This window comes from Parafrankia irregularis (assembly GCF_001536285.1).
Lineage (GTDB): Bacteria > Actinomycetota > Actinomycetes > Frankiales > Frankiaceae > Parafrankia > Parafrankia irregularis.
Genome location: NZ_FAOZ01000007.1, coordinates 186,373 through 243,479, shown reverse-complemented (window position 1 = coordinate 243,479; position 57,107 = coordinate 186,373). Strand labels below are relative to the sequence as shown.

The 57,107-nt window shown below is 71.3% G+C and carries 49 protein-coding genes; 27 read left to right on the top strand and 22 right to left on the bottom strand.

Annotation, left to right across the window (positions count from 1 at the left end; all coding sequences use genetic code 11):
- Positions 1 to 88 precede the first annotated feature (88 nt).
- A complete protein-coding gene (locus tag AWX74_RS14015; protein ID WP_235498347.1) occupies positions 89 to 556 on the bottom strand; it encodes a MarR family winged helix-turn-helix transcriptional regulator in 468 nt (155 codons plus the stop codon).
- Between the two features lie 66 nt (positions 557 to 622).
- Here AWX74_RS14015 and AWX74_RS14010 point away from each other — a divergent pair, with 66 nt between their 5' ends.
- The 3 genes from AWX74_RS14010 (at position 623) to AWX74_RS14000 (ending at position 3,848) form a co-directional block, all read left to right on the top strand.
- Entirely contained in the window at positions 623 to 1,039 is a 417-nt protein-coding gene (locus AWX74_RS14010) for an organic hydroperoxide resistance protein (protein WP_054570193.1), read from the top strand.
- Positions 1,029 to 1,679 carry a TIGR03085 family metal-binding protein gene (locus AWX74_RS14005; RefSeq protein WP_091276329.1) on the top strand — a complete coding sequence of 217 codons (651 nt, stop codon included), beginning with the start codon at positions 1,029 to 1,031 and terminating at the stop codon, positions 1,677 to 1,679. Before AWX74_RS14010 ends, AWX74_RS14005 begins: the two co-directional genes overlap by 11 nt.
- 1,464 nt (positions 1,680 to 3,143) lie before the next feature.
- On the top strand, positions 3,144 to 3,848 hold the full coding sequence (locus tag AWX74_RS14000; RefSeq protein WP_226930899.1) for a hypothetical protein: 705 nt from the start codon (positions 3,144 to 3,146) through the stop codon (positions 3,846 to 3,848).
- Between the two features lie 459 nt (positions 3,849 to 4,307).
- Here the strand turns inward: AWX74_RS14000 and AWX74_RS13995 are convergent, their stop codons facing one another.
- Positions 4,308 to 4,955, bottom strand: coding sequence for a CoA transferase subunit B (locus AWX74_RS13995; protein WP_091276323.1), 648 nt, complete (start codon positions 4,953 to 4,955; stop codon positions 4,308 to 4,310).
- A gap of 1 nt (position 4,956) precedes the next feature.
- Entirely contained in the window at positions 4,957 to 5,700 is a 744-nt protein-coding gene (locus AWX74_RS13990) for a CoA transferase subunit A (RefSeq protein WP_006540710.1), read from the bottom strand.
- A 925-nt stretch (positions 5,701 to 6,625) separates the two neighbouring features.
- Here AWX74_RS13990 and AWX74_RS13985 point away from each other — a divergent pair.
- From AWX74_RS13985 to AWX74_RS13945, 9 genes are all read left to right on the top strand, one after another.
- The gene (locus AWX74_RS13985) at positions 6,626 to 7,765 is read left to right on the top strand and encodes an acyl-CoA dehydrogenase family protein (protein ID WP_091276320.1); all 1,140 of its coding nucleotides are present in this window, start codon (positions 6,626 to 6,628) and stop codon (positions 7,763 to 7,765) included.
- A 42-nt stretch (positions 7,766 to 7,807) separates the two neighbouring features.
- Entirely contained in the window at positions 7,808 to 9,229 is a 1,422-nt protein-coding gene (locus AWX74_RS13980; RefSeq protein WP_091276317.1) for an aldehyde dehydrogenase family protein, read from the top strand.
- 80 nt (positions 9,230 to 9,309) lie between these two features.
- Positions 9,310 to 9,693 carry a carboxymuconolactone decarboxylase family protein gene (locus AWX74_RS13975; RefSeq protein ID WP_054570198.1) on the top strand — a complete coding sequence of 128 codons (384 nt, stop codon included), beginning with the start codon at positions 9,310 to 9,312 and terminating at the stop codon, positions 9,691 to 9,693.
- Positions 9,690 to 10,550, top strand: a complete 861-nt coding sequence (locus AWX74_RS13970) for an NAD(P)-dependent oxidoreductase (protein WP_091276314.1) — start codon at positions 9,690 to 9,692, stop codon at positions 10,548 to 10,550. Before AWX74_RS13975 ends, AWX74_RS13970 begins: the two co-directional genes overlap by 4 nt.
- A gap of 536 nt (positions 10,551 to 11,086) precedes the next feature.
- Entirely contained in the window at positions 11,087 to 12,352 is a 1,266-nt protein-coding gene (locus AWX74_RS13965) for an aromatic ring-hydroxylating oxygenase subunit alpha (RefSeq protein ID WP_091276311.1), read from the top strand.
- Positions 12,336 to 12,659, top strand: coding sequence for a hypothetical protein (locus AWX74_RS13960; RefSeq protein WP_006540702.1), 324 nt, complete (start codon positions 12,336 to 12,338; stop codon positions 12,657 to 12,659). The genes AWX74_RS13965 and AWX74_RS13960 overlap by 17 nt, the downstream gene beginning before the upstream one ends.
- Before the next feature lie 173 nt (positions 12,660 to 12,832).
- On the top strand, positions 12,833 to 13,243 hold the full coding sequence (locus tag AWX74_RS13955; RefSeq protein ID WP_091276309.1) for a nuclear transport factor 2 family protein: 411 nt from the start codon (positions 12,833 to 12,835) through the stop codon (positions 13,241 to 13,243).
- Positions 13,240 to 14,397: an acyl-CoA dehydrogenase family protein gene (locus AWX74_RS13950; protein WP_091276307.1), complete on the top strand. Its 1,158-nt coding sequence runs from the start codon at positions 13,240 to 13,242 to the stop codon at positions 14,395 to 14,397. Before AWX74_RS13955 ends, AWX74_RS13950 begins: the two co-directional genes overlap by 4 nt.
- 10 nt (positions 14,398 to 14,407) lie before the next feature.
- Positions 14,408 to 15,229 carry an acyl-CoA dehydrogenase family protein gene (locus tag AWX74_RS13945; RefSeq protein WP_091276303.1) on the top strand — a complete coding sequence of 274 codons (822 nt, stop codon included), beginning with the start codon at positions 14,408 to 14,410 and terminating at the stop codon, positions 15,227 to 15,229.
- Positions 15,230 to 15,306: 77 nt separating this feature from the next.
- Here AWX74_RS13945 and AWX74_RS13940 read toward each other — a convergent pair whose 3' ends face one another.
- The 3 genes from AWX74_RS13940 to AWX74_RS13930 all read right to left on the bottom strand — a co-directional run bounded on the left by AWX74_RS13940 (position 15,307) and on the right by AWX74_RS13930 (position 18,953).
- Positions 15,307 to 16,521, bottom strand: coding sequence for an ABC transporter substrate-binding protein (locus AWX74_RS13940; RefSeq protein WP_091276301.1), 1,215 nt, complete (start codon positions 16,519 to 16,521; stop codon positions 15,307 to 15,309).
- Between the two features lie 290 nt (positions 16,522 to 16,811).
- Positions 16,812 to 18,038 (bottom strand): CaiB/BaiF CoA transferase family protein, encoded by a 1,227-nt coding sequence (locus AWX74_RS13935; protein WP_091276298.1) that lies wholly within the window; start codon positions 18,036 to 18,038, stop codon positions 16,812 to 16,814.
- Positions 18,039 to 18,161: 123 nt separating this feature from the next.
- The gene (locus AWX74_RS13930) at positions 18,162 to 18,953 is read right to left on the bottom strand and encodes an enoyl-CoA hydratase (RefSeq protein ID WP_091276296.1); all 792 of its coding nucleotides are present in this window, start codon (positions 18,951 to 18,953) and stop codon (positions 18,162 to 18,164) included.
- Positions 18,954 to 19,349: 396 nt separating this feature from the next.
- Here AWX74_RS13930 and AWX74_RS13925 point away from each other — a divergent pair, with 396 nt between their 5' ends.
- Positions 19,350 to 20,039, top strand: coding sequence for a TetR/AcrR family transcriptional regulator (locus tag AWX74_RS13925; protein WP_479724497.1), 690 nt, complete (start codon positions 19,350 to 19,352; stop codon positions 20,037 to 20,039).
- On the opposite strand, the gene meaB is transcribed toward AWX74_RS13925, so the two are convergent.
- The gene (meaB, locus tag AWX74_RS13920; RefSeq protein WP_091276290.1) at positions 20,023 to 20,955 is read right to left on the bottom strand and encodes a methylmalonyl Co-A mutase-associated GTPase MeaB; all 933 of its coding nucleotides are present in this window, start codon (positions 20,953 to 20,955) and stop codon (positions 20,023 to 20,025) included. The genes AWX74_RS13925 and meaB overlap by 17 nt on opposite strands.
- Before the next feature lie 203 nt (positions 20,956 to 21,158).
- Between meaB and AWX74_RS13915 the strand changes: the two genes are divergently transcribed.
- Positions 21,159 to 21,923: an SDR family NAD(P)-dependent oxidoreductase gene (locus tag AWX74_RS13915; RefSeq protein ID WP_054570208.1), complete on the top strand. Its 765-nt coding sequence runs from the start codon at positions 21,159 to 21,161 to the stop codon at positions 21,921 to 21,923.
- Positions 21,924 to 22,053: 130 nt separating this feature from the next.
- Here AWX74_RS13915 and AWX74_RS13910 read toward each other — a convergent pair whose 3' ends face one another.
- The 3 genes from AWX74_RS13910 to AWX74_RS13900 are packed head-to-tail and all read right to left on the bottom strand — an operon-like array spanning position 22,054 to position 25,493.
- Positions 22,054 to 23,142: an acyl-CoA dehydrogenase family protein gene (locus tag AWX74_RS13910; RefSeq protein WP_091276287.1), complete on the bottom strand. Its 1,089-nt coding sequence runs from the start codon at positions 23,140 to 23,142 to the stop codon at positions 22,054 to 22,056.
- Positions 23,129 to 24,082 carry an acyl-CoA dehydrogenase family protein gene (locus AWX74_RS13905; protein ID WP_091276856.1) on the bottom strand — a complete coding sequence of 318 codons (954 nt, stop codon included), beginning with the start codon at positions 24,080 to 24,082 and terminating at the stop codon, positions 23,129 to 23,131. The genes AWX74_RS13910 and AWX74_RS13905 overlap by 14 nt, the downstream gene beginning before the upstream one ends.
- Positions 24,060 to 25,493: a class I adenylate-forming enzyme family protein gene (locus AWX74_RS13900; protein WP_091276283.1), complete on the bottom strand. Its 1,434-nt coding sequence runs from the start codon at positions 25,491 to 25,493 to the stop codon at positions 24,060 to 24,062. Before AWX74_RS13900 ends, AWX74_RS13905 begins: the two co-directional genes overlap by 23 nt.
- Positions 25,494 to 25,647: 154 nt before the next feature.
- Between AWX74_RS13900 and AWX74_RS13895 the strand changes: the two genes are divergently transcribed.
- The 4 genes from AWX74_RS13895 (at position 25,648) to AWX74_RS13880 (ending at position 29,239) form a co-directional block, all read left to right on the top strand.
- Complete coding sequence (locus AWX74_RS13895; RefSeq protein ID WP_091276280.1) at positions 25,648 to 26,673, top strand: ferredoxin--NADP reductase; 1,026 nt, start codon at positions 25,648 to 25,650, stop codon at positions 26,671 to 26,673.
- 123 nt (positions 26,674 to 26,796) lie between these two features.
- The gene (locus AWX74_RS13890; protein ID WP_091276277.1) at positions 26,797 to 27,477 is read left to right on the top strand and encodes a PadR family transcriptional regulator; all 681 of its coding nucleotides are present in this window, start codon (positions 26,797 to 26,799) and stop codon (positions 27,475 to 27,477) included.
- Positions 27,478 to 27,509: 32 nt separating this feature from the next.
- Positions 27,510 to 28,487, top strand: coding sequence for an ATP-binding cassette domain-containing protein (locus tag AWX74_RS13885; protein WP_091276274.1), 978 nt, complete (start codon positions 27,510 to 27,512; stop codon positions 28,485 to 28,487).
- Positions 28,487 to 29,239 (top strand): ABC transporter permease, encoded by a 753-nt coding sequence (locus AWX74_RS13880; RefSeq protein ID WP_091276271.1) that lies wholly within the window; start codon positions 28,487 to 28,489, stop codon positions 29,237 to 29,239. The genes AWX74_RS13885 and AWX74_RS13880 overlap by 1 nt, the downstream gene beginning before the upstream one ends.
- Before the next feature lie 63 nt (positions 29,240 to 29,302).
- Here the strand turns inward: AWX74_RS13880 and AWX74_RS13875 are convergent, their stop codons facing one another.
- The 3 genes from AWX74_RS13875 to AWX74_RS13865 are packed head-to-tail and all read right to left on the bottom strand — an operon-like array spanning position 29,303 to position 34,474.
- Positions 29,303 to 29,797 carry a toll/interleukin-1 receptor domain-containing protein gene (locus tag AWX74_RS13875; RefSeq protein ID WP_165615617.1) on the bottom strand — a complete coding sequence of 165 codons (495 nt, stop codon included), beginning with the start codon at positions 29,795 to 29,797 and terminating at the stop codon, positions 29,303 to 29,305.
- Entirely contained in the window at positions 29,794 to 33,900 is a 4,107-nt protein-coding gene (locus AWX74_RS13870; protein WP_165615616.1) for an nSTAND1 domain-containing NTPase, read from the bottom strand. Before AWX74_RS13870 ends, AWX74_RS13875 begins: the two co-directional genes overlap by 4 nt.
- The gene (locus AWX74_RS13865; protein WP_165615615.1) at positions 33,893 to 34,474 is read right to left on the bottom strand and encodes a hypothetical protein; all 582 of its coding nucleotides are present in this window, start codon (positions 34,472 to 34,474) and stop codon (positions 33,893 to 33,895) included. Before AWX74_RS13865 ends, AWX74_RS13870 begins: the two co-directional genes overlap by 8 nt.
- Before the next feature lie 307 nt (positions 34,475 to 34,781).
- Between AWX74_RS13865 and AWX74_RS13860 the strand changes: the two genes are divergently transcribed.
- Both AWX74_RS13860 and AWX74_RS13855 read left to right on the top strand, forming a co-directional pair.
- Complete coding sequence (locus AWX74_RS13860) at positions 34,782 to 35,600, top strand: IclR family transcriptional regulator (protein ID WP_165615614.1); 819 nt, start codon at positions 34,782 to 34,784, stop codon at positions 35,598 to 35,600.
- Between the two features lie 169 nt (positions 35,601 to 35,769).
- Positions 35,770 to 36,882, top strand: coding sequence for a PP2C family protein-serine/threonine phosphatase (locus AWX74_RS13855; protein ID WP_131799457.1), 1,113 nt, complete (start codon positions 35,770 to 35,772; stop codon positions 36,880 to 36,882).
- A gap of 71 nt (positions 36,883 to 36,953) precedes the next feature.
- Here the strand turns inward: AWX74_RS13855 and AWX74_RS13850 are convergent, their stop codons facing one another.
- The 7 genes from AWX74_RS13850 to AWX74_RS13820 form a co-directional block, all read right to left on the bottom strand.
- On the bottom strand, positions 36,954 to 38,042 hold the full coding sequence (locus AWX74_RS13850) for a CaiB/BaiF CoA transferase family protein (protein ID WP_091276251.1): 1,089 nt from the start codon (positions 38,040 to 38,042) through the stop codon (positions 36,954 to 36,956).
- On the bottom strand, positions 38,039 to 38,995 hold the full coding sequence (locus AWX74_RS13845) for an LLM class F420-dependent oxidoreductase (RefSeq protein WP_091276248.1): 957 nt from the start codon (positions 38,993 to 38,995) through the stop codon (positions 38,039 to 38,041). The genes AWX74_RS13850 and AWX74_RS13845 overlap by 4 nt, the downstream gene beginning before the upstream one ends.
- A gap of 155 nt (positions 38,996 to 39,150) precedes the next feature.
- Entirely contained in the window at positions 39,151 to 39,552 is a 402-nt protein-coding gene (locus AWX74_RS13840; protein ID WP_054570222.1) for a cobalamin B12-binding domain-containing protein, read from the bottom strand.
- Positions 39,552 to 41,129 (bottom strand): methylmalonyl-CoA mutase family protein, encoded by a 1,578-nt coding sequence (locus tag AWX74_RS13835; RefSeq protein ID WP_006540681.1) that lies wholly within the window; start codon positions 41,127 to 41,129, stop codon positions 39,552 to 39,554. The genes AWX74_RS13840 and AWX74_RS13835 overlap by 1 nt, the downstream gene beginning before the upstream one ends.
- A 98-nt stretch (positions 41,130 to 41,227) precedes the next feature.
- Entirely contained in the window at positions 41,228 to 42,661 is a 1,434-nt protein-coding gene (locus AWX74_RS13830; protein WP_091276245.1) for a FadD3 family acyl-CoA ligase, read from the bottom strand.
- Positions 42,658 to 43,836 carry an amidohydrolase family protein gene (locus tag AWX74_RS13825; protein ID WP_091276242.1) on the bottom strand — a complete coding sequence of 393 codons (1,179 nt, stop codon included), beginning with the start codon at positions 43,834 to 43,836 and terminating at the stop codon, positions 42,658 to 42,660. The genes AWX74_RS13830 and AWX74_RS13825 overlap by 4 nt, the downstream gene beginning before the upstream one ends.
- A gap of 29 nt (positions 43,837 to 43,865) precedes the next feature.
- Positions 43,866 to 45,446: an AMP-binding protein gene (locus AWX74_RS13820; RefSeq protein WP_091276853.1), complete on the bottom strand. Its 1,581-nt coding sequence runs from the start codon at positions 45,444 to 45,446 to the stop codon at positions 43,866 to 43,868.
- A 189-nt stretch (positions 45,447 to 45,635) separates the two neighbouring features.
- Here AWX74_RS13820 and AWX74_RS13815 point away from each other — a divergent pair, with 189 nt between their 5' ends.
- The gene (locus tag AWX74_RS13815) at positions 45,636 to 46,379 is read left to right on the top strand and encodes an enoyl-CoA hydratase/isomerase family protein (RefSeq protein ID WP_091276241.1); all 744 of its coding nucleotides are present in this window, start codon (positions 45,636 to 45,638) and stop codon (positions 46,377 to 46,379) included.
- Positions 46,380 to 46,536: 157 nt separating this feature from the next.
- On the opposite strand, the gene AWX74_RS13810 is transcribed toward AWX74_RS13815, so the two are convergent.
- Positions 46,537 to 47,742 carry a CaiB/BaiF CoA transferase family protein gene (locus tag AWX74_RS13810; RefSeq protein WP_091276239.1) on the bottom strand — a complete coding sequence of 402 codons (1,206 nt, stop codon included), beginning with the start codon at positions 47,740 to 47,742 and terminating at the stop codon, positions 46,537 to 46,539.
- A gap of 177 nt (positions 47,743 to 47,919) precedes the next feature.
- Positions 47,920 to 48,957 carry an NAD(P)H-dependent amine dehydrogenase family protein gene (locus tag AWX74_RS13805; RefSeq protein ID WP_091276236.1) on the bottom strand — a complete coding sequence of 346 codons (1,038 nt, stop codon included), beginning with the start codon at positions 48,955 to 48,957 and terminating at the stop codon, positions 47,920 to 47,922.
- A gap of 565 nt (positions 48,958 to 49,522) precedes the next feature.
- Here AWX74_RS13805 and AWX74_RS13800 point away from each other — a divergent pair.
- From AWX74_RS13800 to AWX74_RS13775, 6 genes are all read left to right on the top strand, one after another.
- Positions 49,523 to 50,287: an SDR family NAD(P)-dependent oxidoreductase gene (locus tag AWX74_RS13800; protein ID WP_091276232.1), complete on the top strand. Its 765-nt coding sequence runs from the start codon at positions 49,523 to 49,525 to the stop codon at positions 50,285 to 50,287.
- A gap of 329 nt (positions 50,288 to 50,616) precedes the next feature.
- On the top strand, positions 50,617 to 51,834 hold the full coding sequence (locus AWX74_RS13795) for a CaiB/BaiF CoA transferase family protein (RefSeq protein WP_091276225.1): 1,218 nt from the start codon (positions 50,617 to 50,619) through the stop codon (positions 51,832 to 51,834).
- 33 nt (positions 51,835 to 51,867) lie between these two features.
- On the top strand, positions 51,868 to 52,695 hold the full coding sequence (locus AWX74_RS13790; protein WP_091276221.1) for an SDR family oxidoreductase: 828 nt from the start codon (positions 51,868 to 51,870) through the stop codon (positions 52,693 to 52,695).
- Positions 52,696 to 52,845: 150 nt separating this feature from the next.
- Positions 52,846 to 53,649 (top strand): PaaI family thioesterase, encoded by an 804-nt coding sequence (locus tag AWX74_RS13785; RefSeq protein ID WP_091276849.1) that lies wholly within the window; start codon positions 52,846 to 52,848, stop codon positions 53,647 to 53,649.
- Between the two features lie 127 nt (positions 53,650 to 53,776).
- Positions 53,777 to 55,408 (top strand): thiolase C-terminal domain-containing protein, encoded by a 1,632-nt coding sequence (locus AWX74_RS13780; RefSeq protein ID WP_091276217.1) that lies wholly within the window; start codon positions 53,777 to 53,779, stop codon positions 55,406 to 55,408.
- Between the two features lie 156 nt (positions 55,409 to 55,564).
- Positions 55,565 to 56,755, top strand: coding sequence for a cytochrome P450 (locus AWX74_RS13775; RefSeq protein ID WP_091276213.1), 1,191 nt, complete (start codon positions 55,565 to 55,567; stop codon positions 56,753 to 56,755).
- Positions 56,756 to 57,107: the final 352 nt, after the last annotated feature.

Sequence of the window (57,107 nt, the reverse complement as noted above, 5' to 3'; positions counted from 1 at the left end):
GTAGCACGCCGATGCGGACCGTCCTCCGGGCTCGACGATGCCGCTTTCGCAACGCCCGAGCGGTCCGCGTGACAGTGCGGCCGGCGGCTCAGGTCGAGGCCTGGAGTGACTCTGTGAGCGCCGTGAGGTCTCGGATGAGCTTCTGGGCGGTGTCGATGTCGATGCCGTAGCGCTGGAAGAGGCGCAGCGGAACCTCCGCCGCCCGCGCCCGCAGCTCCCGCCCGGGCCCGGTCAGGGCGATGAGGACGCGGCGCTCGTCCGCCCGGTCGCGGCTGCGGGTGGCCAGGCCGAGGTCCTCGAGGCGTTTGAGCAGCGGGGTGAGAGTGCCGCTGTCGAGGTGCAGCCGGGCGCCGATGTCACCGACCGCGAGCGGCTCGGACGCCTCCCACAGCACGAGCATGGTCAGGTACTGCGGGTAGGTGAGGCCGAGCTCGGCCAGCTCCGGCCCGTAGGCGCGGGTCGTGGCCCGGCTCGCGGCGTACAGCGCGAAGCAGAGCTGGTTGCCCAGCTCCAGCTGGGGTACGCGGTCCGCCACACGATCGACAGTAGCAGACACCTCTTGCGTCATTAGATTGTGCGCAATACTGTTGGCCACAATCTAACCGGGAGGAGCCGAAAGATCATGGATGCTCTCTACACGGCGATCGCAACCGCCTCCGGGGACGGCCGCAACGGCCACACCGAGAGCGAGGACGGCCTGCTCAACGTCGACGTCCGGATCCCCAAGGAGATGGGCGGCCCCGGCGGCGCCACCAATCCCGAGCAGCTGTTCGCCGCCGGCTACGCCGCCTGCTTCCACTCCGCGCTCAAGCTCGTCGGCCAGTCCGCTTCCGCCGACCTGGAGGGGTCGCAGGTCTCCGCCAGCGTGTCCCTCGGAACCCTGCCCACCGGCGGGTTCGGTCTCGCGGTCGAGCTCGACGTCCACATCCCCAATCTCGACCGCGCGACGGCCGAGACGCTCGTCCAGCAGGCGCATGGAGTCTGCCCGTACTCGAACGCCATCAGCGGCAACGTGGAGGTCGACCTCAATGTCGTCTGAGGAAGCGGCCGGTTCCGCCGGCGGAACCGGCCGGGCGCGGGTCGAGCGGGCCCTGCTGGCCGATCTGCTCACCGAGGTCGGGCCGGAGCGGCCGACGCTGTGCACCGGCTGGACGACCCACGACCTCGTCGCCCACCTCGTGACCCGCGAGCGCGTCCCCCGCGCCGGGCCTGGCCTGGTGATCCCCGCCCTGCACGGCGTCACCGAGCGTGCCGAGCGCTCGACGGGGCAGGCGCACAGCTTCGCGGAGCTGGTGGGACTGTTCCGAAGCGGGCCCGCGCGGTGGAACCCGTCCCGGCTGCGCCGCTTCGACGACGCGACCAATGTCAACGAGTTCTACGTCCACTACGCCGATGTGGACCGCGCCGTCCCGGGCTTCACCCCGCGGGCGCTCGACCCCGTGTCGCGGGAGCGCGTCTGGTCGGCGCTGCGGCTGCTCGGGCGCACCGGGTACCGCGGCACCAGCGCGGAGGTGATCGCCGAGCGCACCGACACCGGCGCCCGGCGGGTCCTGCGCCGCGGCACCCCGACAGTGATCATCTCCGGGGTGCCGGAGGAAATTCTGCTGCACGCGTTCGGGCGGCGCTCGGCTGCCCAGGTGGAGATCCAGGGCGATCCCGAGGCCGTCGCCTCCCTGTAACGGGGAACCGGCCGGCGCGCCGCAGCCATCCCGCGGGATCCGCACAGCGCACCACACCGGGCCGGTACGCCGCCGGTGGGTTGCCCTCAGCCGGGCTGCCCACCGGCCGTGACCGGATCTGACGAGACAGTAGCCGCCGTGGGTTTCCGGACCGAGGCGATGCCCGCGGAACCGCGAACGGCAGGCTCACTGCGCGCCGCGGAGAACATTGATCCCGCGGAATCGAAGCGAAATTCTCGCATGCGCGATCTCACTCCGAAAAACTTTCTTGCAGCCAATTGGCCGGGAACAGTTCGGAGTTCTCTGGTCACGACCGGTATTGGCGCGGCCGAATGCGCAGGCAGACACCCTCGAGTGCGCCACTAAACACCGACAGCCGGCACGCCGGGTCAAGTCACATCTCCGGCATCTACTTGCCATCCAGCGGCGCCTGGGTATTCTGAGCCGGTCAGTGCGCGGCGAAGAGCCTTCCGGCCCCTCACCGCACCAAGATCACATCCGCATGATGACTTCGACGGCACGGGATTCGACGGCACCTGAATCCCGTGCGGCCGGCATCTCGCACTCCGTCAGGAAGAGGAGCGATGCGCGTCTTTGCTGCACCCGCAGGCACACGCGGACATCTGTCGTGGTTCAGGCCGGCAGTACCGACCCAGGCGGAGCCGCACCCCCGGTGAGCCGGATCACCAGAAAGGTTCCCGGCCGGAGCCGGCCATCGCTTACCTGTTGATCGGCACCACCACGAGAAGCAACAGGAAAGCCCCGGCAAGAAGAGAAGCCGCCAGGAAGAAACCGGCCGGTAGCCGCCCACCGAACGGTAGCCGTACCGCGTCATCACGACCGCGGAGCCCTTCGAGGACCTGCATCGCCGGCCTGGGCCCTGCCACGGACGGGGCCTGACCACCCTCGCCACCTTGGCCCGGGCCGTTCGGTGGCGATTCGCCGCCTGAACACGCCGTCACCCGCACCGCTTCGACCATTTCGCTTCCCCCCGACAGGCATGTGCCCATGCAGCCAGGCATTTCTTCAGCCCGACGCATCTTGATTCTGCACCGTGAAACCCCCACAGTGCAAGAAGAATTACTCAACGTAACAACCCTTTGGGGTGAGGGTTTTTCTGACAAGCAAGATTCAGGTGCGCGAACAGCCCTGATGCACTTCAGGCCGCCCAGGCTCAACCATTCGACGCCTACACACGGTGGGCGCCACGAGAATCCGCCGCAGGATCTCGCCCAGATACGTGCCCACCAGGCGCTCTCGCCGAAGATGGCGGTGGCGGTGGCGGTGGCGCCCCTGAACGAAGGCGTGAGGCACCCCCGGTGAGCACCAACCGTCAGCGTCCGTCCGTGGGCTGGCCTCCGCGACGCAGCGGCCTTCCTGTTCACCGTCGGCGGCGGCGTCAGCTCGCTCGCCGGCCTGACGGCGGGAACCGCACAGATCGTGCTGCGCGCAATTACAGCGCTCTTGACACTATATCTCGTCTACACCTTCTCGAACTACTACCGGATTTCCCGGGTGAAAGATTCGACGTCCACGGAGGACGTTATCTGCGATATCGAGGACGTGGTCACCCGCCAGGCCGCGCCCCACGACGAGGTCGTCCACGTCAGGATCACGATCGGGCGGACCAAGGACGACGACCGGGTGGAGGAGGAGGTTCATGTCACGCCGAACTCGCAGGTTGTGAACCGGCTGATCAGGCCGATCATGCCGTACCACTGGCGCCGGCCCGACCGCCTGCGTGACATCGAGTTCGACTGCTCGGTGGACGAGAGCGACGACGGGCAGGTGCTCGTACGGGCCCGGCCGATGCTCCACCAGGAGTACCTGCAGATCTGGCTCATCTTCACCCCGACCCTGACCAAACCCACGGTCTGGCGTTTCTGGTACCGGCCGCGCGGTCTCTGGAACGAACTACGCGAGAAGGACCGCGACCGCCTTGTCTGGAACGACATCATGCCGTCCAACGGCAGATCGCCGCTGACCGACTTCACGATCACGTTCGTCTTCGCCGACCCGGGCTTCAAGCCAGGTGTCACCGAACGCAACGGATACGGGACCGTCAAAGGCCCCGACCGCTCAGAAACCGGCGAGTGGGTCGTGGAGTGGCGAGACCCCAGCCCACAGGGCCGTCGCTACGAGTGGACGATCACCCGCAGGGCCCTCTGAATGGCGGCCGGTGGGGCGGTGGCCGTCAGGGCTCGCCTCGCACATCGAGCCAGAGTTCCGTTCGCCGTGAGCCGCCTGCCGGCGGAAGCGGCGGCCAGGGCTCGGCGTACGGGGCGAGCCCTGGCGGTCACCGACTACGGACGCGGAGGAAACATGTCTGCTTGTGACGGGAATCCGGCCCGCGGAGGCGAGGGAGGTACGTGAGCTGAACCCTCGGCAGCGCCCGGGGCTGGTCACCTCGAAACAGCGGAGGCGGCCAGCCCTTCGGCGCGCGACCGTACGGCTGGCGGTCTGGTCGGCCTTGAAGATCCACCACGAACCGGGGATCTGAAACAGGCGGTGCGCACCCCTGCGGGCCAGGCCGCCCGCGACGCGTGGGGCGGTTCAGCGGAACCGCCCCACGCTCCCAGGTCGCGGGGGGCGCGGATCCTGGCGGATCTCGCTGCGGCCGGCCGCCGGTCAGACGGAGATCAGGTCGACGGTGAGTTCGGTGCCGGTGGCAGCGCGCACGTCGTCGACTGTCACGCCGGGAGCGGTCTCCCGGAGCACGAGACCGCCGCCGACCACGACGTCGATGACGGCCAGGTCGGTGATGATCTGGTGCGCGCAGGCACGGCCGGTCAGCGGCAGGGTGCACTCGTCGACGATCTTGTGGCTGCCGTCGCGGGCGACGTGCTCCATCATGACGATCACGTGCCGGGCGCCGTGCACGAGGTCCATCGCGCCGCCCATGCCCTTGACCATCTTGCCGGGGATCATCCAGTTCGCCAGGTCTCCGGCGCGGGAGACCTGCATCGCCCCGAGGACGGCGACGTCGACGTGACCGCCGCGGATCATCCCGAACGATGTGGCCGAGTCGAAGAAGGACGCGCCGGGCAGTACGGTGACCGTCTCCTTGCCGGCGTTGATCAGATCCGGGTCGACGGCGCTCTCCACCGGGTAGGGGCCGACGCCGAGGATTCCGTTCTCGCTGTGCAGCACCACGGTCACGCCGGCGGGCAGATAGTTCGGAACCAGGGTCGGCAGGCCGATGCCCAGGTTCACGTACTGCCCGCTTTCCAGCTCCCTGGCGACGCGGGCCGCGAGCTCGGTACGAGTCAGGGCCATGTCAGCTCACCGTCCGCTTCTCGATCCGCTTCTGGGTGTCGGGCACGTGCACGACACGCTGCACGAAGATGCCCGGGGTGTGCACCTGGGCGGGGTCGAGCTCGCCGGGCTCCACCAGTTCCTCGACCTCGGCGATGGTCACCCGGCCGGCGGTCGCGCACAGCGGGTTGAAGTTCGCGGCGCTGGCCCGGTAGACGAGGTTGCCGTGCCGGTCGCCCTTCCAGGCGTGGACGAACGCGAAGTCGCAGACGATCCCGCGCTCGAGCACGTAGCTCCTGCCGTCGAACTCGCGGGTCTCCTTGGGCGGCGAGGCGACCGCGACACCACCGGAGCCGTCGTAGAGCCAGGGCAGACCGCCGTCCGCGACCTGGGTGCCGACGCCGGCCGGGGTGTAGAAGGCGGGGATCCCCGCACCGCCGGCCCGGAGCCTCTCGGCGAGCGTGCCCTGCGGGACGAGCTCGACCTCGAGCTCACCGGCGAGGAACTGGCGCTCGAACTCCTTGTTCTCCCCCACGTACGAGCCGGTGGTGCGACGGATCCGGCCCGCCCGCAGCAGCAGGCCGAGGCCCCAGTCGTCCACGCCGCAGTTGTTGCTCACCGTCTCAAGGTCCTTGGGGCCCGCGTCAAGAAGCGCGCGGATGAGGCCGCTCGGGATGCCGCAGAGCCCGAACCCGCCCACGGCCAGCGACGCCCCGTCAGGGACGTCCGCCACGGCGAGCGCCGCGCTCGGAACCACCTTGTCCAACCTGTCCACCCCTCACTCGCGCATCGGTGCCGGTTCTCATCCGTCCACTGCAAGCAGGCAACAACAGTCGCTGGGCGCCGCCGGATCTCCGCGCCGCCGCTCGGCGACCTCACGGGCCCTCGTGCCGGACAGGACACGACGCCCGGGGAGCGGCTGGTGGCGAACAGTGCTCCGGGGGATGCGGCACGCATGCCACCTTTCAGGCGACGGCTTACGTTAGCAGAGACTCACATCCGTGTTGGTGAACCTCACCCGAACAGGTTCCGCCCCTAGGGAGCCGCCCAGCACGCCCCCGCCACCCGGCGGCACGAGCCGGCGGCACAGCGGCGCGGCGCCCGTCGCCGCGCCCGCCACGACTGCCGTAACCCCCGGCGGCGCGTGCCGGCACCTTCCGTCATCGCGGCAATTAGTGCGGCGACCGCCCACGGATCAACGAACTCTGCGCTGGACTGCGTCCGGGGCACGACGGTACGTTAAGCAGCGATCCACCGGCGCGCGACCGCGCAATTCCTGCCGCGAACCGTCCGCGGCGAACCCGCCCGAGGCGACCTGGAGGCATCCGACCGATGCTGTCGACGGCGAGGTCAGCGCCGAAGGTCACCCGGATCGTCACCGACGGATTCTCACCGGGCCGCCAGACCACCGAGCCCGGATTAGTGTCCACGCGCGTCGGCGGCGAAACGGAACGCCTGCGCGGGATTTCATGGTCGGCGCGAACACCGTAGGCGGCCCACCACCCTGACCTGCGTTCGGGGAGGCGGCGGTGGCCCAACAGCTGGTAGCAGCCCCGCGAGGGCAGCGTGATCCGCCGAGTCCGCCTCGGCGCCCTGCCTGCCAGGCCTCCTTTTCCCGCCTTTCAACTCCTTTCAGTTCCCTTCAACTCCACGGCGGATGGTATCCGCCCCGACCGCGAGAGGGTGACCGGATGCGACGCACGGTCTACGGCCCCGAACACGACGCTTTCCGGGCCGCAGTCAGGTCCTTTTTCGAAAAGGAGATCGGGGCCCATTACAACGAATGGGAGGAGGCCGGCCTTCCACCACGCGACTTCTACAACAAGGCCGGCGACCTCGGAATTCTGGGGCTTTGCATTCCGGAGGAGTACGGCGGCGGCGGCGCCGATTTCCTGTTCAACGCCGTCGTCACCGAGGAGGCCGCCCGGGCCGGCTATGCGCTGGGCCCGCTGCGCATCCACGCCGACATCTCCGTGCCGTATTTCGTCGACCACGGCAACGCCGAGCAGAAGCAGCGCTGGCTGCCGGGACTGGCGAGCGGTGAACTGGTCGCGGCGCTGGCGCTGACGGAGCCGGGCGCGGGGTCGGATCTCGCCGGTATGTCCACCTCCGCGCGCCGCGACGGCGACCACTACGTGGTGAACGGGTCCAAGACGTTCATCACCGGTGGCCTGAACGCCGATCTGTTCCTCACCGCGGTGAAGACGGACCCGACGCAGCGCCACGCCGGCCTGTCGCTGCTGGTCATCCCCGGCGACCTTCCGGGAGTCAGCCGCGGGGCGCCGCTGCACAAGATCGGGCTGCACATCCAGGAAGCGGTGGAGATCTTCTTCGACGACGTGCGGGTGCCGGCGGAGAACCTGCTCGGCGAGGAGGGCCAGGGGTTCACCTACCTGACCTCGCACCTCGTCCAGGAGCGGCTCTCGATCGCGATCAACGCCCAGGGCGCGGCGGCGTCGATCGTCGAGCAGACCGTCGAGTACGTCAACGGCCGCAAGCTGTTCGGCAAGACCCTCAACACCTTCCAGAACACCAAGTTCGTGCTCGCCGGCGCCGCGACGGAGGTCGACGCGGGGCAGGCGCTGCTGGACCAGGTCCTGCTCGCTCATGTGGCCGGCGAGGCGACGCCGGCGGACGCGGCGAAGGTCAAGCTCTACTGCACGGAGATGCAGGGCCGCGTGATCGACGCCTGCCTGCAGTTGTTCGGCGGCTACGGCTACATCAACGAGTACCCGGTGGCGCGGGCGTGGGCCGATGCGCGCGTCGGTCGGATCTACGGCGGTTCCAGCGAGGTGATGAAGACGATCATCGCGAAGTCGCTCGGGCTGTGACGTCTCCTGATCCGACCGCGACGCTCCCGGAGGTGACCTGACGTGCCCGTTCGCCATGATCACTGGATCGACGGCAAGGCGGTGGTGCCGGCCGGCGGGGGCTACCTGCCCACGCTGGAGCCGGCGACCCGCGAGCCCGGCGACGAGATCGCCGCGGGTTCCGGCGCGGACGTCGAGCATGCCGTCACGGCGGCAGCGGCGGCGCAGCCGGACTGGGCGCGGCGCTCCGGAGCGGACCGGGGCGAGATCCTGCTGCGTGTCGCCGACGCCATGGACGCGCACGCGCCCGAGCTGACGGAGCTGGAGGGGGCCGCCACCGGCAAGGTTCCGCGCCAGCTCAAGACCGAGATCGAGATGTCGGCCGCCTATTTCCGGTACTACGCGGGGGTGTTGCGGGCCCACCACGGCCGCGTGATCGACCAGGGCGGCGCGAGCCACACCTACACCCGGCTCGAACCGTACGGAATCATCGCGGTGATCACCCCGTGGAACCTGCCGTTGAACCAGGCCTGCCGGGCGCTGGCCCCGGCGCTGGCGGCGGGCAACGCCGTGGTCGCCAAGCCCTCGGAGCTGACCTCGGCCTCCACGGTGTGCCTGGCCAGGCTCGCCAGCGAGGCCGGTCTGCCGGACGGGGTGCTGAACGTGGTGACGGGGACGGGTCCGGAGGTCGGCACGCCGCTGGCGACGGATCCGCGGGTCGGGCGGATCACTTTCACCGGATCGGTGCCCACCGGCCGGTACCTGGCACGGATTGCCGCCGACCGGCTGGTTCCGGTGACCCTTGAGCTCGGCGGCAAGTCCCCGCTGCTGGTGTTCGCCGACGCCGATCTGGAGCGGGCCGCCGCCGCGGCGGTCGCGTCGGCGGCGACCAACGCGGGGCAGGTCTGTTCCGCGACCACCCGCCTGCTCGTCGAGGCGTCCGTGCACGACGCGTTCGTGGAGCGGGTGGTCGCCGGCGTGGAGCGCCTCATCCCGGGCGTCGACTTCGGCCCGATCATCACCGAGGCGCAGTACACGAAGGTCCTGGACTTCTTCGCGGCGACGAGGGCGTCCGGGCTGGAGCCGGTGACCGGCGGCGGGCCGTACCTGGACGGACCGGGAGCCCGGGGCTTCTACCTGCGTCCCACGGTCTACGCCGGGGTGACGCCGGACCTGCCGGTCGCCCGGGAGGAGATCTTCGGCCCGGTGCTGGTCACGATGCCGTTCGACGACGAGAGCGAGGCGCTCACGCTGGCGAACGACTCCGAGTACGGCCTGGTCGGCAGTGTGTGGAGCGGCGACGTCGCGCGCGGGCTGCGTCTCGCCGAGCGCATCGACGCCGGGCAGGTCGCGGTGAACGGCGGGCCGATGACGATCGAGACACCGTTCGGGGGCTACAAGGCCAGCGGGTACGGGCGGGAGAAGGGGCTGGAGGCCCTGGCCGAGTACGCCCGGGTGAAGACCGTCAGCCTGTCCCTCTACTGAGGGCACCTGTCTACTGAGGGCACCTGTTGAGAGCACGTCCTGATAGCACCACCGGCACCAGGGAAGGATCTGAATCGACCATGGAACGCAGCGAGCAGCTTCGTGCCGCCTACGCCATGCGCCGGGCCATGCTGGGCGACGCCTACGTGGACAGCGCCACCGGTGACACCGATGAGATCAGCCAGCAGTTCCAGGACCACATCACCGCGCAGGCCTGGGGGGTGTGGACCCGGGAGGGGGTGTTGTCCACCCGGGACCGCAGCCTGCTGGTGATGGCGATGACCGCGGCGCTGGGCCGGATGGAGGAGTTCCGCCTGCACGCGAGCTCGTCGAGCCGCACCGGCGTGAGCGACGCGGAGATCGACGAACTGCTGTTCCAGGTCGCGGCCTACTGCGGCGCGCCGGCGGCGATCTCGGCCCGCCGCGCGGTCAGGGCCCTGCGGGCAGAACGCGCCGGGCAGTGACCGGGCCGAGCGTCGGGTTCGTCGGGCTCGGGAACATGGGCGGCGCGCTCGCCGCGAACGTGGCGGCGACCGGTGTCGACCTGGTGGTGCACGACGCCGCCGGTCCGGCGCGCGCACCGCAGGGCACCACCTTCGTCGAGGACGTCGCCTCCGTGGCCCGGGCCGCCGAGGTCGTCGTGCTGAGCCTGCCCGACGGCACCGTCTCCGAGAAGGTCACCGCCCAGCTCGCCGACGCCACCGACCGGCGGGTCACGCTGGTCATCGACACGTCGACGATCGGGGTGAGCGCCGCCGGGCGCATCACCGATCTGCTCGCCGCCCGCGGCATCGGCCATGTCGACGCGCCGGTGTCCGGCGGTGTTGCCGGTGCCCGGGCGCGGACGCTGACGGTGATGTACGCCGGCACGGACGAGGCGTGCGCCCGGGCGGAACCGGTCCTGGCCGCGCTCACCGACCGCCGGCGCCGGGTGGGCGAGCGCCCCGGGCTCGCCCAGGCCCTCAAACTGGCGAACAACTTCCTCGCCGCGGTGGCGCTCGCCGCCACCAGCGAGGCGGTGGCGTTCGGGACGGCCGCCGGCCTGGATATGGCCACGATGCTGGACGTGCTCAATTCCGCGAGCGGGCAGAACAACGCGACCGCGGAGAAGTTCCCGCGTCAGGTCCTGACCGGGAACTACGCCGCCGGATTCACGAACTCGCTGATGGCGAAGGACCTGCGCCTGTATCTCGGCGAGGTGCGCGAGCTGGACGGGCCGCTGTCGATGGGCACGGTCACGTCATCGTTGTGGGAGGCATTCGCCGACGCGGAGCCGGGTGTCGACTTCACCCGTATCTATCCGTACGTCCGGGGCGACTGAGCCACCACTGAAAGAGGTTGTTCCGGGGCCGTCCGAGAAAGCAGGTCGGGCCGCCCCGGCAGCCTCGCCGGGCGCGGAGTCCACTGCGCGGTACACGGGCCGAGCCCGATATGGCATCCTCCTCTCCACAAGAGGGAGGATTCTTCTCGACTGGAGAGAACTTCCGGCCGACCGGGGCCGGGGCGCAGCCGCGGGCCGGCGTCCGCCTGGGAGCCAGGACCCACCAGCGGTGACACCGCGCGACCGCCAAACTCCAAGTAGTGAGACACCGCGCCACCACGGGGCTTGACGTTGACTCTGACACCCCTCACGTGGAAACCTAATTATCGACCGCGAGAACGGAGTTCTCACCGAGACGAGGGGAGGCCGGACGACGATGGGTGTGTCGTTCTGCTCAGCTTCGTCGTCGGCTGACCCGTGGACCACGTCGACGGCCGCCAGGAGACGGGATCCGTCCTGCGCCAACGGGGCCGCTCACCTGCTCGCCACGGCCCGCAGCACTGTCGGCATAGAGCTCGAACACGAGAGGTAGACCTGTGCCCCACTACAAGAAGCCCGACGCGGGCAGCTGGACCCAGCACTATCCCGAGCTCGGCACCGCGCCCGTCGACTACACCGACTCGATCGACCCCGCGTACTACGAGAAGGAGCGCGAGGCGGTCTTCAAGCGCAGCTGGCTGCACGTCGGCCGGGTCGAGCGCCTCCCCCGCACCGGCAGCTACTTCACCAAGGAGCTGCCCGTCCTGAACACGTCGCTGATCATCGTCAACAGCGGCGACGGCAAGATCCGCGCGTTCCACAACGTGTGCCGCCACCGCGGCAACAAGCTGGTCTGGAACGACTTCCCGGGCGAGGAGACCGAGGGCAGCTGCCGGCAGTTCATCTGCAAGTACCACGCCTGGCGCTACGACCTCACCGGCAAGCTCACCTTCGTCCAGCAGGAGGGTGAGTTCTTCGACCTCGACAAGGCCGACTACGGCCTCAAGGAGGTCCCCTGCGACGTGTGGGAGGGGTTCATCTTCATCAACCTCAACCCGCAGCAGACGCTCGCCGAGTACCTCGGCGACTTCGCCAGGGGCCTGGAGGGCTACCCGTTCGGCGAGATGACCGAGGTCTACTCGTACAAGGCCGAGATCGGCGCCAACTGGAAGCTGTTCATCGACGCCTTCGCCGAGTTCTACCACGCGCCGATCCTGCACCAGAAGCAGGCGGTCAAGGCCGAGGCCGAGAAGCTCATCGGCTTCGGCTTCGAGGCGCTGCACTACGAGCTCAAGAGCCCGCACTCGATGGTCTCCTCGTGGGGCGGCATGTCCCCGCCCAAGGACCTGAACATGGTCAAGCCGATCGAGCGGGTGCTGCGCAGCGGCCTGTTCGGCCCGTGGGACCGCCCCGCCATCGACGGGCTCGACCCGCTGCCGGCCGCCCTCAACCCGGCCGGGCACCGCGCCTGGGGCCAGGACTCGTTCGAGTTCTTCCCCAACATGACGCTGCTGATCTGGGCGCCGGGCTGGTACCTGACCTACCTGTACTGGCCGACCGCGGTCGACAAGCACATCTTCGAGGCGAACCTCTACTTCGTCCCGCCGAAGAACGCCCGGGAGCGCCTCGCGCAGGAGCTGGCCGCGGTGACCTTCAAGGAGTACGCGCTCCAGGACGCCAACACCCTCGAGGCCACGCAGACCATGCTGGCCACCCGTACCGTCAGCGAGTTCCCGCTGTGCGACCAGGAGATTCTCCTCCGGGCCCTGCACAAGGAAGTCGGCGACCGCGTGAAGGAGTACAGCGATGCCTCTGCCGTCTGAGTTCTCGGCCCTGGAGCCGTACCTGGCGTGGGATCTGGCGACCGAGCCGGAGCGCTACGCCAAGCGGCTCGCCTCCACGATGGACGAGATGCAGGAGTTCTACGACGCGGCCTTCCCGCTTCTCGAGGACGCGATCACCTTCTGCGACAAGTTCCCCCTCGACGACCTGTCCGAGGAGGCCCGCACCGTCATGCACCTGATGCAGTCCCTGGTCATGGTGTCGTTCCCGGTCGAGGTGTGGAAGCAGCCGCGGGTGCCCGACAGCGGTGCCGCCTACCTGGATGTGATCGTCGAACCCGTCGTCTGACGGGAACGACGTTCGCGGGTGCTGCTCCACGGGTACCCGGGACCAGGCACCGGGTCTGTCGACCCCCCGGCGAGGTCGACAGACCCGGTATCCATGGAACGTGTGCGATAGAACATATGCGGTAGAACGCGTGCGGTAGAACGCGATGTTCGCGATGAAGGGTGGCAAGGGCTTTGTCCACTGACGATGTCGTCGAGATCCAGCAGCTGCTCGCCAAGTACGCGGTGACCATCACCAAGGGCGACATCGACGGGCTGCTTTCGGTCTTCACCCCGGACGGCACCTACAGCGCCTTCGGTGACGTTTTCACCCTCGACCTGTTTCCCAAGATGGTCGCGGCCGCGCCCAAGGGGCTGTTCCTGACCGGGACCGTGCTGGTCGACCTCGACGGTGACACCGGTACCGGCACCCAGCCGCTCTGCTTCATCGAACACTCCAAGCACGACATGCGGATCGGCTACTACTCGGACACCTACCAGCGCACGGCGGACGGCTGGCGCCTGCGCACCCGGAAGATGACCTTCATCCGCCGCAGCGGTGACCACGACTCGGGACGTCCGCACGCGTACGAGCCGACCCCGTGACCAGCCCCGTGACCAAGCCCGCGACGATCGAGGAGTTCCGGGCGGCCGTCCGGGAGTGGTTCACGCACAACGACCTCTCCGCCGGCCCCGACCACTCCCTCGACGGTCAGGTCGCGCAGCTGGCCCGGGTGCGTCGCGCCCTGTACGACGCCGGCTGGATGCGATACGGCTGGCCGGCCGAGGTGGGGGGCCTGGGCGGGCCCGCGGCGCTGCGCGCGGTGCTCGGTGAGGAGGTCGCCAGCCGCGACCTGGCGGAGCCGGGGATCTACTCGATGATCGAGGTCCTCGCCCCCACCATGATCTCCTACGCGCCGCCGGCGCTGGCCGCCGAGATGGTGCCGCTGCTGCTGTCCGGCGCCGAGCAGTGGTGCCAGGGCTTCTCCGAGCCCGGATCGGGCAGTGACCTGGCCTCGCTGTCGACCCGCGCCGAGCCCCGCGGCGACGACTGGGTGGTCAACGGGCAGAAGGTGTGGACGAGCCTGGCGCAGTACTCCCAGCGCTGCGTGCTGCTCACCCGCACCGCGCCGGGCCACGGCGGGATCACCGCGTTCTTCGTCGACATGGACACGCCGGGGATCACGGTCCGTCCGCTGCGCACCATGCACGGCATCGACGAGTTCGCCGAGGTGTTCTTCGACGACGTCGTCGTACCGGGCGATCGGATGCTCGGCCGGCCCGGTGACGGCTGGCAGCTCGCGATGGACCTGCTCCCCCACGAGCGGTCCACCTGCTTCTGGCATCGGGTCGCGTTCCTCTACGAGCGGCTGGAGCGGCTCATCGGCGAGACCGTGACCACGACGGCGGCCGCGGCCTCAGGCGCGGCCGGGGCTGGGGCCGGGGCCGACGACGCTGATCTGGGCGCGGCGTACCTGGCGTTGCACACGATCAGGTGCCGTTCCCACGCGACCCAGCGCCGCCTCGCCGACGGCGCCCGCCTGGGCCCGGAGACATCCATCGACAAGGTGCTGCTCGCCACCGCCGAACAGCGCCTGTTCGACACCGCACGCGACCTGCTTCCCGGCGCCGTCGAGCTCACCGACCCCCGGTGGCGCTCCGAGTACCTCTACTCCCGTGCCGCGACCATCTACGGCGGCACCGCCGAGATCCAGCGGAACATCATCGCGCGCCGGCTGCTCGACCTCGGCAAGGAGTAAAGGGGTAACCGTGGACGCCGCCGAACACGACCTGGTCGTCGAGACCTTCCGCAAGGCCATGACCGGCAGCAGTGGGGCCGCCCTGGATGCCGCTCTGGACGAACTCGGCTGGGCCGACCTGCTCACCGAGGAGCCGGACACCGCCATCCCGGTGGTGTTCGCCCTGCTGGGCGAGACCGGCAGCCACGCCTCCGTCCTCAACGACGTCGTGGCCCAGGCCGGCGGTGAGCCGCTCGGGACCACCGTGACGCTGCCGTTCACCGGTGGCCGCTGGGTCCGCTGGGAACGCGCCGACGCCCCCGCGGCGCAGCCGTCCTCCGAAGGCGCCGGCGATCTCCTCGACCCGACGCTGCCGCTGCGTCTGGCTGCGCCCGGCGACCCGGGGCTCCCCCTCGCCGCGGCCCATCGTGCGCTGGGCTGGTGGCTGCTGGGCACCGGCCGGACGATGCTCGCCCTCGCCCGTGAGCACGCGTTGGCCCGCGCCCAGTTCGGTCGGCCCATCGCGTCGTTCCAGGCGGTCCGCCACCGGCTCGCCGAGACCCTCGTCGCGCTCGAAGGCGCCGAGGCCACCCTGAACGCCGCCACCGCGTCGCCGGAGCCGTTCACCTGCCTGCTCGCCAAGGCCGCGGCCGGCCGGGCCGCCCTGGACGCCGCCCGCAACTGCCAGCAGGTCCTGGCCGGCATCGGCTTCACCGCCGAGCACGACTTCCACCATCACCTGCGGCGCGCGCTCACCCTCGACGGGCTGCTCGGCAGTGCGCGCGACCTCACCCGCCAGGCCGGCGCGCACCTCCGCGAGCAGGGCCAGGCCCCGCGCCTGATCAACCTCTGACAGCGCGCTGACGGCACCGCCTGACAGCGCTGACGGCACCGCCGGCGGTGATGCGCCGACGGTGCCGCGGACGCGGGTCAGCCGCTGGTGCCGTCCTCGCAGAGACGTTCGCGGGCCACGTCGAACGCGGTGCCGGCGGGGTTGACCTTCACGAAGGCGTAGCAGCCGAGCGGGTTCTGCGCGTTGGTGCCCAGGTTGATCGGTGCGAGCAGGCCGTCGGCGTCGTAGCTGCGCTGCTGGCGCAGGCCGGTCATGAACGTGTTCCGGGTCGGGCAGTCACCGGCCACCTCAAGACCGCGCAGGAACATGTCGGCCCACAGGTAGCCGTACATGGCGAACTCCTGCTGGGGCTGCGTGGTCTCGGGCGAGTACTTGATCATGGCGGCGACGTAACGATCGAGGTCGGCGCCACCGGCCTCGAAGGGCCGGAAGTACACGGGAATGGAGACCCCGGCCAGCCCGCGCCCCAGCGACGACAGGGTGGAACGGGCGTAGCCGCTGAGCGAGACGCTCGCGGCGAGGTTGAGGTTCGCCTGGCGGGCGGCGCCGATCACGGCGGCCATGTCCTCGGCGGAGGTGAAGCCCAGCAGGGAGTCGGCGCCGGCCGCGGCCAGCTGTTGGGCGGCCCGCAGCGGGCTCGTGCTGGCGCTGGCGAAGGACACGACGTCCGTGCTGTCGAGGCCGATCTGGCGGAACGCGTCCCGGTAGAGGTTGGTGGTCGACAGGACGGAGTCCTGCGAGCCGGTGACCAGGATGCCGACCTTCTTGCCACCCGCGGCCTGGATGTAGCGGCCCACGGTCAGGGGGGAGGTCTGGTAGGCGTAGGCGAAGAGGTTCTGGTAGCGGGCCCAGCTTTCCACCGCGAGCCCGACGACGGGAACGCCCTGCTTCTCCGTCTCGTCCAGCGAACCGCCGAGCGCGATGCTGACGGACAGGATGCCGAACACGGAGTCTCCGGCCACGAGGTCCCGGACGACCTGGGCGTTGTCGCTCTGGGAGGCCTTGTCGTCCTCCCAGTCGTAGACGACCTTGCGCCCGTGCACGCCGCCCTCGGCGTTGGCGAGGCCGAGACGGGCGTCCACGCCGGCGCGTGCGGAGGAGAACGCGAGGGAGCCGGTGCCGGAGTCGGAGACCACGAGGCCGAGCCGGACCTGGTCGGCCGTGACGCCGGGGCTGTCACAGGCGGCGGCGGTGGCCTCCGGCGACCCCGACTGCGCGGCACAGCCCGACACGCCCGCGAGCAGAACCGCCACCGCCGCGCATAACAGGCACCGTAAACCACCCGTGCGCATCTTTCCCCCAGGCTGGACGAGCGAGAGGGGGCGCCCAGCGATGCCAAAAAGCACGGCTCCGACACTCCCCACATACGCGGATCTTCATACCCACATGACGGAGCATGATGTTAGCCACATTATGGGGCAGTCGCACAAGGTGGTTTCTATTAAGTCGACCGCATTCCTGACCGCACACCCGTCCGTATACGATCTTCCGAACTCGGCGGTCCCTGCCGAAGTCTCCCGCAGAAGTCCGCCGTGTGGAAGTCCCCCGGCGCGGTCGTCCCGAGCGCCCGCCGGGCCCGGCGTCAGACCACTCGGTCCTGGCGCAGCGCGGTGATCTCCTCCGGGGCGTACCCGAGCTCGGCCAGGACGGAGTCGGTGTGCGCGCCGAGCGCGGGCACGGCGCCCATCGGCGGGGCCCACTCGGCCGCGATCGGGGGCGGCAGCAGCGCGCGGGTGGGGCCGGTGGGGGTGTCGATCTCGCGCCAGCGGTCCCGCGCGGCCAGGTGCGGGTGGTCGAGGACGTCCTGCACCCCGTTGAGCCGGGCGTTGCCGAGCTCCGCGTCGTCCAGGATCTGCTGCGCGCGGTCCAGGGTGACGCCCTTCGCCCAGGCCGCGATCACCTCGTCCAGCTGGGCCCGCTCCCGGACCCGGTCGGCGTTGCCGGCGAAGGCCGGGTCGTCGGCCAGGTCGGGGCGGTCGAGGACCTGGCGGGCCAGCCGCTGCCACTCACGGTCGTTCGTGGTTCCCAGCACGACGGTCTGACCGTCCGCCGTCAGGTAGGCGCCGTACGGCGCGACAGCCGGCGAGCCGACCCCGGCCGGCTCCTGCTCCACGCCGCTCCCCTGGGTGTAGTTGAGCGGGTACCCCATCCACTCGGCGACGACGTCGAACAGGCTGATCGCGATCGCGGAGCCGCGCCCGGTCGCCGCCCGGGCGTGCAGGGCCGCCAGCACGGAGCTCAACGCGTACATGCCGGTCGCGAGGTCGACCAGCGGGATGCCCGCCTTGGCCGGCCGGCCCGGCTCACCGGTCACCGCGCAGGAGCCGCCCTCGGACTGGACCAGCAGGTCGTAGGCCCGCTTGTGGGACAGCGGGCCGCCCTCGCCGTAGCCGGAGATGTCGACCGCGATCAGCCGCGGGTGGCGGGCGCACGCCTGCTCGGCGGCGACGCCCCGGCGGCTCGCCGCACCCGGGCCGAGGTTCTGGATGAGGATGTCGGCGCGGCTCAGCAGCCGTTCCAGCACCTCGGCTCCGCGTGGGTCCGTCCAGTTGAGGCTCACCGACTCCTTGCCCCGGTTGCACCACACGAAGTGCGCCGCCATGCCGTTCAGCGCGTCGTCGTAGTGGCGCGCGAAGTCGCCGCCGCGCGGGTTCTCGACCTTCACCACCCGCGCGCCCATGTCGGCCAGGTGCCGGGTCGCGATCGGGGCCGCGACGGCCTGCTCCAGTCCGACGACGACGAGCCCTTCGAGGGGGCGCCGGCCGCCCGCCGCGGGCCCGGGCAGCTCCCGCTCGTCCGTTGCGGTCATGGCGCCTCCTCCAACTCGGCCGACGCCGTCGGATGACGCGTCGCACTGGTGCGGTGCGGGATGGAGCAGGACAGGCGGGATCGAGCCGGACGGACCGGGCAGGATCCAGGCCCGGGCAGGACCCTAGTTCGCCTGCTTGATCGCGGACTTCATCTGGTCAAGGTTGACCAGGACCGGCCAGCCGCTGACGCTCAGCGCGTTGCCGTGCCCGGTCTGGTGGATGTCGAACACGGACTGGATCGCCGCGTAGAAGCCCTGCACGTCGAGGGTCTGGTTGACCGCCCGCTTGGCCTGGCGCAGCCCGAAGCTCGGCATCGTGGCGATGTGCGCGGCGAGCGCCCGGGTCTGCGCGTCGAGCTCCTCGCGGGGCACCACCTTGTTCACCATGCCGATCTGCTCCGCCTCGGTGGCGGTGACCGCGCGCCCGGTGAACAGGATCTCCTTGGCCTTGCGGGGCCCCAGCTCCCAGGTGTGCCCGTGGTACTCGACGCCGCCGATGCCCATGGCCACCACGGGGTCCGAGAACAGCGCGTCCTCGGCGGCCACGATGAGGTCACAGGGCCAGGCCAGCAGCAGGCCGCCGGCGATGCACCGGCCCTGCACCGCGGCGATCGACGGCTTCGGGACGTTGCGCCACCGCAGCGAGAACTCCAGGTACCGCCGCGCCTCCACCTGGTAGATCCACTCCAGGGTGATCTTGTCCGGGCCGGGTGAGCTGGACTTCAGGTCGTGCCCCGCGGAGAAGTGCCTGCCTTCCCCGCGCAGCACGATCACCGCGACGTCGTTGTCCGACGCGGCCTTCGTCCAGGCCGCGTCGAGCTCCTCCAGGAGCTCCATGTTCTGTGCGTTCGCGACATCGGGCCGGTTGAGGCTAATCGTCGCGATCCGGTCGGCGACTTCGTAGTTGATGTACACACCAGGCTCCTCAGTTCCGGGGCAGCCCGAGCACGCAGTTCAGGCAGCGCTCGAACCATCAAGACGACTTCGAGGTTCAGGTGAGCGTACGACCCGCCCGAACCCGGATGTACCAGGTACGGCCAGCCTCGGCCGCCCCCGTCATCCGCTCCGTCACCCACTCCGACGCCCGCTGGACCGCCTCGGATCTCCCAACATCCCAGAGTCGGGTCGCAGGTTCCACCCAACGCCGGCCCGCCGGTAGCCAGCCCGGCCGTCCCGGTGCGAGAATAACATTCTCGACATCCGAAACCAGCATCTCCCACCTCTGTGGTGCGGCTACCAGCCGCGGTTGGCCGAATGTTGTAGCGCCAGTGCAGTACGTTCTGATACATGGCCCAGAAGACGGAGCTGCCCGTGAGCACGACGAAGGAAGAGCCTGCCTGGAAGCAGCGTGCCGTCGAACGCTCGACCCGGGCCGCCAAGATCCGGGCCGAGCAGCGGGTGGTCCAGTTCCTGGACGCCGCCCAGGCGATCATCGCCGAGAAGGGCTCCCTCGACCTCACCGTCCAGGAGGTCGTCGACCGGTCCCGCCAGTCGCTGCGCAGCTTCTACCAGCACTTCAGCGGCAAGCACGAACTGCTGCTCGCCCTGTTCGAGAACGCGCTGAGCGAGTCGGCCGAGGAGATCCGCGCCGCCACCGAGACCGAGCCCGACCCCGTCGGCCAGCTGCAGATCGCCGTCCGGCTGCTGTTCGAGCAGAGCCACACCGACCAGGCCCGGCAGCGCCGGCCGCTGTTCACGGACTTCGCCCCCCAGCTGCTGGTGTCGCATCCGGCCGAGGTCCGGGTGGCGCACGCGCCGCTGCTCACCCTCATCACCGAGATGATGACCCGGGCGGCGGAAGCCGGTCAGCTGCGTACCGGCCTACGGCCCCGCCGGGCGGCCGCGATGGTGATGCAGACCGCCATGTTCCTCTCCCAGTCCAACGGCGTCGCCGCGAGTGAGAACGCTCATCCCATCACCGTCGACGAGGCCTGGGAGTTCTGCTTCTCCGGCTTCGCCGGGCCGGGCGCGGTGACGGGCTCGGCTACGAGCCAGGCCTGAGCACACCCGCAGCGCGCGCGTCCTCGGTGCGCGCGTCCTCGGTGCGCGCGTCCTCGGTGCCGCCCAGCAGCAGCTCGGCGGCGGTGTAGGGGTCGCGCCGGCCCTGCGCGACGTCGGCGGCCAGGGCCGCCAGGTCGGGATGCTCACGCAGGCGGCTCTGCGCCAGGGACAGGATCTGGGCGTGCGCCCGGGCCGTCCGGCGGGCCACCGTGTCCGCCCGGTGGTGGGCGTCGATCGCGTCGAGGAGGGCGGGCAGCCCCTCCCCCCGCGAGGCGACCAGCGTCAGCACCGGCACATCCGTCTCCTGGCGCAGCTCGCGCACGGTCTGCTCGGCACCGTCGCGGTCCGCCTTGTTGACCACGAGCAGGTCGGCGACCTCCAGCAGGCCGGCCTTGGCGGCCTGGACGGCGTCCCCCGCGCCCGGTGTCAGCACGACGAGGGTCGGGTCCGCGACCGCGGCGATCTCGATCTCGGACTGGCCCACGCCCACGGTCTCCAGCAGCACCAGGTCATAGCCGAGCGCGGCGAGCACCCGGACCGCCGCCGGCACGGCCGCGGACAGCCCGCCCAGGTGGCCCCGGGCCGCCAGCGAACGGATCAGCACCCCCGGGTCGGTCGTGTGCGCCGCCATCCGGATGCGGTCGCCCAGCAGCGCGCCGCCGCTGTACGGCGAGGACGGGTCGACCGCGAGCACCGCCACCCGCAGCCCGCGTTCCCGGTAGGCGCCGACCAGCGCGCCGATGGTGGTCGACTTGCCGGCGCCGGGCGGACCGGTCACTCCCAGCACCCGGATCGGGGCCGGTTCGAGCACCGCCAGCAGCTCGCCGCGGCCGGCGCCCTCGGCCATGCTGAGCAACCGCCCGACAGCGCGCAGTGAACCAGCGCGCGCGGCGGCGACATTCTCCAGAATGTTCATCGGGGACCGCCGGGGGATCCATCGGCCCGCCGCCTGGCACACGTGCCGTGGCCGGCTGTTCCGGCACCCCGGGTCTGATCGCCAACCCGCGTGAACCGGGGTCGGCAGCCAGCGGAAGACGCGATATTTCTGATCGGGATCGCATTCATGAGAATGTTAGTCTTCCAGAGCGAGAGCTTGACTAGCAAGAGAGGGAAAGCTTAATGGAGATCAGCGGAAACTCCGCGCTCGTCGTCGGTGGGACCGGCGGCCTGGGCGAGGCCACCGTCCGCCGCCTGCACGCCGCGGGCGCGAAGGTCGTGGTGGCCGACGTCGCGGACGAGAAGGGCAAGGCCCTCGAGTCCGAGCTGGGCATTCGCTACGTCCGCACCGACGCCACCTCGGAGGAGGACATCCTCGCCGCGATCGCCGAGGCCAAGGCGCTCGGCCCGCTGCGGATCTCGGTCGACACCCACGGCGGCCCGGCCGCCGGTGGGCGCCTCGTCGGCAAGGACGGCACGCCGCACGCCCTGGACGCCTTCACCACGACCATCACGTACTACCTCACCTCGGTGTTCAACGTGACCCGGCTGGTGGCCGCGGCCATCGCACAGGAGGAGCCGCTGGAAGGCGGCGCCCGGGGCGCCATCGTCAACACCGCCTCGATCGCCGGCTTCGAGGGCCAGATCGGCCAGATCGCGTACGCCGCCGCCAAGGGCGGCGTCATCTCCATGACGCTGGTCGCCGCGCGTGACCTGTCGCCGCTGGGCATCCGGGTGAACGCGATCGCGCCGGGCACAATCAACACCCCGGCCTACGGCAAGGCCGCCGACAAGCTGGAGGCCTACTGGGGCCCGCAGGTCCCGTTCCCGAAGCGGATGGGCCAGTCGGTCGAGTACGGCTCGCTCGCCGAGCAGCTCATCACCAACGACTACCTCAACGGCGAGGTCATCCGCCTCGACGGCGCGCTGCGCTTCCCGCCCAAGTAGCAGGCACCCGGCCGAGGCCGGTCATCCCACCCGGCGGTCGCCGCCGCATCGGGATGACCGGCCTCGCCGGTTCCACGCAGGTCCCGGCCCGGGCCAGGCCAGGCCAGGCCGGGACTCGCCCGGCCCGGGCTCAGACCTCGAGGCCGATGATCCGTCCCGCGATGATGTTCTTCTGGATCTGCGACGTGCCGCCCATGACGCTCTGCGCGCGGCTGTACAGATAGGTGCTCAGCAGCTCGGGGTCACGGGTGCCGCCCGAGGCGAGGCAGGCGTGCCCGACCGACTGCTCGACCCAGGTCATCAGCAGCTTGTCCAGGGATCCGTCCGGACCGTGGCTGACCTCGTCGAGCTGCTCGGACAGCCGCCGGCGCACGTGCAGCCGGAGCATCTCGGTCTGCACCGCGGCCCAGCGCAGCTCGTCCGACGGCGGCCCGTCGAGGGTCGCCGCCAGGTTGCGGACGGTCTTGCCGTACCGCGCGGTGAAGCCGAGCGTCGAGGGCTCCCGCTCGTGCCCGACGACGGTCATCGCCAGCTTCCAGCCCTCGCCGGGCGCGCCGACCATCTGGTCGACCGGCACCGTCGCCCCGTCGAACAGGACCTGGCCGAACTCCTTGGTCACCCCGTTCATCATCGGCAGCGGGCGCTGCTCGATGCCGGGCTGGTGCATCGACACGATGAACCCGGAGATGCCCTTGTGCCGCGGCGCGGCCGGGTCGGTGCGGGCGAGCACCAGGCACCAGTCGGCCTCGTCGGAGTAGCTCGTCCAGATCTTGTGGCCGTGCAGGACGTAGTGGTCGCCCTCCAGGGTGGCCGTGGTGGTCAGCGAGGCCAGGTCGGAGCCCGCGCCGGGCTCGCTGAAGCCCTGGCACCAGCGCTCGGTGCCGTTGATCATCCCGGGCAGGAACCGCTGGCGCAGCGCCTCGCTGCCGTGCCGGCCCAGGCCGATCACCAGGTAGCCCAGGCTCGGCCGGGCCGGGGCGCCGGCGCGGGCCAGCTCCTCGTCGACGATCACGTCGTAGACGGCCGGCAGCTCCTGCCCCCCGTACGCCTTCGGCCAGGTGCTCCCGAAGAACCCGGCGGCGTGCAGGGCCTGATGCCACTCCCCCGCCTTCGCCCAGTACTCGTCGCCCGAGGTGGGGAACTTCTTCGCGTTCTCGGCCAGCCACGCCTGCAGCCGCGCGCGGAACGCGGCCTCCTCCGGCGAATCACGAAAGTCCAAGGTCGATCTCCTCCAGAGAAACCGGGAACAGCGCGCCGGATGTCAGCACGCGCCGCAGGAAGACGTGGGCCAGGCACTCCCAGGTGTTGCCGATACCGCCGTGGACCTGCACGGACGTCTCGCAGATGGTCTGCGCCGCCCGGGCGGTGTAGACCTTGGCGACCTGGCCGGCGCGAACCGCCTCGGCGGGCTCCAGCTCGTCGACGGCCCACGCCGCGTAGCGCAGCACGCTCACCGAGCCCTCGATCAGCGCGAGGCTCTCGGCGAGCAGGTGGGCGATGGCCTGGAACGAGCCGATGGTGCGGCCGTACTGCGAGCGCACCTTGGCGTAGTCGCACGCCAGCGCGTACGCGCCGCGGGCCGCGCCCAGGATGTCGGCGGTCGTCACGGTGAGCGCCAGCGCGTGCCAGCGCAGCGCGGCATCCGCGGAGACCTCGCCGACCGGCTCGAAGGGCCCGCTGGCCGCGGCGTTGGTCCGGGTCAGGTCGATCCCGAACACGGGCTCGCCGACACCGACCGTGCCGACCGTGCCGCCGGCACCGCCGACACCGACCGTGCCGCCGTCGCCGGCCGCGCGCAGGCCGAGCGCGCCACGCAGACCGCGGGCGTCGACCGCCTCGTCGCCTACAGCGAGCGCCACCGGCTCGGCCGCCTCGGCCTCGTCCCCGAGCCGCGCGCGCAGGTCGTCGGCGAGCAGCGGCCCGAGCAGCGGGACGTCGACCAGCCCGCGGGCGAACTCCTCGACGACGAGGGCGACCTCCACCCCGGAGGCGCCGTCGGAGCGCAGCGACCGCCAGCCGGTGGCAGCGACCGCCTTCTCCAGCCGCTCGACGCGCTCGCCGTCGTCGAGATCCAGCACGGATCCGGGGCCGAGGTCGTCGGCGAGCCGCGCGGCCGCGTCCCGCAGGTCGCGTTGCTCAGTGGTCAGACGTACGTCCATAGCGCTCCTTGAGAACTCGCCGCAGTACCTTGCCGGACGGCAGGCGGGGGATGTCGTCGACGAACACGACCGTGCGTGGCCGCTTGTAGGAGGCGAGCCGCTCGCCCACCCAGGCGACGAGCGCGTCGGCGTCCACCGGGGCACTCGTCGTCCCGGCCGCAGCTGTCCCGGCCGCGACCGTCACCGCCGCGATCAGGGCCTCGCCGTCGGCGGGGTCGGGGATGCCGAACACCGCGCAGTCGGCCACCGCCGGGTGGCCGTGCAGGACGCCCTCGACCTCGGCGGGGGCGACCTGGAACCCGCGGACCTTGACCATCTCCCGGACCCGGTCGGTCAGCCGCAGCCACCCGTCGGCGTCGATCTCACCGACGTCACCGGTGCGGTACCAGCCGTCGGCGAAGGCGTCCTCGGTGGCCTCGGCGGGCAGGTAGCCGGCCATCAGCGAGTCGGAGCGGGCCTGGATCTCGCCGGTCTCGCCGGGGCCGAGCACGGCGCCGGTCTCCAGGGAGACCACGCGCAGGGTCACCCCGGGGGCGGCCTTCCCGACGCTGTCGAGCCGGGCGCCGGCCAGCGGGTTGCAGGCGATGACGGGCAGCTCGCTGGCCCCGTAGGCGGGCACCCAGCCGACGCCGGTGCGGCGGGTGACCGTCTCGGCGACGCTGGCGGTGACCGGGGTGGCGCCCCACATGATGTAGCGCAGCGACGACAGGTCGTAGGACTCCAGCGCCGGGTGCGAGGCCATCGCCAGCGCGATCGGCGCGACAGCCATCTCCACGGTGATCCGGTCGTGCTCGATCGAGCGCAGCACCAGGTCCAGGTCGAAGCGGCGGTGCAGGCGTAACCAGGCGCCGGTCTCCAGCGCGGTGACGATGTTGAGGATGCCCAGGATGTGTGACGGCGGGGTGGTCACCTGGATGCGGTCGGCGCCGGTCAGGCCCAGCACGTCGCGCCACTGCCCGACGGCGGTGGCGAAGGATCTCGCCGTGTGCCGGACCGCCTTGGGCAGGCCGGTGGTGCCCGAGCTGAAGACCAGCAGCGCGTCCGCGTCCGGGTCGGTGGCCGGGAACGGCCCGCCGCCGGTGGGGATCGGCTCGTCCAGGTGCCACATCGGCAGCAGGTTCCCGAGCAGCTCCTGGTCACCGACGGCCAGGCGGGCACCGGTGATGGCCAGCGCGTGCTCGATCTCGGCCTGCTTCCAGGAGGGGCTCAGCGCTACGATGGCGGCTCCCAGACGCCAGGCCGCCCGGACGGCGAGCACGAACTCGGGTCGGTTCGAGGCCATGAGCGCCACCCGCTCACCGGCCCGGACCCCGTGCTTCGCCAGTGCTCCCGCCATCCCGTCGGTCAGCGCCTCAAGATGTGCCAGGCTGTACTGCCGTTCCTCGAAGACGAGCGCGGCTTGATCACTCATCGCCGCTCCTTTCGAACGGTCATCACGCGGATCGAAACGAATGGTCACCACGCTGCCAGCAGCACGTCCGAGACGCCGGTGGAAGGCTCCCCTCCCACTCCCGGAAATTATATTCTCACCTCAGTAGAATCTTCATACCAGAAGGAGGCCGTAGATGCCGAGACCCCCTCTGTTCCAGAGGGCGACCGTCACCCGGATCATCCGCGAGACCGCCGACACCCGCACCTTCGTCCTCGCTCCGAGCAGTGGTCCGTTCACCTACCGTGCCGGCCAGTTCTGCACGTTCCGGGTCGAGATCGACGGCGAGGAACTGCTGCGCTCCTATTCGATGTCCAGCGCGCCCGAGACCGACACCGAGCTGATGACGACCGTCAAGCGGGTGGCCGGCGGGCGGGTCTCCAACTGGCTCATCGACAATGTCGCCGCGGGTGACGAAGTCGAGATCACCCGGCCGTTCGGCGTGTTCTGCCTGCAGGACAACGACGCCCCGCTGCTGGGATTCTGCGGCGGCAGCGGCATCACGCCGGTCATCTCGCTGGCGAAAAGCGCTCTCGCCAGCACGAAGCGTGAGGTCCGGCTGCTGTGCGCCGACCGGGACGCGCCCTCGATGATTTTCGAGGCCGCCCTGGCCGACCTGGTCGCGCGGTATCCCGACCGGCTCACCGTGGTGCGTCACCTCGACAGCGACAGCGGCTATCTCGACGCCGCCGCCGTGCTGGCCTTCGTCGGCACCGACACCGACGCCGACGTCTACGTGTGCGGCCCCGAGCCGTTCATGGACCTCGTCGAGAACGCCTTTCCCGGCCCGGGCAAGGTCTTCACCGAGCGCTTCGGCGCCGCCGCGGTGATCGCCCCCGAAGGCGACGACGCCGAGGGCGACGGGGCGGCGAGCGCCGAGGTGGAGATCGAGGGCACCGTCACCATCATCCTGCGCAACAAGAAGATCTCGGTGCCCCGGCGGCCCGGTGAGACCTTCCTGGAGAGCGCCCGGCGCGGCGGGCTCACCCCGCCGTTCTCCTGCGAGTCCGGCACCTGCGCCACCTGTATCGCCAAGCTGGTGGAGGGCACGGCGACCATGCGCGTCAACGAGGCCCTCACCGAGGAGGAGATCGAGGAGGGCTACGTTCTCACCTGCCAGGGCGTCCCGGACTCGGCCTCGGCGGTCGTCCGGTACGAGTGACGTCCCGCCCGGCGCAGGCGCGGAGGTCTCCACCGACGCGCCGCGCACGGCGGCGGGCGGCGCGTCGGGCGCACCGGCCGGAACGCGGTCCGTGACTCAGTCAAGATTGACTAGCATGGGCTGATGTCCTCAGCGACCCGCCTGCTCGTTCTCGGTGCGATCCGGATCATGCAGCCCGTGCACGGCTACCACGTGCGCCGCGAACTGGTGACCTGGCGGCTCGAGGAGGTGGCCAACGTCCGTCCCGGCTCGGTCTACGGCGCGATCCGAACCCTGGAACGGGACGGGTGCATCGCGGTGCACGCGCGGGACAGCGAGAGCAACCGGCCGGAGCGGACGGCCTACGTCCTCACCCCGGAGGGCGAGAAGGAGTTCACCCTGCTGTTGCGGGAGGCGTGGTGGACGGTGCGCCGCCCGGCGGAACCGCTGATCCCCGCCCTGTGCCTGATGCTCTTCATGCCACGCGACGAGCTCGTCCGGGCGTTGCAGTCGCGCGTCACCGCCCTGGAGTCGGAGCTGGCCGAGGCCGCGTTCACCCGCGGCTCCATCGCCGACGGGGCCACCGGTGCCGACGGCGGGATCCCCGAGCACGTCCGCGAGATCTTCGACTTCACCACCGGCCGGATCCGCGCCGAGATCACCTGGGCCCGCCAGTTCATCCGCAGGATCCGCGCCGGCGCGTACTGCTTCGTCGGCGATCCCGGCTTCTCCGCCCCCGGGCCCGACCGCGCCACCGGTCCGGGCCCGCTCCCCGACAGTCCGGCCACCTCCGGCAATGACGAGGCTCCATTTACTCAAGTTTGACTAATCGTCGGCCCCTGTGTGATGCTGCGCCCGTGGCAGCGGATGATCTGATTCAGGCGCGGAGCCTCACCCGCACCTTCAAGACGAAGACCGGTCCCCTCGACGCCGTCCGCGGCATCGACCTCGACGTCCGCGCAGGCGAGATCGTCGGTCTGCTCGGTCCCAACGGCGCCGGCAAGACCACCACCCTGCGCATGCTCACCACGTTGCTTCTCCCGAGCTCGGGCACAGCGACGGTCGCCGGCCTGGATCTGGTCCGCCAGGCCCGGGAGGTGCGGCGCCGCATCGGCTACGTCGCGCAGGTGGGCGCCGCGCCCAGCGCGGGGCTGCGGGTCGGCGAGGAGCTCGTCACCCAGGCCCGGCTGCAGGGCATGTCCGCGGCGGATGCGCGGGACCGTGTCGCGGAGCTCGCCCCGCGGCTCGACCTCGCCGGTCTGGAGGGCCGCGCGCTGCTGGAGCTGTCCGGTGGTCAGCGGCGCCGCTTCGACGTGGCGATCGGCCTGATGCACCGGCCGCGGCTGGTGTTCCTCGACGAGCCGACCGCGGGGCTCGACCCACAGAGCCGAGCGAACCTGTGGACGCATATCCGCTCCCTGCGCGACGACGCCGGAGTGACAGTCGTTCTGACCACCCACTACCTCGACGAGGCCGACGCGCTCGCCGACCGCATCCTGGTCATGGACGGCGGCCTCATCGTCGCGAACGACACGCCGGCCGCGCTCAAGTCCCGGGTCGCCGGTGACGTCGTCCGGCTCGGCCTGCCCGACCTGCAGGCCCGCGACCGCGCCGAGGCGGTGGTGAAGGAGGCGCATCCGATCCGCGACCTGGTCGCCACCGATGCCGGGCTGCACGTGACGGTCGACGACGGCACGGTCGCCGTCGCGCCGATCCTGCGCGGTCTGGACGCCGCCGGCCTGAGCCCGACCTCGATCAGCGTCGAGCGGCCCACGCTCGACGACGTCTTCCTGACCCTGACCGGCCGGACCCTGCGCGATGAGGCGGCGGCCTGATGCGAACCGAGATCTGGGTCGTCTTCCAGCGGCAGATGCGCGTCCTGCTGCGCAATCCGGTGTGGGTGTTCTTCGGCCTGACCCAGCCGATCATCTACCTGGTGTTGTTCGGCCCGCTGCTGAAGAACGTCACCGGCGGCGGCCTCGGCGGCGACGACGCCTGGCGGGTGTTCGTCCCGGGCCTGCTGCTCCAGCTGACGATCTTCGGTGCGGGTTTCGCCGGTTTCGGCATCATCCAGGAGCTGCGCGAAGGCGTGATCGAACGCCAGCGGGTCACCCCCGCCAGCCGCGCCTCCCTCATCCTCGGCCGGACCCTGAGCAACATGGTCGTGACGGCCGTCCAGGCCCTGCTGCTGGTCGTCGTCGCCCTGCCGTTCGGGCTGCGCGCCTCGTGGAGCGGCGTCGCGTCGACGCTCGTCCTCGTCTGCCTGCTGGGCCTGGGTATCTCGGCCGCGTCCTACGCGATGGGCCTGATCCTGAAGGACGAGGACGCGTTCGCCCCGTTCGTGCAGGGCGTCTCGCTGCCGCTGCTGCTGCTGTCCGGGGTGCTGCTGCCGATGTCGCTGGCGCCGGCGTGGCTGCGGCACACCTCCCAGGCCAACCCACTGAGCTACATCGTCGACGCCAGCCGCGCGCTGTTCCGCGGCGACTTCGGCGACCAGCACGTGTGGGTGGGCACGCTGGTCGCCGTTGCCCTGACAGGTCTGCTGGCGCTGTGGGGAACCCGGGTCTTCCAGCGCCAGAGCGCCTGAGCGCCGGCCGGCCGCGCCCCGGCCCGTCGTACTCGCCCGGAACCGCGCGGCCACGGCCAGGACCTACCGCGGTGGCGGCTGCAGGGAGCGAATCTCACCCGCCAGGCGGTCGCAGCCTGCCTCGAGCTCGTCGTCGGCGGTGAGGTCGAGCCACATCCGGGCCCGCAGCCGCAGCTTCGGCTCGCAGGGCTCACGCAGAACCATGATCAGCCTCCGCTGCGCCGTCTCCAGGCCCAGATGCTCGGCGAGCACGTTCTCCAGCTCGGTGAAGGTGCCGTCCAGGTAGGCGGGCGTGAGGACGGCCAGGGTGCACCGGCTTTCGACCACCGCGCGCTCCATCTCCAGGACCAGCGGTGCGCCGAGGCGGAACGAGTCCACGTCGAGGCAGACCCGCAGGCCCCGCTGCCGCAGGCCGGGAACCAGCCGGTGGCGAACCCAGGACAGCGCCGGCTCCCGGTGCCGGTAGCTGACGAACACGTCGTACGGGAGGTCCGGCGCACCGGCCGCACCCTGGACGCTCCCCGCGCTCCCTGTGCCCTCCGAGGTCGGCCGGGTCACCGGGTGAACCCGCAGGTCGACTCGTAGCTGAGGTTCTCGCCCACGAACTGGCTCCATTCTGTGCGGGTCAGGTCGCGGTTGGCGATCGCGCAGGCGCGCCGCCGCCACGACTCGGGATCGACGTCCCACTGGCGGGCCGTGCCGTCGAAGCTCGCCGAGACGAGGGTGCGGCCGTCGGGACCGAACACGACGTTGGTGACCGCGCCGGTGTGCCCCCGCAGCGGCTCGTCGAGGCGGGACCATCGGCCCGCGTCGTCGCGCCGCCACAGCACGATCAGACCGTCCCCACCGCCGGTCGCGGCGGTGCGCCCGTCAGAGCTGATGGCGACGCCGTACACCGGCCCCGAGTGCGCCGCGAGCGCGCTCTGCCGGGGCTGCCGGCGGGCCACGTCCCAGCTGCTGATGGTGCCGTGCTCGTCGCCGGTCACGAGGATCCGACCGGCCGGGTCGAAGGCGAGGCTCTGCAGGCTGGCATCACCCACACCGCCCAACGTGCCGGCGGACCGGCCGGCGCCGACGTCCCACAGCGCGACGATGCCGTCCAGACCGGTGGAGGCCACCATGCGCCCGTCGGGGCTGAACGCCAGCCCGGTGACCATGCCGGTGTGCGGGGGCAGGCGCCGGCCGACGGGGTGGGCCTCGGACAGATCCCACAGCAGTACGGCGCGGTCGCTGGTGCCCGCCGCGAGCCAGCGGCCGTCCGGGCCGACGGCGAGGGCCGTCGTGCCCGCCGTCGTCCCCGTCGGCAGCGCTCGGACCGTGTGGTCGCCCGCCACCTCCCACAGGGCGACGGCTCCGCCCTGGCCGACAGCCAGCCAGCGGCCGTCCGGCGTGAACGCCAGCGCCTGCGTCTGCCCGCTGCCGTGGAACACGGCGCGCCCACGTCCACCGCGGACGTCCCAGAGCATGACGGTGCCGTCGTCGGAGGAGGTGGCGAGCAGGCGCCCGTCCGGGCTCGCGGACAGGCCCCACACCGCTGCCCGGTGGCCGGTCAGCGGTGCCCGCCCGCCCGGCCGGCCGGTGAGGTCCCAGTGGATCGCGCTGCCGCCCCCGTCCCCCGAGACGACGGTGCGCCCGTCCGGGCCGAAGGCGACCGACTCCAGGCCTGCCGCGTGCCCGCGCAGCGGGTCGCCGACCATGCTGCCGGTGGTGGTGTCCCAGACGACGACCGTGTGGTTCACGCCGCCGGCGGCGACGAGCCGGCCGTCGGAGCTGACCGCGACGTCCTCCACCAGGTCCAGATGGTCGGCACGCAGGGGCAGCAGCTGCCGCTCCGCCGTGATGTCCCACATCTCGACCAGGCCTGTGCCGGTGCCAAGCGCGAGCATCCGTCCGTCGGCCCCCAGCGCGGCCGCGGTGAAGCTTCCCACGGGGGGCTGGGCGACCCGGGTGCGGTGCGAGGCCAGGTCCCGGATGCTCGCCGCCCCGTCCAGGCCGGCCGCGCTGAGCGCGGCGCCGTCGCGACTGAACGCGACGGCGGCCACCGGCCTGCCGCCGGCCATCTCGAAGGAGTCGACCGGCGCGCGCCGGGCCACATCCCAGACCGTGACCACCCCGCCCGCGCTCTGGCCACCCGCGCTCTGGCCGTCGCGGGCTCCGCCGCCGACCGCCAGGACGGCGCCGCCCGGGCCGAACGCGACGGCCCACACCGAGTCCTGCGCGGCACGCAGCGGCGGTCCGAGCGGGCGCCCACCGGCCACGTCCCACAGCTGGGTCGTGCCGTCGAGGCTGCCCGAGGCGAGAGTCCGGCCGTCCGGGCTGAAGGCCAGGGCCTGGATCGCGTCTCGCTGGTCGCTCGCCGTGGCACCCGCGGGGCGCTGACGGTCGGCGTCCCACCAGGTCACCGTGCCCGTCTCGGAGCCGGTCGCCACCGTTCGCCCGTCCGGGCTGACCGCGACCGCGCGGACTGGCACACCGGCACCGACGGGTCCGGTGACGCCGGCCGATCCGCCGGCGCCGCTGCCGGCGAGGACGCTGACCAGGCGTGGGTCACTGTTCTGCAGCGTGGACAGCAGCGCGCTGTACGCCTCGGCCGTGTCGTCCACGCGGGAGGCCTGGGCCGCGAGCAGGAGCGCTCGGGAGACCTGGCTGCTCTGGGCCGCGACCGCCTGGGCGGCGAGCTGGCGCGACAGCGCCGCGCGGCTCTGCACGGCGGCCAGATCGGCCTGCCTGCCAGCCCGCACCGACTGCGCGACCGCCAGCCCCGACGCGGCGATCGCCAGCGTCAGGAACGCGGCAAGTCCCCGCGCGAACCAGCGCAGCCGCCGGTTGGTGCGCCGCGCTGCCGCGAGCTCACCGGCCTGGCGGGCCTGACCGGCGTGGAGGAAGTCCCGTTCGAGCCGGTTGAGCTCCGTGCTGTTCGCCGTGGCCCAGTCCGCGGCGACGGCGAGCCGAGCCCCCCGGTAGAGGTCGCTGTCGTCGCGGCCACCGGTCGACCACTGCTCGGCGTCGCGGGCCAGCGCCCGCGCGACGAGCAGGTCCTGGCGGGCCGTGTCGATCCACTGGCGCAGCATCGGCCAGCCCGCGATGAGGGCCTCGTGCGCGAGGTCGACGCACCGCTCCGCTCCGCTGTTGTCACCACTCGGCGTCAGCAGCCGGGCATCGAGCAGTCGGGCGAGGACGACATCGAACACCGCCGGATCCTCGTCAACAGCCCGCAGCGCGGACACCGGCTGCTGACGGCGCGTGTCGCCACGGCCGTCGCCCGGTTGGACCAGGCGCAGCAGAACCCGGCGGACGACGGCACGCTGCGCCGGGGTCAGCCCGGCCAGCACCCCGTCCGCGCGGATGGCGAGCACGGCGGCGAGGCCCCCGCGCCCGTCGGTGCCCAGCTGATCGTAGGCGGCGAGGGTGAGCAGCCGGCGGTCCCGCTCGTCCCACAGGGTGGCCATCGTCTCCTGCACCAGCGGCAGCGAGCCCGGCTCGTCCGCCGCGTCGGCGATCAGGCGTTCGACCAGGCCCCGGTCCACGTGGACGCCGACGTCGCCGGCCGGCCGAACGATCGCCTCACGCAGCGGCGCCCCTCGCAGCGGCGCGATCTCGACTCGTTCGCCCAGGTCGAGCGGCCACAGTGGGCTGGTCATCAGCTCCGGGTAGAAGTCCGCCCGCACCGTCGCGACCACCCGGCAGGACTCGACGCCGCGCAGCTCGACGAGCGTGGCCAGGAAGGCGGCCCGGGCGTCCGCCGGTGCCTGGGCGAACACCTCCTCCAACTGGTCGACGACGAGCAGCAGCCGGCCCGCCGGCCGCACCTCGCCGTCGGAGGGCACCTCGCCGTCGGAGGGCACCTCACCGTCGGAGAGCACCTCACCGTCGGAGGGCAACCGGCCGGCAAGCAGACCTGCCACCGCCGAGGCGGCCGGTACCGACAGCTGCGCGGCTGGCCCCCGCCGCGTGAGCTCCAGCGCCGCGGCGAGGGCTGACATCGGCGCCGCGCCTGGCCGCAGCGTCCGCACCAGCCACCGGTCCGGGTCTGCGCCGAGCCGGGGCACCAGACCGGCGAGGACCAGCGATGACTTACCCGAGCCGGACGGACCGACCACCAGGGTGAACGGTTGCGACCGCACGCGCCGACGCAGGTCGGAGATCTCGCGATCACGACCGTGGAAGAACCGGGTGTGCGTTCGGCCGAACGGAGCCAGGCCCGGGTAGGGGCAGCGGATCTCCTCGGCCGCCGGTGGCTCCGGCTGGGCGAGGAACGCCCGCAGCCGGGCGGCCTGTGCCTCCCAGCGGCCGCGATCGGTGAAGTCGAGCCGGACCCGGAAGCCGACGCGCAGCGGGATGTCGCACGGCTCCCGCAGCACCGGGACGACCCGGGCACTGGGACCGGCACTGTCGGCGGCGGCGATGTCCTGGTAGGAAGCCAGCAGCTCCGCGAGCAGAGCCCATCTGTCGGTCAGGTACGCCGGAGTCAGCACCACCACGGTGGCGCGGCTGCTGAGAACCGCCTGTTCGAACGCGGTGACAACCGGCTCGCCCGGTGGAAACTGGTCGGCGGTGAGCACCTGGTCGGCGCGCAGCCCGAGAGCGGGCGTCAGGTAGCCGGCCACCCACTCGCGGTCGGCCTCCGCATAGCTGAGAAAGATCCGGTTCCCGTCAGCCATGCTGCGACGTCGTTGACGCCCCCGGCTCCTGGCTCGCATCGGAACCGGACGTCGACGCCTGGTCCGGGCCCGTGGTGTCCTCCGGCTCCGTGACCGGGTCCGGCTGCGCGCCGTAGCGGGCCAGCGCGGTCACATCACCGGTGATCGTGATCGTGCACGAGAGGGATCGTGTGCCCGCACAGGTGTCCCTGCCCCGCCCCGCGCCGGTGACCTCCCACCGGCCGAAGACCTCGGAGGTGGGCTCCGTCGCGACAAGTGTTATCTGCCGCCCGGACGCCACCTGGAACGTGCAGTTCGGCGGGCACCGGACCGTCCCTCGGGAGGATTCGACGAGGACCTCGCCTCCCTCGGTGCTGACCGAGAGCGTGTAGGTCCTGCCGTCGTCGCCCGAGGCGGAGGTGGATCCGTCGCCGGAGCCAGCTCCCGGATCGGTCGAGACACCGCCGTCCGAGCCGGGATCGAGAAACGAGCCGTCGCCGCTGCCGCTTTCGTCCGAGGAGCCACACGCGACCAGCATGAGGAGCGCCACCGCGGCCAGGACCGCGGTCAGGCCTGCGCGCATTCGGCCCCGCATGGTTCCTCCACTCGGCATCAGCGGACTTCCGCATCGCGACCGTGCAGAAACAGTGATCCCGAAGAAATCACTGCGACCGGCCGCCCTGACAGTCCGAGACTGGACGGAGAAGGCAGCGGAGAACAGTTCCCGGTCCATTCAATGGACCGGTCATTGCGAGGATATGATTCCGCCGCGGCGTACCGCGGACGCCTTGCCCGAAAAGCTGCGGATGCCGGGAGGCGCAGCCGGTGGTCTTCTCCGCGCGGCAGCCCGCCCGAGCGAGCCGGTTCGGCGGCGACCAGAAGCCAGTTGGTTCGGAGGGCACATGACGGCGATCACGGGTGAGGACACGGTCACCGCCGATAGAGCTCCCGCAGGCAGTCACCCGGCCAGCCCGGCGCCCCCGGCGGCGGGTTGCGACGATGGCGACCAGGAGCCAGCGGGAAAATCCGGCCAAGGGGTCCTTGAGCGCGCGTTCCAGCTGCTGGAGGCCGTCTCCGGTGAGGGAACGGCCGGGCTGTCCCGGCTGGCGAGGCTGGCGGATCTGCCCAAGGCGACCACGTATCGCCTGCTCGATCAGCTGGTCGCGGTCGGCGCGGTCGAGCGGGTGCACTCGGCATACCGCGTCGGGCCGGCCGTGCATCGGATGAGGAATGTCCGGCCGTCACACACACCGCTGCTTCGCGCGTCCCACACACCCGTTCGCGACCTGGTTCGGGACTCCGACGCCACGGTCATCATCGCCGTTCTCCGTGACGACCCGGACGTTGTCGTGGTCGACGCAGTCAGTGTGCTGGCCCCGGCCCATGGTGTGGTCCTCAGCCCGACCAGCTCCGCTCCGCCCGCGACCGCCTCCGGGCAGGTCCTTCTCGCGGAGCGGCCTGACCTCGACGGGCCTCCGCAGTTCTCGGAGGCCGAGTGGCGCCGGGCACGCGCCGATATCCGCGACCGCGGGGTTGCCATGGACAGCCAGATGCTTGTCCGCGGAATCTGCTGCGTCGCTGCCGCCATTCGCCGGCCGAACGGGCAGGCCGTCGCATCGGTCGCCGTCATCACGGCCGCCGGGCGGGTCTCGATACGACACATCGACCAGGTGCGACGCGCAGCGGCGAGTATCAGCCGGAATCTCGCCATGCGCGGCTAGTCCCGTGTTCCGCACAGCGGATTCCGCGGCGCCACCCAGCCTCTGTGATCTTGCTATCGGGTCATGGGGGGTCGGGTGGGGTCGACGCCGAGGATGTCGCGCCGGGTGCTGCTCCAGCCGGCTGACGTCGGCATGTGTGGGCGGGGGCTGGGGTAGGGCCCGTGCAGTGGTGGACCGGATCGAGGCGATCGAGCCAGGTGCCGGCTGGGCGCTGGCTCAGGCGGATGACATCGCGCATGCCGACGCCGAGGTCGGCATCTGGGATCGGGACATCGTCAGCGGGAGGCTGACCTGGGACCGACGCACCGCCGAGCTGCACGGTCTGCGCCTCGACGAGTTCGGTGAGACGATGGCGGACTTCTACGCGACCATCCATCCCGACGACCTCCCCGGGGTGCAGGAGGCCGTAGACAACGCGATAGCGGCCTGTGGCTCCTACCTGGCCGAGTATCGCGTGGTGCGGCGGGACGGCTCCCAGGTGTGGATACAGGGACTCGGCCGGATCGTGGCCAGCTCCGCAGGCGAGGCGACCCGGGTGATCGGGCTCGTCGTCGACGTCACGTGGCGGCACGCGATGGTCGACATGCTGCAGCGTTCCATCCTTCCGCAGAGTCTTCCGCGCCTGCCCGGCGTGGCCCTCGTCGCCCGCTACCTGCCGGCCGCCCGAGGTGCCCGTGTCGGCGGTGACTGGTACGACGCGTGCCTGCTCGCCGACGGCGCGGTCCTGCTGGTCGTCGGCGACGTCGCCGGCCACGGGCTGCCCGCCGTGGCCGCGATGGCCGAGCTGCGCCACGCGACCCGTGCCTACGCCCTCGCCGGCTATTCGCCGGCGGACATCACCACCCAGCTGTCGGGGAACCTCGCTCCCGAGCCGGACGGCACCACGGCCACCGCCGTCGTGACCCGTCTCGACCCGGCCACTCACCAGCTCACCTGGTCATGCGCCGGCCACCCACCTCCCCTGATGCTCACCGGCGCCGGCCCCGAGTACCTCGACGACGTCCACGGCCCGATCCTCGGCGCCGCCCCGACGCTCACCTACGGGCAGACCGACCTGAGCCTGCCGCCGGGCGCCCGGCTCCTGCTCTACACCGACGGGCTCGTGGAAAGACGGGGGGTCTCCCTCACCGACAGGCTCGACACACTCACCCGCGCCGCGGCCTGCCACAGCGCCGGCGGGCTGGGCGGTCTCGCCGACCTCTGCGACGGCGTCCTCACCGACGTCGCCGGGCCGGCCTGCCGGGAGGACGACCTCTGTCTCCTCGCCGTCCAGGTGTCGTAGCGGGGGGCGAGCATCAGAACGTTCCGCCCGTCACGAGCCCGGTCCGTTGCCGGCCGCGCCGGACCGGCGGACTACGGCTGGTCCAGCTCGCCGCCGTGCTCGCCCAGGCGCGGCGGCGGCCCGTAGGCGGGCTCGTAGCCGTGGACGAGGATCGGGCTGCCGACCAGCCGGAAGTCACCGGCGCGCACGACCATCTCCGGTGTCGCGTCCAGCGCCTCGGGCAGCGACCGCACCTTCGCCGCCGGGACACCGAGGCGCTTCAGCCGCGTCTCCCAGCCCTGCGCGGTGTCGGCGGCGAGCGCCGCGGTGACCACGGCGAGCACCTCCTCGCGCCGGGCCGCGCGTTCGGCCATCGTCTCGAAGCCCGTCACGCCGGCCTCGGTGGAGAACTTCTTCCAGAAGCCGTCGTGGGTGACGAACAGCGCCAGGTAGCCCTCGGCGGTGGGGAACAGCTGCGCCGGCACGTAGTACGAGTGCGCGCCGAACGCCATCCGCCGCGGCTCGGTGCCCTCGTTGAGGTAGGCCGAGGCCCGGTAGTTGAGCTGGGAGAGCATGACGTCGCGCAGCGAGACCTCCAGCTGCCCGCCGCGACCGGAGACGATCTGTGCGAGCAGTGCCAGTGCCGCGGTGAGGCCGGCGGAGTTGTCGGCCGAGGAGTAGCCGGGCAGCGTCGGCGGGCCGTCCGGATCGCCGGTGAGCGCGGCGACCCCGGTGGCCGCCTGGATGACGTAGTCGAACGCCGGGTCGTCGCCGGCGGACAGCCCGAAGCCCGTCAGCGCCACGCAGACGATCTTCTCGTTGTACGGGCGCAGCGCCTCGTAGGTCAGACCGAAGTTCCGGATCGCCGACGGCTTGAGGTTGACCACGAGCGCATGCGCGTCGGCCACCAGCTCGTGCAGGCGGGCCTGGCCCGCCGCACCGGTCAGGTCGAGGCGGATGCTGCGCTTCCCGCGGTTGATGCTGGCGAAGTAGGCGTCGCTGACCTGCCGCGAGAGGTCCCCGCCGGGCGGTTCGAGCTTCGTCACCTCGGCGCCGAGATCGGCGAGCATCATCGTCGCGTACGGGCCCGCGAGGATGTGGCCGACCTCCAGGATGCGGATGCCGGCGAGCGGTCCCGGGCTCGCCTGAGGTCCCGGGCTCGCCTGAGGTTCCGAGCTCATCTGACTTCCGCCGCGAGGGCCGCGATCACTTCCCGGGTCCGCCGCTTGGAGGCGATCAGCTCGTCGCGGTTGTCACCGATGGGCAGCAGCCGCACCGACAGGTCGGTGCAGCCGGCGTCGGCGAACCGCCGGAAGGCCGCCAGGATGGCCGCCTCGTCGCCGACCGCGGCGATGTCCCCGACGTTGGTCGCGTCGCCCTGGTCGAGCAGCCGCTGGTAGTTCGGGGAGACCTCGGCCTCGCCGAGGATGCGGTTCGCCCGCTCCCGCGCGGTGTCCTCCTCCCCCGGCGCGCACAGGCACACCGGGATGCCGGCGACGATCCGCGGCGCCGGGCGGCCGGCCTCGGCCGCCGCCTTGGTGATCCGGGGCACCACGTGCTCGCCGACGGCACGCTCGTCGGCGAGCCACAGCACGGTGCCGTCGGCCTGCTCACCGGCGATGCGCAGCATCACCGGCCCGAGCGCGGCGAGGAACACCGGCAGCGGGGCGACCGGCCCGATCTCCATCGGGTTGTGGACGGTGAACGTGCCGTTCTCGACGTCCACCGGCCCCGGCCCGCTCAGCGCGGCCCTGAGGACCTCGAGGTAGTCGCGGGTGAACCCGGCCGGCCTGTCGTAGGGCAGGCCGAGCATGTCGCGGACGATCCAGTGATGCGACGGCCCGACACCGAGGGCGAGCCGCCCACCGGTGGCCGCCTGCGCCGACAGGGTCTGGCGCGCGAGCGCGATCGGGTGCTGCGGCTGCAGCGGGACGACCGCCGTGCCGAGCTCGATCCGCTCGGTGCGGGCACCCATCAGGGCGACCGCGATGAGCGCGTCGAAGTCGGAGGGCACCTGGGGGATCCAGGCTGTGTCCATCCCCGCGCCCTCGGCCCACAGGACGTCGTCGATCATCCGCCCGACCTTGCGCGCGGAGTCACCCCGCTCCGGTCCGATCATCACGCCGACCCGCACTGGACCCTCCGGTTCTCGTTACGTCCGATCTGGTTACGTCGATGTCGCGCTCGCGCGCTGCCGTGCGGCCACGCGGCCTGACCGCGTTACGGCCCGCGGCGGCGCGGCCGCCCCCGGCGCGGCGGCGCGCGCCGATGCCGGGGGCGGGGCCGGCGTCAGGGCGTGGTGGCCGCCGCCGTCAGCTCCCGGACCCGGGTGACCACCTCGTCGAGCGAGGTGCCGGTCGGGAACACCGCGGCGGCGCCGACCTCCAGCAGCTTCGGGACGTCCGCCGGCGGGATGGTGCCGCCGACCACGACCGCGATGTCGCCCGCGTCGGCCGCCCGCAGCGCCTCGATGGTGCGGGTCGTCAGCGCGATGTGCGCGCCGGAGAGGATGCTCAGGCCGACCAGCGCCACGTCCTCCTGCAGCGCGATCGTGACGATGTCCTCGATGCGCTGGCGGATGCCGGTGAACACGACCTCGAAACCGGCGTCCCGCAGCGTACGCGCGATGATCTTCGCGCCGCGGTCGTGCCCGTCCAGGCCGGGCTTGGCGACGAGAACCCGGGCCGGCATCAGAACACCACCGGCTGCTGGAACTCGCCCCAGACCGCCTTGAGGGCGGCGACCATCTCGCCGACCGTGCAGTAGGCGTTGGCGCAGTCGATCAGGTTGTGCATCAGGTTCCCGTCTCCCTCGGCGGCGCGGGCGAGCGCGTCGAGGCTGGCCCGCACGGCGGCGCCGTCCCGCTCGGCCTTCACCTTCGCCAGCCGCTTCAGCTGTCGTTCACGCCCGTCGGCGTCCAGCTCGTAGGTGGCCAGGTCGGGTGCCGGCTCGTCGGCGACGAACCGGTTCACCCCGACGATGGGCACCGTGCCGTCCTCGATGTCCTTGTGCAGCTGGTAGGCCTCGTCGGCGATCAGGCCCTGCAGGTAGCCGTCCTCGATGCAGCGGACCATGCCGCCGTGCGCCTCGAGGTCGTCCATGATCTCGACGATGCGGGCCTCGGTGGCGTCGGTGAGCGCCTCGACGAAGTAGGAGCCGCCGAGCGGGTCCGCGGTGCGGGTGACGCCGGTCTCCAGGGCGAGGATCTGCTGGGTGCGCAGGGCGAGGGTCGCCGACTCCTCGCTGGGCAGCGCGAACGGCTCGTCCCAGGCGGCGGTGAACATCGACTGGACGCCGCCGAGCACCGAGGCCATCGCCTCGTAGGCCACCCGCACGATGTTGTTCTGCGCCTGCGGCGCGTACAGCGAGGCACCGCCGGCGACGCAGCCGAAGCGGAACATCGACGCCTTGTCGGCGGTCGCGCCGTACCGCTCGCGCACGATGGTCGCCCAGCGCCGGCGGCCGGCCCGGTACTTGGCGATCTCCTCGAAGAAGTCGCCGTGGGTGTAGAAGAAGAAGGAGACCTGCGGGGCGAACTGCTCGATCGTCAGGCGCCCGCGCTCGATCACGGTGTCGCAGTAGGTGACTCCGTCAGCGAGGGTGAAGGCCATCTCCTGCACCGCGTTGGCGCCGGCGTCGCGGAAATGCGCGCCGGCCACCGAGATGGCGTTGAAGCGCGGCACCTCGGCGGCGCAGAACTCGATGGTGTCGGCGATGAGGCGCAGCGACGGCGTCGGCGGCCAGATCCACGTCCCGCGGGAGGCGTACTCCTTGAGGATGTCGTTCTGGATCGTGCCGGTCAGCTTCGACCGGGGCACCCCGGAACGTTCCGCGGCGGCCACGTAGAAGGCCAGCAGGATCGCGGCGGTGCCGTTGATGGTGAAGCTGGTGCTGATCTTGTCCAGCGGGATGCCGTCGAAGAGCACCTCGGCGTCGGCGAGCGTGTCGACGGCGACGCCGACCCGGCCGACCTCCTCGGTCACCTCCGGGTCGTCGGAGTCGTACCCGCACTGGGTGGGCAGGTCGAGCGCCACCGACAGGCCCGTCCCGCCCTGGTCGAGCAGGTAGCGGTACCGGCTGTTGGACTCCTCAGCGGTGCCGAAGCCGGAGTACTGGCGGAAGGTCCACGTGCGCCCCCGGTACCCCTTGGCGTAGTTGCCGCGGGTGAAGGGGAAGCGGCCCGGCTCCGGTGGCTCGGCCCCGCGGTCGGCGGGGCCGTACACCGGACTGACCGGCAGGCCGGAATTGGTCTGGACAGAATCGCTCATCGTCGCTTCGTTGCTTTCTGGAGGCGGAGTTTTCTGGAGGCGGGAACCAGACACCTCGGCTTGCCCTGTTCACATGGTGCTAGCGCAGTCGAGTGGTGCTAGCGCAGCTGGTCCTTCATCACTTTTCCGGACGCGTTCAGCGGCAGGCTCTCCAGGAACTCGACGTGCCTGGGCACCTTGAAGCCGGCCATCTTCTCCCGGCTCCACGCGATCAGCTCGTCGGCGGTGACCGGGCCGCGCCGGACCACGAACGCCTTGCCGACCTCGCCGAGGCGGTCGTCGGGCACGCCGATGACCGCGGCCTGCGCGACCGCGGGATGCCCCAGCAGGTAGCCCTCGATCTCGGCCGGGTAGGCGTTGAAGCCACCGACGATGAACATGTCCTTCTTGCGGCCGATGATCCGCAGGTACCCGCGGTCGTCGAGGGTGCCCAGGTCACCGGTGTGCAGCCAGCCGTCGGGGTCGATCGTCTCGGCGGTGGCGGCGGGGTCGTCCAGGTAGCCCTGCATCACCGTGTAGCCGCGGATCAGCACCTCGCCGTCGTCGGCGATGGAGATCTCCACGCCGTCGCAGGCCTTGCCGACGGTGGTGGCGATGTCCTCGAAGGAGTCGCCCGGCCGCGACGCGGTGGCGGTGCCCGCCTCGGTGAGGCCGTACCCGGTCATGATCGACTGGAAGGGCAGCTCCTGCTTCATCCGCCGGATCAGCTCGACCGGGATGTCGGCCGAACCGGTGACGGCACAGCGTAACGAGGAGACGTCCGCGCTGCCCCGCGCCGCCAGCAGCGAGTGGTACAGCGTGGGCGGGCCGGGGAGCATCGTGATCCGCTCCCGCTCGATCAGCTCGAGCAGCCGGTCCATCTCCAGGACGGCCATCGGCACGATGGTCGCGCCCCGGATCAGGGCGGCGACGAGCCCGGCCTTGTAGCCGAAGTTGTGGAAGAACGGGTTGACGATCAGGTACCGGTCGCCCTCCCGCAGATCCGCCTGGTAGCACCACTCCGCGTACAGCCGCAGCGTCTGGTGGTGGTTCATCATGACGCCCTTGGGCCGCCCGGTCGTCCCGGACGTGAACAGGATGTCGGCGATGTCGTCACCATCGGTGACCACCGGTGCGTCCAGCGGCGCCCCGGAGGTCAGGAAGCCCGACTTGATGTCGACGGCGGGCACGGCGGTGATACCGGCGTACGCCTGCCCGAGGAAGCCCTCCTGGACCAGGACCATCCTCGCCCCGCTGCGGGTGAGGATGTCGTTCGCCTCCTCGGCCTTGTAGCGGGTGTTCACGGGCACCAGCACCCCGCCGGCGGTCAGCAGCCCGAAGGCCGCGATGATCCACTCGGCGGAGTTCGGCGCCCAGATCGCCACCCGGTCGCCCTTGCCGACGCCCGCCGCCACGAAGGAACCCGCGGCGGTGCGGACCCGGCCCACCAGCTCGGTGTAGGTGAGGCGCAGTGCCCCGTCGACGACCGCTTCGGCGTCACCGAAGCGGTCGGCGGTGCTGAGCACCATCTCCGGGATGGTCTCCCACTTCATGCGTCGATCAGCCTGGCCAGGTTGCCGCCCATGATCTTGGCCTGGTCCTCCGCGCTGAGGTCCTTGAGCACCTCGACATAGCTCACCGGGTCGCCGAGGCCCTCGGGGTGCGGGTAGTCGGAGCCGAAGAGCACCCGCTCGACCCCGATCAGCTCGGAGAGCTTGCCCATGTCCTCCTCCCAGAAGGGGCTGACGTGGACGTTGCGCCGGACCACCTCGATCGGGTTCTCCAGGAACTGCTGCGGGTACTTCTTGTAGATGTCCTTCAGCTCGGAGAGCAGTGGGGCGACCCAGGACGCGCCGTTCTCGATGACCGCGATCTTCAGCGTCGGGAACCTGGACAGCGCACCGTGGCAGACCAGCGCGGCCACCGTGTCCTGGATGGGGCGCCACTGGCCGAACATGCGGAAGGCGTCCGGCTGGAACGGCAGGTACTCGCGGACCTTGCCCTCCCAGTCCTGGGTGTAGCGGTTGTAGCCGCTGTCCGAGGAGTGCAGGCCGACCAGGATGTTGTGGTGCACGACCCGCTCCCAGAACGGGTCGAACTCCGGCAGGCCGAAGGACCGTGAGCCGTTGAAACCGGGCACCGGCGCCGGCCGGATCAGGACGGCCTTCGCCCCGCGCGCCACGACCCACTCCAGCTCCTCGATCGCCTTCTCGACGATCGGCAGGGTGATGACCGGCGTGGTGAAGATGCGGTTCTCGTAGTTGAACTGCCAGGTCTCGTACAGCCACTCGTTGAGGGCGTGGATGACGACATGCGTCAGTTCCGGGTCGTCCCGCATGCGCTCCTCGATGAGGCTCGCCAGCGTCGGGAACATCAGCGTCCGCTCGAGGCCCTGCTCGTTCATCAGCTCGATGCGGGACTTCGGCTCGCGGAAGGCCGGGATCGACCGTATCGGCTTGCCGATGATCTCACGGTAGGACTTGCCCTCGGGGTTCCCGATCTTGAAGAACTCCTCCTGGGCGCCCGGCCGGGCGACGACCTCGAAGGTCGGGTTGGGGATGTAGTCGCTGATCTGGCCCCGGATCGCGATCTTCGTGCGGCCGTCCACCTGGACGTACCGGATCGCGCCCCTGTATGCCTCCGGCAGGAACTTGGTGAAGGCGTCCTCGGTCTCGTACAGGTGGTTGTCCGCGTCGAAGACGGGGTACGGCGACACTCGCGTAGGCATGAGATCCTCCCTTACTGATATGGAGAACCCTATTCTCTTCCCCGCTGTGCCGCAATGTCTTCCCGACGTGCGATGACTGCCCGCAGCACGGCCTTTTGGATCTTACCGCTGGGGGTGCGCGGGAAGTCCTCGATCTCGACCAGCTCCTCGGGCCACTTCTGCCGGGCCAGCCCCGCCTGCTGGAAGTGCGCGCGCACCGCGTCCAGGGTCGGCAGCGCGGCCCCGTCCTGCAGGCGCAGCACCGCGGCGGCGTGCTCACCGAGCCGGGCGTCGGGCGCCGCGACCACCGCGGCCTCGGCGACACCGGGCATGGTCAGCAGCACCTCCTCGACCTCCAGCGCGCTGATGTTCTCCCCGCCGCGGATGATGAAGTCGGCCTTGCGGTCGACGATCGTCAGGTAGCCGTCGGCGTCGAGCACCCCTACGTCGCCGGTGCGGTACCAGCCGTCGGCGTCGAAGACCTGCGCGGTCAGCTCGTCGTCGAGGTAGCCCAGGCACAGGTCCGGGCCCCGGCTGAGGATCTCCCCGTCCGGTTCGAGCCGGATCTCCACCCCGGGTAGGACATCCCCGTCGGTGAACAGGCGCTTGTCCGGTCCCGCGGTGTACCGGGAGCCGGTGATCGAGGGATGCTCGGTGCTGCCGTAGGAGCGGAACACCGTGATGCCCAGGTCGTCCAGCCGGGTGGTGACCGCCGCCGGCACCGACGACCCGCCGAGCCCGGCGTAGCGCATCCCGACCAGGTGCTCGGGGGTGAAGTCGGGGTGGTCCAGCAGACTGGTCATGAAGTACGTGGCGCCGCCGCCGACGGTGAGGCCGCCGGTGCGCATCAGCTCCAGCGCCTGCGCCGGGTCCCAGACGTCGGCCAGGTTGATCGGACGTCCTTCCAGCACCGGGATGAGGAAGGCGTTCAGCATGCCGATGAAGTGCCCGATCGGCGCGGCGGTGAGCTGGCGGCCGCGGTCCGGGGGGTAGAGGCCGGCGAGCTGGCGGGTCTCGAAGCCGAGCGTCCGATGGCTGTGGATGACGCCCTTGGGGTCGCGGGTGGTGCCGGAGGTGAACGCGATCACCGCCGGGGCGCCCGGGTCCGCCGCGACGGTGCCGGGCATCGGGTCGTCGGCGAGCAGGTCGTCGAACGCCAGCGGCTCGCCGCTCCCGCGCCCCACCACGCCGACGACGGGCACTCCGGCGACGAGGTCGGGCTGGAACTCCAGCCGCCCGAAGCCCTGCGCGGTGACGAAGACCTTCGGCGACGTCCGTTCCAGGATGTAGCCGACCTCCTTACGGCCGTAGAAGTGCACCACCGGCACCACGACCGCGCCGAGTAACGCCGAGGCCCAGAAGGTCGCCGCCGCCTCCATCCAGTTCGGCAGCTGGAACACCACGACGTCGCCGGGGCCGACCCCGCGGGCGCGCAGCCCGGCCGCCAGCCGGCGCGCGACCTGCTCGACCTCGCGGAACGTGCCGTTCCACGGCCGCACCGCCGAGTGGACCCGGAACTGCGCGTCCGGCGCGGCCGCCAGGCCCGTGGCCAGGATGTCGCCCAGCGTCTCGGACGTCCACCAGCCCTCGGACTCGTACCGCCTGACCAGCTCGGGGGGGACCGTGCGCATCGCGTGAGCTCCGATCTGTGCGATTCCCGGACTCTCCCAGGACACTCGGGCAGGTTCCACAGGTACCCCGCGGGCCGCCGGCATCCGTGTGCGGCGGAAGGCCGGCAATCTCACAGGGGAACTCTGGATTTTAGGCGGGAATGTTACTCTCCACATTTAGAATTGTATTCTCAACCTGGAGTTGGGTCCATGATTGATCTTGAGCTGGACGCCGGGCTCGCCGTCATCACGATCGACCGGCCCGAGGCGCGCAACGCCATCTCCCTGGCCACCATGGGTGAGCTGGAGAAGGCCCTCGACGCCGCTGACGGCGCCGGGGCCCTGGTCATCCGGGGCGCCGGCGACCGGGCGTTCGTCTCCGGCGGCGACCTCAAGGAACTCGCCGCCCTGCGCACCGAGGACGAGGCGACGGCCATGGCCCTGCGGATGCGCGCCATCTGCGACCGGCTCGCCGCGTTTCCCGCCCCGGTGATCGCCGCCGTCAACGGGCACGCCCTGGGCGGCGGCGCCGAGGTCGCGGTGGCCGCCGACATCCGCGTCGCCGCCGACGACATCAAGATCGGATTCACCCAGTCGACGCTGGCGATCATGCCGGCATGGGGCGGCGCCGAACGGCTGGCCGAGCTGGTCGGGCCCGGCCGCGCGCTGCTGCTCGCCGGCACCGGCCGGGTCCTGACCGCCGCCGAGGCCGAGCGCCTCGGGCTGGTCGACCAGGTCCTGCCGCGGGCCACCTTCGACGAGGGCTGGCGGGCACTGGCCCACTCCCTCACCGGCGCGCCCGCCCGCGGCATCAAGCACGTCCTGCGCCGCGCCGCCGGTGCGCCGCTGACCGAGGCACACGCCGAGGACGCGGCCCGGACCTTCGCCCGGCTGTGGGTGGACGACGAGCACTGGGCCGCCGTGGAGCGGGCCGGCGCCAAGCGCGCCCGCTGACCGTGCCGGCCGCCCGGACCCGACCGGCCGCAAGAGCGCCCGATCGGGTCCCGGCCGCGGCCGAGGCCGGTGACGCGCGGTCCCGCAACGCGGTCCCGCTGATCGCAACGCGGTCCCGCAACGCGCGGTCCCGCTGCCCGCGTACGTGCGGCGCGGCTCAGGTGACCGCGCCGGCGGTCTTCAGCTCGATGATCCGCTCCCAGTCCAGCCCCAGCTCCAGGAGGATCTCCTCGGTCTGCGCGGCGAAGTCCGGCGCCGGGCCCAGCTCGGGCGCCTGCACGTCGAACTGGACCGGGCTGGAGACCAGCTCCAGGTCGCCGGCGGACAGCAGGTACTCGTTGGCCCGGATCTGCGGGTCGCCGCTGACCTGGAGCGAGTCCTGCACCGGCGCCCACGGGCCGGACAGCGTGCCCAGGCGCTCCGTCCACTCCGCGAGCGTGCGCGCGGCGAACGCCTCCCGCAGGATCTCGACCGCCTCCGCCGTGTGCGCGGCGATCTGCTCGGCGGAGGAGAACCGCGGGTCGTCGGCGAGCTCCGGGCGGTCGATGTGGCGGACGACGTCCGGCCAGTACCGGCCCGGCTGGAGCATGACCAGCGAGAGGAAGCGGCCGTCCGAGGTGCGGTAGAGCCCGGAGAGCGGGTTGCTCGGCGAGCCGTGCGCGCCTGCCGCCGGGGCCTGCAGCGGCTCGTCCAGCAGCATGGACAGGGAGATCGTCTGGCCCATCGCCCACAGCCCACTGCCCAGCAGGGAGACGTCCACGACCGACGGCTCGCCGGTGCGCTCGCGCCGGAACAGCGCCGCGGCGATGCCCCCGGCGAGGTTCGTGCCCGAGATCGTGTCGCCGTAGGCGGGCCCGGGCGGCGGGGTGATGCCCTCGTGGCCGCTCGGGGTGATGCTGGCCGCCGACGAGGCCCGCGACCAGAAGGCCGTCATGTCGAAGCCGCCCTTGTCCGACTCCGGGCCGCGCGGCCCCAGGGCGCTGCCCCGGGCGTAGATGACCTGCGGGTTCAGCTTCCGGATGTCCTCGACGTCGATGCCGAGCTTCTGGCGCGAGCGGGGCAGGAAGCTGGTGAGGAAGACGTCCGCGCGGCGGACCAGTTCGTCGAGGATCTCCTTGCCCTCGGGCCGGGACATGTCGAGGCCGAGGCTGCGCTTGCCGCGGTTGGCGTGCCAGATGTTCGGGTTCGGCCCGTCGCCGACCTTCAGGTTGCCGGTCTGCTTCAGGCCCCGCTGCGGGTCGCCGGTCACCGCGTGCTCGATCTTGATGACCTCGGCGCCCCAGTCCGCGAGCACACCGCCCGCGGACGGCACGAAGCCGTACATCGCCACTTCGAGAACCCTGACTCCGTCGAGCGGCTTCATGCGGCACCCTTCGCGATCGCGCTGCTGTCCACGAGCTCACGGGCCCGTGAGCTCCCGAGCCCGTGAACTCCGGAGCCCGTGAACTCCCGAGCTCACGGTCTCACGGGCTCACAGCCTCACGAGGTCCGAAAGTTACATTCTCGCGAAGTGGAAATCAACCGCCGACCTGCGGAGAACCTAGGACGCGAGGCTGCTCGCGACGATCTGCGGCAGGTCCACCGAGGTGCGGATCCCGGGCGTCGCAGCGCACACGATCGGCACCGCGTTGACCGCCCGGTTGGCGGTGTAGGCCGGTGAGATCGCCGCCATCTGCTCCAGCGGGAACGGGAACCGCAGCGCGATGTCGAGCGGGGCGTCGCCCTCGAGGTCGATGTGCCAACCGGTGTCACGCAGGTCCCAGGCCGGTTCGAGGTCACGGGTGCAGTACCAGTTCGCCCGGAAGCTCAGGACCTCGCGGCCGTCGCGGATCCCGGCGACCGTCAGCCGCTGGGCCGCCACCGTCCCTGGCTCCAGGGTCCCCGCGGCGATGTGCACCGGGCGCGGCGAGGTGGCGACCTCACCGGACGCCTCCAGTGTGTCGATCCTGATCCCGAGGGTCTCGGCGATCAGCAGCAGCGAGGGCCCGAAGCTGATCCGGCCGTGGGTCAGCCGCGCCTCGTCCACCGCCGCCGGTGGCCGCCCGAAGCCCATGACGTCGAACAGCAGGCCCGGGGAGTCCCGCCGGGACAGGTCCGCGAACTCCTGGATGGCGAGCCGGTCCAGGCGGCGCTGGATCGACGACAGCACCAGCGGCACGGCCTCGGTGATGAAGCCCGGGCTGCTGCCGGTGCTGTGCACCGACGTGCCGCCCTGCTCACAGGCCGCCTCCACCTGCCGGCGGACCTCGGGATCCATGCCGGCCGGCCGGTGGAACTCCCCGCGGGTCGTCACGATGTTCGCGCCCGAGGCGAGGATGCGGCACACCTCGCCGGCGTCGAAGTACCGCGGCATGTACAGGACGCAGTCCGCGCCCAGCGCCAGGATCTGCTCGACGTCACCCGTCGCGACGACGCCGGTCGCACCCACGCCGCACAGGTCCCCGGCATCGCGGCCGACCTTCTCGGCGCCGTGGACGAAGACGCCGGCAAGCTCCAGCTCCGGATGCGCGATCACCTCGCGCAGCGCGTAGGTGCCGATGTTCCCGGTGGCCCACTGAACGACGCGCAACTGCCCCACGTGTGTCTTCCCCTCGTCGGGATCGGATCATCGCGTTCGGAACATCTGTGTGGATCAACCGTGTGGATCACCAAGTGAGCGATCAGCTCGTCAGCGATCAGCTCGCGCGGACGGTCACACACAGACCGGCGGCGACCACGGGCGACCAGCGGCGACCCGCGCAGGGCTCGCCCGCCGAGTGCGACGGGCCTGCCAGTGGCGGGCGGAAATCCACCGGATTCACAGGACCGATGTGCTGCGCGCCACAGCCTAGGCGGATCTTGACGCGGCCGTCAATATTGAGCCTTCCGCGGTGACTCGGCAGCCCGGTGGCCCGGCAGCCGGTTGGGCGAGTCGCAAGCGTGAAGCGTTTTCGTCGTTCCTACGACCAGAATCCTTCCTTCTTGCGGGTTGCCGGGTGCTCAGCCGCCCCTTTTACCCCTCTTGAGGGGATTTGGTGCCGCCATGCGGCGGTGCGGGATCCCCGCCGGCTACCGATCCTTGTCCGCCGACTACCGATCTTGATGGGCGCCATTCTTACGACAGGCTCCCCTCCCGCACGACAGGCTCCCTCCTGGAGGAACGCATGCTGCTCAACGGAACGTCGGCCCTGGTCACCGGCGGGGCGTCCGGCCTGGGCCTCGGCACCGCGCGGGTGCTGCTGGACCGTGGCGCGGCCGTCACGATCGTCGACCTGGCGACCTCGCCCGGCCTGGACGTCGCCGCCGAGCTCGGCGCGCGCTTCGTGGCCGCGGACATCACCGACCCCGACCAGTTCGACGCGGCGCTCGACGCCGCCGCGGCCGACGGCCCGCTGCGCGGGGTTGTGCACTGCGCCGGGCGCGGTGGTGACCGGCTGCGGGTGCTGGACCGGGCGGGCAACCCCGGCGCGCTCGACAGCTACGCCGAGATCATCAGGATCAACCTGGTGGGCACGTACAACGTGGTGCGTCTGGCCGCGGCGCGGATGGCCCGCAACGCCGAGCTCCTCGACGGCGACCGCGGCGCGATCGTGCTGACCGCGTCGGTCGCCGCCTTCGAGGGCCAGATCGGCCAGACCGCCTACGCGAGCGCGAAGGCCGGGGTGCGCGGCCTGACCATCGTCGCCGCCCGGGATCTCGCCAGCTGGGCGATCCGGGTGAACACGATCGCGCCGGGCGTGTTCGAGACCCCGATGCTCGGCCGGCTGCGCGACGACATCCGCGACGGTCTGGCCGCCGGCGTTCCGCACCCGAAGCGCCTGGGCACGCCGGCCGACTTCGGCCGCCTCGCCGCCGACCTGCTGGAGAACGGCTACCTCAACGGTGAGGTGATCCGGCTCGACGGAGGGCTGCGGATGGCGCCCCGCTGACCTCCCCCGGGCGTGGCTGGCCTCTGCGGCTGTGACATGAGAGTGTCATCACAGATGTGGCGGTCAGGTTCGATTCGGGTGAGCGGCACCGGGGCCAGGGCGTCAGCCGGCGCTGCGCCGATGCTGCCGGCCGGCCTCCCGGTACCGATCCCCGGTCGGCGGACCTGGCCGGATGCTCCTTTTCACGATCAAGAACCGAGTCTGCCCGCCGCCACGCCCGCAGCCACCGGAGACGCTGGACTGCGACACGCGACGCTGGTATCGACGTCGATGTTAAATTTTTCCCAGGTGGCCGGACCCCCGGCCTTCCCATACGCAGGAGGACGGTCGTGACCTCGGTGATGCAGGGCGTCCGGATTCTCGAGGTCGCCGAGCACACATTCGTTCCCGCGGCCTCGGCCCTGCTCGCCGACCTCGGTGCCGACGTCATCAAGATCGAGCACGTCGAGCGCGGCGACGCCATGCGGGCCCTGGCCTCCTCGGGCATCGCGGTCGTCCCCAAGGACGTCCACGTCCTGCTCGAGCACTCCAACCGCGGCAAGCGCAGCCTCGGCCTCGACCTCACCTCCGAGGCGGGCCGCGACATCCTGTACCGCATCGCCGCGACGGCGGACGTCTTCCTCACCAACAAGCTGCCGAGCGTGCGCACCAAGCTGCACATCGACGTGGACGAGATCCGCGTCCACAACCCGAAGATCATCTACGTGCGGGGCACCGGCCAGGGCGAGCACGGCCCGGAGGCCGACCGCGGCTCGTACGACTCGCTGGCGTTCTGGGCCCGCTCCGGCGTCGCGACCGGCATCATGCAGCCCGAGTACGGCCACGTGCCCGTCCCGCCGGCACCCGGCTTCGGTGACTCCATCGGCGCGATGACGATCGCCGGCGGCATCATGGGCGCGCTGTTCCACCGGGAGCGCACCGGTGAGGCCTCGACCGTGGACGTCTCCCTGCTCGGCACGGCGATGTGGTCGATGGGGCAGGCCATGGCGCTGTCGCTGCTGCTCGGCGTCCCGTGGACCCCGCCGCCGGCCGACCAGCAGCGGATGAACCCGCTCACCGGCAACTACCGCACCTCGGACGGGCGCTGGGTCGCCCTGACCTGCCTGCAGGCCGGCCGGTACTGGGCGCCCATGTGCGACGTCATCGAGCGCCCGGAGCTCGCCACCGATCCCCGTTTCGCCGACCACGCGAGCCTGATGACGAACAGCGCCGAGGCGATCGCGATCCTGACCGAGACGTTCGCGGCACGGCCGCTGGCCGAGTGGCGGGTGCGGCTGGAGAACTTCGTCGGCCAGTGGACCATCGTCCAGGACACCCTCGAGGCCGCCGTGGACGTCCAGACGGTCGCCAACGGCTACGTCCAGGAATGCACGACCGCGGCCGGGGTCCCCTTCCAGCTCACGACCGTGCCGGTGCAGTACGACGACAAGCCGGCCGCGCCGAAGCGGGCGCCGCTGTTCAACGAGCACGGCGACGAGATCCTCGCCGAACTGGGCCTGGACACCGAAGCGGTGCTGGACCTCAAGATCCGCGGCGTCGTCGCGTAGCACTCACCTCAACGAAGAGCAGGAGAACAAGACATGACGTTGTTTGACGCCTTCCGGTTCGACGGCAAGCGGGTCGTGGTCGTCGGTGGCGCGACGGGCATGGGCGCCGCCACCGCCGAGCTGGCGCTGTCCGCCGGCGCGGAGGTCGTGGTCCTCGACTACGCCCCCGTGAAGCTGGAGGGCGTGCAGGCCATCCAGGTCAACCTCGCCGAGGCCGCCTCCATCGACGCCGCCCTGGCGCAGATCGACGGCCCGATCCACGCGCTGGTCTCGGCCGCCGGTGTCGCCGACGGCACCCCGGGCATCGAGCGGATCAACTTCATCGGTCACCGCTACCTGATCGACAAGGTGATCGCCTCCGGGCAGCTGGGCGCCGGCTCCGCGATCGGCTTCATCTCCTCGGCCGCGGGCCTGGGCTGGGAGGCCAACCTCGAGTCGCTGAAGGAGTTCATCGCCATCACCGACTTCGACGAGGCCACCAAGTGGGCCGTCGAGAACAACAAGGCCGACTACATGAACACCAAGCAGGCGGTCTGCGCGTACGTCGCCACCCAGGCGATGCCCCTGCTCAAGAAGGGCATCCGCATCAACGCGATCTGCCCGGGCCCGACCGACACCCCGCTGGCCCAGGAGAACAAGGAGATGTGGCTGGGCTTCGGCGCCGACTACCGGGCCGAGGTCGGCATCGAGGCCGCGACCTCGCTGGAGCAGGCCTACCCGCTGCTGTTCCTGGTCAGCTCCGGTGCCTCCGCGATCAACGGCATCACGCTGGTGACCGACGCCGGCTACTTCTCCGCCGGTCTCACCGAGGTCTACCCGGCCGCGACGCCGATCGTGAAGTTCCTCTCCGGCCGCTTCTAGTAGTTTGGCCGTAGCCGGTCAGTACTGAGCCTTTTCCATCGTCGACACGGACTCGTGACATACCTGACCGTGGACCGTGCGATGGAAAAGGCCCAACGTCTGCCTCAGTACGTGCTCTCCTCGAAACATGTCCTCCTCGAAACGGATCGGATGACGACGACAAGCAGTGACGGCCGGCGCCAGGACGGCCACATTCTGCGCGAGCTGGGATTCGAAACAAGCCGGGTCGGAGACGAGATTCACGGGTCCGCGGCGGTCGTCCCGGAAATGTTCGTGCCCGGAACGTCCAGTGTCCGGGCGTCGATTCTGGCGACCTGGACCGATGTCGTCGCGGGTTACCTGGTGCTGGAGTTCCTGGCGCCGCGGGTGCCGGTCACGCTCGATCTCGACATCCACGTCCACGAGCCACTGCGGGAGCTCGAACGGATCAGCGCGGTCGGCCGGCTGGTGAAGAAGGGCCGCTCGGTGGCGGTCATCGACGTCGACCTGACCGGGTCGGACGGGCGCAGCCTCGCCGTCGGCGTGGCGTCGTTCATGGCGGCGCCGGACCCGTCCGTGCTCATGCCGCCGGAGCTCACCGACGCGATGGACCTGCCGGTGGCCCTGCCCCACCAGCGGCTGAGCGTTCCCTTCGCCCGCCGGGCCCGGTGCGAGGTCCCCCGTCCCGGGGTCGCGCGGCTGCCCCGCTCCGAGGACGCGCTCAACGCGGCCCAGACGGTCAACGGCGGGCTCATCGCGCTGGCCGTCGAGGAGGCCGCGCTCTCCCTCTCCCCCGGTGCCACACTCTCCCTGCTGGCGCTGCGCTATCTGCGGCCGGTCCGCATCGGGCCCGCCGTGGCCACCGCCACCGCGCAGGCAGGCCTGGGACGGGTGGAGGTGCGCGACGCCGGCGACGGCGACAGGCTGTCCGTGTACGCCACCACCCGGACGTTTCCGGCACAGCCGCCCGGCTGACCCACCCGGGCCACCCGAGCCGCGCTGGCCACCCGAGAGCCGCCCTGGCCACCGGACCGCCCGACCCGCCCGGATCGCTCGACCCACCCGGACCGCCAAGCCAGCGACACCGACCTAGGAGCTCCCGATGCGCCCGCTTCCCGAGATCACCCCCGCCACCGAGTGGTTCTGGAAGTCGGGGGCCGACGGGAAGCTACGTATCCAGGGCTGCGACGACTGCGGCCAGCTCGTGCACCCCCCCGTCCCCATCTGCCCACGGTGCCGCAGCCGCGCCCACACCCCCACCGAGGTCTCCGGGCGGGCGACGGTCGTCGGGTTCACCGTGAACGTGCAGCCGTGGACGCCCGCGATCATGCCGCCCTACGTGGTCGCGAACGTGGCGCTGGTGGAGGACGCGAGCGTCCGGCTGACCACGAACATCACCGGGTGCGAGCCGGCGGACGTGCACATCGGGCAGGAGGTCGCCGTCCGCTTCGAGCAGCACGAGGACGTCTGGCTGGCGATGTTCGAGCCGACCGGCGGCACGGACCCGACCGACCGGGTCGGCGAGCCCGACCTGCCCGCCCCCCGCGCGCCGCTGAGCGACCACCGCTTCGAGCACCGCGCGGTGCTCTCCGGCATCGGCCGGTCGCGGATCGGGCGCCGGCTGATGGTCGACCCGCTCGAGCTGACGATCGACGCCTGCCTGAAGGCGGTCGCCGACGCGGGCCTGACCCTCGACGACATCGACGGCCTTTCCACCTACCCCGGCGCGACCGGCATGGGCATGAGCGAAGGCGGGGTGACCGCCGTCGAGGAGGCGCTGCGGCTGCACCCGACCTGGACGAACGGCGGCGGCGACCTGCCCGGCCCGGGAGGTTCCGTCATCGCCGCGATGCTGGCGGTCGCCTCGGGCCTGTGCCGGCATGTGCTGTGCTTCCGGACGGTGTGGGAGTCGACCTACCGGACCCTGGGCCTGGGCATGGGCGGCGGGGGCGGCCGGCACTCGAACGCGACCACCCTGTGGCGCGCCCCGTTCGGGGCGATGTCCGCGGCGAACTGGATCGCCATGAACGCCAACCAGTACTTCCACCGCTACGGCGCCGACCGGGAGATGCTCGCCGCGATCGCCCTCAACGGCCGGGCCGGCGCGGCGCTCAACCCGAACGCGATCTACCGCGACCCGCTGACCCTCGACGACTACATGTCGGCGCGGATGGTCACGACCCCGTTCGGCCTCTACGACTGTGACGTGCCATGCGACGCGTCCATCGCCGTCGTCGTCTCCGACGCCTCCGTCGCCGGGGACCTGCCGAAGCCGGCGATCCGGGTCGAGGCCGTCGGCACGCAGATCCTCGAGCGGGTCTCCTGGGAGCAGGGTGTCATCACCCACGAGCCGCAGGTGCTCGGCCAGGCCGCCCACCTGTGGACGAGGACCGACCTGCGCCCGTCGGACGTCGACCTGGCGCTGGTCTACGACGGCTTCACCTTCAACGCGATCTCCTGGATCGAGGGCCTCGGCTTCTGCGGCTTCGGTGAGGCGCAGGACTGGCTCGACAAGGGCCGGCGGATCGCGATCGACGGCGAGCTCCCGCTCAACCCGCACGGCGGCCAGCTTTCCGAGGGCCGCACCCACGGCTACGGCTTCTTCTACGAGGCGGTCACCCAGCTGCGCCATGAAGCCGGTGAGCGCCAGGTGGCGAATGCCCGGACGGCGGTGGTCACCTCCGGTGGCGGCACACCGTCCGGTGTGTTGCTGCTGCAGCGTGACGGTTCCTGAAAACCAGCCCGAGAGTGGTGCTTCGAATGCCGGCCGGCGGCATGGAATGCGTGAGGATTGCCGGCTCGTTGCCGCATCTTGTCGCGCCTTGCCGCAGCCGGATCACCCCGTCGGCCCACCCAATCAGCGCCGCCCATTCTGTGTCATAGTGGTGTCATGAGCGAGGAAATCAGCTGGAGTCCCTACGACAAAGTGCTTCATCTGGCGCCCTACGACGTGTGGCGTCGCCTTCGCGATGAGGCACCGGTCTACCGAAACGACGATCTGGATTTCTTCGCGTTGTCGCGGCACGCCGACGTCGAGGCCGCCAGCCGGGAGCCGCTGCTCTACAGCTCCGCCTACGGCACGGTCCTGGAGATCATGGGCTCGGAGCCGCTGGGCACCGGCCACATGATCTTCATTGACCCGCCGAAGCACACCGAGCTGCGCGCGCTGGTCTCCCGGGCCTTCACGCCGCGGCGGATCTCCGCTCTGGAGACGTCCATCCGGCAGCTGTGCGCCGAGATGCTCGACCCGCAGATCGGCGGCGACGGCTTCGACTACGTGCAGGACTTCGCGGCCCAGCTGCCGTCCAAGGTCATCTCCGAGCTGCTCGGTGTCGACCCCGCCGACCGCGAGGACATCCGCAAGCTGATCGACCAGACCTTCCACCAGGAGGAAGGTCAGGGCATGGTCAACGACATCTCGTTCGCCGCCCAGATCAAGATCCACGAGTACCTGACCAACATGCTCGACGAGCGCCGCAAGAACCCGCGCGACGACATGATGACCAGCCTGGTCCAGGCGGAGATCGTCAACGAGAACGGCACCCGGCGGCTGACCAACCAGGAGTGCGCCGACTTCACGAACCTGCTCGTCAGCGCGGGCACCGAGACCGTCGCCCGGCTGCTCGGCTGGGCCGGCTCCGTCCTGGCCGAGCACCCGGACCAGCGGGCCGAGCTCGCGGCCGACTCGTCGCTGCTCGGCGGCGCGATCGAGGAGCTGCTGCGCTACGAGTCGCCGTCCCCCGTCCAGGCCCGGATGCTCACCGAGGACGTCGAGCTGCACGGCGTGCAGATGCCGGCGAAGTCCAGGGTCCTGCTGATCACCGGCTCGGCCGGGCGCGACGAGCGCAAGTACCCCGACGCCGACAAGTTCGACATCCACCGCAAGTTCGACAGCCATGTCTCCTTCGGCCTCGGGACGCACTACTGCCTGGGCGCCTCGCTGGCCCGTCTCGAAGGGCGGATCGGCCTGGAGGAGACGCTCAAGCGCTTTCCGGAGTGGAACGTCGACCGCGAGAAGTCGGTGCGCTCACACACCAGCACCGTCCGGGGCTACGAGCAGCTCCACTTCGTCCTCGGCTGACCTCTCCCCCCGGGCCCGCGGACCCGGCCGGCTTCGACATCCCACGAAGCCGGCCGATCGTCCCCCGCTCGCCGAGCACCCCGCTCGCCGAGCACCCCGCTCGCCGAGCACCCCGCTCGCCGAGCACCATGCTCGCCGCCGACCGGGTCGCGGCCAGCACTGATCGGGCGGCAGCCGCAGCGGTGGCGGGAGCGGGTGTAGGCGATACGGACCGCACACGCCACTGTGCTCGACCAGCGGCAGCGGGCCGAGACGCCCACCCGAAGTGCCGCCTCGGCTTCTCATGCCCAGCCGCTCACCCCCGTGGAGCACCCCATCAGGGGTGCACGCACTGCGCCGCGTGGAAACGGCC

What these genes read in the sequence shown, in the direction of transcription:
- AWX74_RS13785 (WP_091276849.1), top strand. Translation starts at nt 52,846, where the DNA reads ATGACGACGACAAGCAGTGACGGCCGGCGCCAGGACGGCCACATTCTG.
- AWX74_RS13820 (WP_091276853.1), bottom strand. Translation starts at nt 45,446, where the DNA reads ATGCGCACGGTCCCCCCCGAGCTGGTCAGGCGGTACGAGTCCGAGGGC.
- AWX74_RS13835 (WP_006540681.1), bottom strand. Translation starts at nt 41,129, where the DNA reads ATGAGCGATTCTGTCCAGACCAATTCCGGCCTGCCGGTCAGTCCGGTG.
- AWX74_RS13870 (WP_165615616.1), bottom strand. Translation starts at nt 33,900, where the DNA reads ATGGCTGACGGGAACCGGATCTTTCTCAGCTATGCGGAGGCCGACCGC.
- AWX74_RS13815 (WP_091276241.1), top strand. Translation starts at nt 45,636, where the DNA reads ATGATTGATCTTGAGCTGGACGCCGGGCTCGCCGTCATCACGATCGAC.
- AWX74_RS13905 (WP_091276856.1), bottom strand. Translation starts at nt 24,082, where the DNA reads ATGGACGTACGTCTGACCACTGAGCAACGCGACCTGCGGGACGCGGCC.
- AWX74_RS13915 (WP_054570208.1), top strand. Translation starts at nt 21,159, where the DNA reads ATGGAGATCAGCGGAAACTCCGCGCTCGTCGTCGGTGGGACCGGCGGC.
- AWX74_RS13880 (WP_091276271.1), top strand. Translation starts at nt 28,487, where the DNA reads ATGCGAACCGAGATCTGGGTCGTCTTCCAGCGGCAGATGCGCGTCCTG.
- AWX74_RS14010 (WP_054570193.1), top strand. Translation starts at nt 623, where the DNA reads ATGGATGCTCTCTACACGGCGATCGCAACCGCCTCCGGGGACGGCCGC.
- AWX74_RS13860 (WP_165615614.1), top strand. Translation starts at nt 34,782, where the DNA reads ATGACGGCGATCACGGGTGAGGACACGGTCACCGCCGATAGAGCTCCC.
- AWX74_RS13935 (WP_091276298.1), bottom strand. Translation starts at nt 18,038, where the DNA reads ATGACCGCAACGGACGAGCGGGAGCTGCCCGGGCCCGCGGCGGGCGGC.
- AWX74_RS13995 (WP_091276323.1), bottom strand. Translation starts at nt 4,955, where the DNA reads ATGGCCCTGACTCGTACCGAGCTCGCGGCCCGCGTCGCCAGGGAGCTG.
- AWX74_RS13775 (WP_091276213.1), top strand. Translation starts at nt 55,565, where the DNA reads ATGAGCGAGGAAATCAGCTGGAGTCCCTACGACAAAGTGCTTCATCTG.
- AWX74_RS13890 (WP_091276277.1), top strand. Translation starts at nt 26,797, where the DNA reads ATGTCCTCAGCGACCCGCCTGCTCGTTCTCGGTGCGATCCGGATCATG.
- AWX74_RS13800 (WP_091276232.1), top strand. Translation starts at nt 49,523, where the DNA reads ATGCTGCTCAACGGAACGTCGGCCCTGGTCACCGGCGGGGCGTCCGGC.
- AWX74_RS13825 (WP_091276242.1), bottom strand. Translation starts at nt 43,836, where the DNA reads ATGCCTACGCGAGTGTCGCCGTACCCCGTCTTCGACGCGGACAACCAC.
- AWX74_RS13790 (WP_091276221.1), top strand. Translation starts at nt 51,868, where the DNA reads ATGACGTTGTTTGACGCCTTCCGGTTCGACGGCAAGCGGGTCGTGGTC.
- AWX74_RS14005 (WP_091276329.1), top strand. Translation starts at nt 1,029, where the DNA reads ATGTCGTCTGAGGAAGCGGCCGGTTCCGCCGGCGGAACCGGCCGGGCG.
- AWX74_RS13960 (WP_006540702.1), top strand. Translation starts at nt 12,336, where the DNA reads ATGCCTCTGCCGTCTGAGTTCTCGGCCCTGGAGCCGTACCTGGCGTGG.
- AWX74_RS13985 (WP_091276320.1), top strand. Translation starts at nt 6,626, where the DNA reads ATGCGACGCACGGTCTACGGCCCCGAACACGACGCTTTCCGGGCCGCA.
- AWX74_RS13940 (WP_091276301.1), bottom strand. Translation starts at nt 16,521, where the DNA reads ATGCGCACGGGTGGTTTACGGTGCCTGTTATGCGCGGCGGTGGCGGTT.
- AWX74_RS13975 (WP_054570198.1), top strand. Translation starts at nt 9,310, where the DNA reads ATGGAACGCAGCGAGCAGCTTCGTGCCGCCTACGCCATGCGCCGGGCC.
- AWX74_RS13830 (WP_091276245.1), bottom strand. Translation starts at nt 42,661, where the DNA reads ATGAAGTGGGAGACCATCCCGGAGATGGTGCTCAGCACCGCCGACCGC.
- AWX74_RS13810 (WP_091276239.1), bottom strand. Translation starts at nt 47,742, where the DNA reads ATGAAGCCGCTCGACGGAGTCAGGGTTCTCGAAGTGGCGATGTACGGC.
- AWX74_RS13895 (WP_091276280.1), top strand. Translation starts at nt 25,648, where the DNA reads ATGCCGAGACCCCCTCTGTTCCAGAGGGCGACCGTCACCCGGATCATC.
- AWX74_RS13900 (WP_091276283.1), bottom strand. Translation starts at nt 25,493, where the DNA reads ATGAGTGATCAAGCCGCGCTCGTCTTCGAGGAACGGCAGTACAGCCTG.
- AWX74_RS13850 (WP_091276251.1), bottom strand. Translation starts at nt 38,042, where the DNA reads ATGAGCTCGGAACCTCAGGCGAGCCCGGGACCTCAGGCGAGCCCGGGA.
- AWX74_RS13780 (WP_091276217.1), top strand. Translation starts at nt 53,777, where the DNA reads ATGCGCCCGCTTCCCGAGATCACCCCCGCCACCGAGTGGTTCTGGAAG.
- AWX74_RS13840 (WP_054570222.1), bottom strand. Translation starts at nt 39,552, where the DNA reads ATGCCGGCCCGGGTTCTCGTCGCCAAGCCCGGCCTGGACGGGCACGAC.
- AWX74_RS13865 (WP_165615615.1), bottom strand. Translation starts at nt 34,474, where the DNA reads ATGCGGGGCCGAATGCGCGCAGGCCTGACCGCGGTCCTGGCCGCGGTG.
- meaB (WP_091276290.1), bottom strand. Translation starts at nt 20,955, where the DNA reads ATGAACATTCTGGAGAATGTCGCCGCCGCGCGCGCTGGTTCACTGCGC.